The organism is Gemmatimonadota bacterium, from assembly GCA_040388625.1.
In the GTDB taxonomy this organism is placed as follows: Bacteria; Gemmatimonadota; Gemmatimonadetes; order Gemmatimonadales; family Gemmatimonadaceae; genus Fen-1247.
The window spans coordinates 634,386-691,809 of the sequence record JAZKBK010000001.1 but is presented as its reverse complement, the minus strand read 5'-3'; the positions used below and the strand labels follow the sequence as shown (position 1 = coordinate 691,809).

The 57,424-nt window shown below is 62.8% G+C and carries 58 protein-coding genes and 1 tRNA gene (2 of these 59 only partly in view); 51 read left to right on the top strand and 8 right to left on the bottom strand.

Translation table 11 applies throughout. The features are described from left to right. The 7 genes from V4529_03275 to rpmA form a co-directional block, all read left to right on the top strand. Window positions 1–1,192, top strand: partial view of a DUF3656 domain-containing protein gene (locus tag V4529_03275; protein ID MES2357344.1) — the end only. It extends 1,289 nt beyond the left edge of the window; only the last 1,192 of its 2,481 coding nucleotides appear in the window; its start codon lies off the left edge, out of view; it ends in the stop codon at window positions 1,190–1,192. 109 nt (window positions 1,193–1,301) lie between these two features. Continuing rightward, window positions 1,302–3,371 carry an ATP-dependent DNA helicase RecQ gene (locus tag V4529_03270; GenBank protein ID MES2357343.1) on the top strand — a complete coding sequence of 690 codons (2,070 nt, stop codon included), beginning with the start codon at window positions 1,302–1,304 and terminating at the stop codon, window positions 3,369–3,371. A 14-nt stretch (window positions 3,372–3,385) separates the two neighbouring features. Then, window positions 3,386–4,603, top strand: a complete 1,218-nt coding sequence (locus V4529_03265) for an acyl-CoA dehydrogenase (protein MES2357342.1) — start codon at window positions 3,386–3,388, stop codon at window positions 4,601–4,603. Next, window positions 4,600–5,145, top strand: coding sequence for an isoprenylcysteine carboxylmethyltransferase family protein (locus V4529_03260; GenBank protein MES2357341.1), 546 nt, complete (start codon window positions 4,600–4,602; stop codon window positions 5,143–5,145). The genes V4529_03265 and V4529_03260 overlap by 4 nt, the downstream gene beginning before the upstream one ends. A gap of 107 nt (window positions 5,146–5,252) precedes the next feature. After that, window positions 5,253–6,842, top strand: coding sequence for an Rne/Rng family ribonuclease (locus tag V4529_03255; GenBank protein MES2357340.1), 1,590 nt, complete (start codon window positions 5,253–5,255; stop codon window positions 6,840–6,842). A gap of 229 nt (window positions 6,843–7,071) precedes the next feature. Beyond that, window positions 7,072–7,389 carry a 50S ribosomal protein L21 gene (gene rplU, locus V4529_03250; GenBank protein MES2357339.1) on the top strand — a complete coding sequence of 106 codons (318 nt, stop codon included), beginning with the start codon at window positions 7,072–7,074 and terminating at the stop codon, window positions 7,387–7,389. A gap of 13 nt (window positions 7,390–7,402) precedes the next feature. After that, window positions 7,403–7,681: a 50S ribosomal protein L27 gene (rpmA, locus tag V4529_03245; GenBank protein ID MES2357338.1), complete on the top strand. Its 279-nt coding sequence runs from the start codon at window positions 7,403–7,405 to the stop codon at window positions 7,679–7,681. A 518-nt stretch (window positions 7,682–8,199) separates the two neighbouring features. Here rpmA and V4529_03240 read toward each other — a convergent pair. From V4529_03240 to V4529_03220, 5 genes are all read right to left on the bottom strand, one after another. Next, the gene (locus tag V4529_03240) at window positions 8,200–9,798 is read right to left on the bottom strand and encodes a M20/M25/M40 family metallo-hydrolase (GenBank protein ID MES2357337.1); all 1,599 of its coding nucleotides are present in this window, start codon (window positions 9,796–9,798) and stop codon (window positions 8,200–8,202) included. Window positions 9,799–9,876: 78 nt separating this feature from the next. Continuing rightward, window positions 9,877–11,157: an amidohydrolase family protein gene (locus V4529_03235; protein MES2357336.1), complete on the bottom strand. Its 1,281-nt coding sequence runs from the start codon at window positions 11,155–11,157 to the stop codon at window positions 9,877–9,879. Next, window positions 11,157–12,629 (bottom strand): amidohydrolase, encoded by a 1,473-nt coding sequence (locus V4529_03230; GenBank protein ID MES2357335.1) that lies wholly within the window; start codon window positions 12,627–12,629, stop codon window positions 11,157–11,159. Before V4529_03230 ends, V4529_03235 begins: the two co-directional genes overlap by 1 nt. Then, a complete protein-coding gene (locus V4529_03225; GenBank protein MES2357334.1) occupies window positions 12,616–13,314 on the bottom strand; it encodes a glycerophosphodiester phosphodiesterase in 699 nt (232 codons plus the stop codon). The genes V4529_03230 and V4529_03225 overlap by 14 nt, the downstream gene beginning before the upstream one ends. Then, window positions 13,314–13,967 (bottom strand): TetR/AcrR family transcriptional regulator, encoded by a 654-nt coding sequence (locus V4529_03220; GenBank protein MES2357333.1) that lies wholly within the window; start codon window positions 13,965–13,967, stop codon window positions 13,314–13,316. Before V4529_03220 ends, V4529_03225 begins: the two co-directional genes overlap by 1 nt. A 209-nt stretch (window positions 13,968–14,176) precedes the next feature. Here V4529_03220 and V4529_03215 point away from each other — a divergent pair, with 209 nt between their 5' ends. The 29 genes from V4529_03215 (at window position 14,177) to V4529_03075 (ending at window position 40,149) form a co-directional block, all read left to right on the top strand. Further along, window positions 14,177–14,659: an RNA polymerase sigma factor gene (locus V4529_03215; GenBank protein ID MES2357332.1), complete on the top strand. Its 483-nt coding sequence runs from the start codon at window positions 14,177–14,179 to the stop codon at window positions 14,657–14,659. Further along, window positions 14,649–15,176 carry a zf-HC2 domain-containing protein gene (locus V4529_03210; GenBank protein ID MES2357331.1) on the top strand — a complete coding sequence of 176 codons (528 nt, stop codon included), beginning with the start codon at window positions 14,649–14,651 and terminating at the stop codon, window positions 15,174–15,176. Before V4529_03215 ends, V4529_03210 begins: the two co-directional genes overlap by 11 nt. After that, window positions 15,173–15,709 carry a hypothetical protein gene (locus tag V4529_03205; protein ID MES2357330.1) on the top strand — a complete coding sequence of 179 codons (537 nt, stop codon included), beginning with the start codon at window positions 15,173–15,175 and terminating at the stop codon, window positions 15,707–15,709. Before V4529_03210 ends, V4529_03205 begins: the two co-directional genes overlap by 4 nt. A 264-nt stretch (window positions 15,710–15,973) precedes the next feature. Beyond that, the gene (locus V4529_03200) at window positions 15,974–19,504 is read left to right on the top strand and encodes a hypothetical protein (GenBank protein MES2357329.1); all 3,531 of its coding nucleotides are present in this window, start codon (window positions 15,974–15,976) and stop codon (window positions 19,502–19,504) included. 121 nt (window positions 19,505–19,625) lie between these two features. After that, window positions 19,626–20,735 carry a hypothetical protein gene (locus V4529_03195; protein MES2357328.1) on the top strand — a complete coding sequence of 370 codons (1,110 nt, stop codon included), beginning with the start codon at window positions 19,626–19,628 and terminating at the stop codon, window positions 20,733–20,735. Beyond that, a complete protein-coding gene (locus tag V4529_03190) occupies window positions 20,732–21,271 on the top strand; it encodes a hypothetical protein (GenBank protein MES2357327.1) in 540 nt (179 codons plus the stop codon). Before V4529_03195 ends, V4529_03190 begins: the two co-directional genes overlap by 4 nt. 26 nt (window positions 21,272–21,297) lie before the next feature. Further along, on the top strand, window positions 21,298–21,954 hold the full coding sequence (locus V4529_03185) for a hypothetical protein (GenBank protein MES2357326.1): 657 nt from the start codon (window positions 21,298–21,300) through the stop codon (window positions 21,952–21,954). After that, complete coding sequence (locus V4529_03180) at window positions 21,951–22,220, top strand: hypothetical protein (GenBank protein ID MES2357325.1); 270 nt, start codon at window positions 21,951–21,953, stop codon at window positions 22,218–22,220. Before V4529_03185 ends, V4529_03180 begins: the two co-directional genes overlap by 4 nt. Beyond that, a complete protein-coding gene (locus V4529_03175; protein ID MES2357324.1) occupies window positions 22,184–23,137 on the top strand; it encodes a serine/threonine-protein kinase in 954 nt (317 codons plus the stop codon). Before V4529_03180 ends, V4529_03175 begins: the two co-directional genes overlap by 37 nt. A 275-nt stretch (window positions 23,138–23,412) precedes the next feature. Then, a complete protein-coding gene (locus V4529_03170) occupies window positions 23,413–24,174 on the top strand; it encodes a methyltransferase (protein ID MES2357323.1) in 762 nt (253 codons plus the stop codon). A 381-nt stretch (window positions 24,175–24,555) separates the two neighbouring features. Then, on the top strand, window positions 24,556–24,726 hold the full coding sequence (locus V4529_03165; GenBank protein MES2357322.1) for a Flp family type IVb pilin: 171 nt from the start codon (window positions 24,556–24,558) through the stop codon (window positions 24,724–24,726). Between the two features lie 118 nt (window positions 24,727–24,844). Further along, window positions 24,845–25,003 (top strand): Flp family type IVb pilin, encoded by a 159-nt coding sequence (locus V4529_03160; protein MES2357321.1) that lies wholly within the window; start codon window positions 24,845–24,847, stop codon window positions 25,001–25,003. Window positions 25,004–25,112: 109 nt separating this feature from the next. Continuing rightward, on the top strand, window positions 25,113–25,283 hold the full coding sequence (locus V4529_03155) for a Flp family type IVb pilin (GenBank protein MES2357320.1): 171 nt from the start codon (window positions 25,113–25,115) through the stop codon (window positions 25,281–25,283). Window positions 25,284–25,368: 85 nt separating this feature from the next. Next, window positions 25,369–25,911 carry a prepilin peptidase gene (locus V4529_03150; protein MES2357319.1) on the top strand — a complete coding sequence of 181 codons (543 nt, stop codon included), beginning with the start codon at window positions 25,369–25,371 and terminating at the stop codon, window positions 25,909–25,911. An 11-nt stretch (window positions 25,912–25,922) separates the two neighbouring features. Further along, window positions 25,923–26,342: a TadE family protein gene (locus V4529_03145; GenBank protein MES2357318.1), complete on the top strand. Its 420-nt coding sequence runs from the start codon at window positions 25,923–25,925 to the stop codon at window positions 26,340–26,342. 65 nt (window positions 26,343–26,407) lie between these two features. Further along, window positions 26,408–27,325: a Flp pilus assembly protein CpaB gene (gene cpaB / locus V4529_03140; GenBank protein ID MES2357317.1), complete on the top strand. Its 918-nt coding sequence runs from the start codon at window positions 26,408–26,410 to the stop codon at window positions 27,323–27,325. Between the two features lie 74 nt (window positions 27,326–27,399). After that, window positions 27,400–28,608 carry a pilus assembly protein N-terminal domain-containing protein gene (locus V4529_03135; GenBank protein MES2357316.1) on the top strand — a complete coding sequence of 403 codons (1,209 nt, stop codon included), beginning with the start codon at window positions 27,400–27,402 and terminating at the stop codon, window positions 28,606–28,608. Further along, complete coding sequence (locus V4529_03130; GenBank protein MES2357315.1) at window positions 28,609–29,826, top strand: AAA family ATPase; 1,218 nt, start codon at window positions 28,609–28,611, stop codon at window positions 29,824–29,826. A gap of 10 nt (window positions 29,827–29,836) precedes the next feature. After that, the gene (locus V4529_03125; GenBank protein MES2357314.1) at window positions 29,837–31,264 is read left to right on the top strand and encodes a CpaF family protein; all 1,428 of its coding nucleotides are present in this window, start codon (window positions 29,837–29,839) and stop codon (window positions 31,262–31,264) included. Between the two features lie 5 nt (window positions 31,265–31,269). Next, window positions 31,270–32,220: a type II secretion system F family protein gene (locus V4529_03120; GenBank protein MES2357313.1), complete on the top strand. Its 951-nt coding sequence runs from the start codon at window positions 31,270–31,272 to the stop codon at window positions 32,218–32,220. Window positions 32,221–32,236: 16 nt separating this feature from the next. Then, window positions 32,237–33,151, top strand: a complete 915-nt coding sequence (locus V4529_03115) for a type II secretion system F family protein (GenBank protein MES2357312.1) — start codon at window positions 32,237–32,239, stop codon at window positions 33,149–33,151. Between the two features lie 27 nt (window positions 33,152–33,178). Continuing rightward, entirely contained in the window at window positions 33,179–34,231 is a 1,053-nt protein-coding gene (locus V4529_03110) for a pilus assembly protein TadG-related protein (protein MES2357311.1), read from the top strand. Between the two features lie 51 nt (window positions 34,232–34,282). After that, window positions 34,283–35,440, top strand: a complete 1,158-nt coding sequence (locus V4529_03105; GenBank protein ID MES2357310.1) for a TadE/TadG family type IV pilus assembly protein — start codon at window positions 34,283–34,285, stop codon at window positions 35,438–35,440. 103 nt (window positions 35,441–35,543) lie between these two features. Further along, window positions 35,544–36,644, top strand: coding sequence for a hypothetical protein (locus tag V4529_03100; protein ID MES2357309.1), 1,101 nt, complete (start codon window positions 35,544–35,546; stop codon window positions 36,642–36,644). A gap of 96 nt (window positions 36,645–36,740) precedes the next feature. Continuing rightward, window positions 36,741–36,826, top strand: a tRNA-Leu gene (locus V4529_03095). A 128-nt stretch (window positions 36,827–36,954) separates the two neighbouring features. After that, the gene (locus V4529_03090; protein ID MES2357308.1) at window positions 36,955–38,118 is read left to right on the top strand and encodes a glycosyltransferase family 9 protein; all 1,164 of its coding nucleotides are present in this window, start codon (window positions 36,955–36,957) and stop codon (window positions 38,116–38,118) included. After that, window positions 38,115–39,296 (top strand): glycosyltransferase family 4 protein, encoded by a 1,182-nt coding sequence (locus tag V4529_03085; protein MES2357307.1) that lies wholly within the window; start codon window positions 38,115–38,117, stop codon window positions 39,294–39,296. The genes V4529_03090 and V4529_03085 overlap by 4 nt, the downstream gene beginning before the upstream one ends. Window positions 39,297–39,362: 66 nt before the next feature. Then, window positions 39,363–39,758 carry a cupin domain-containing protein gene (locus tag V4529_03080; GenBank protein MES2357306.1) on the top strand — a complete coding sequence of 132 codons (396 nt, stop codon included), beginning with the start codon at window positions 39,363–39,365 and terminating at the stop codon, window positions 39,756–39,758. Then, a complete protein-coding gene (locus V4529_03075; protein ID MES2357305.1) occupies window positions 39,751–40,149 on the top strand; it encodes a group III truncated hemoglobin in 399 nt (132 codons plus the stop codon). The genes V4529_03080 and V4529_03075 overlap by 8 nt, the downstream gene beginning before the upstream one ends. 77 nt (window positions 40,150–40,226) lie before the next feature. On the opposite strand, the gene V4529_03070 is transcribed toward V4529_03075, so the two are convergent. Further along, window positions 40,227–40,580 (bottom strand): surface-adhesin E family protein, encoded by a 354-nt coding sequence (locus tag V4529_03070; protein ID MES2357304.1) that lies wholly within the window; start codon window positions 40,578–40,580, stop codon window positions 40,227–40,229. Between the two features lie 76 nt (window positions 40,581–40,656). On the opposite strand from V4529_03070, the gene V4529_03065 reads away from it, so the two are divergent. The 15 genes from V4529_03065 (at window position 40,657) to aroE (ending at window position 56,683) form a co-directional block, all read left to right on the top strand. Beyond that, window positions 40,657–41,106 carry a hypothetical protein gene (locus V4529_03065; protein ID MES2357303.1) on the top strand — a complete coding sequence of 150 codons (450 nt, stop codon included), beginning with the start codon at window positions 40,657–40,659 and terminating at the stop codon, window positions 41,104–41,106. A gap of 109 nt (window positions 41,107–41,215) precedes the next feature. Continuing rightward, the gene (gene icd / locus V4529_03060) at window positions 41,216–42,454 is read left to right on the top strand and encodes an isocitrate dehydrogenase (NADP(+)) (protein MES2357302.1); all 1,239 of its coding nucleotides are present in this window, start codon (window positions 41,216–41,218) and stop codon (window positions 42,452–42,454) included. 21 nt (window positions 42,455–42,475) lie between these two features. After that, the gene (locus tag V4529_03055) at window positions 42,476–43,963 is read left to right on the top strand and encodes a leucyl aminopeptidase (protein MES2357301.1); all 1,488 of its coding nucleotides are present in this window, start codon (window positions 42,476–42,478) and stop codon (window positions 43,961–43,963) included. Next, the gene (locus tag V4529_03050) at window positions 43,963–45,792 is read left to right on the top strand and encodes a Plug domain-containing protein (GenBank protein MES2357300.1); all 1,830 of its coding nucleotides are present in this window, start codon (window positions 43,963–43,965) and stop codon (window positions 45,790–45,792) included. The genes V4529_03055 and V4529_03050 overlap by 1 nt, the downstream gene beginning before the upstream one ends. Before the next feature lie 72 nt (window positions 45,793–45,864). Next, window positions 45,865–46,743, top strand: a complete 879-nt coding sequence (locus tag V4529_03045) for a YicC/YloC family endoribonuclease (protein ID MES2357299.1) — start codon at window positions 45,865–45,867, stop codon at window positions 46,741–46,743. Further along, window positions 46,740–47,375 (top strand): guanylate kinase, encoded by a 636-nt coding sequence (gene gmk / locus V4529_03040; protein MES2357298.1) that lies wholly within the window; start codon window positions 46,740–46,742, stop codon window positions 47,373–47,375. Before V4529_03045 ends, gmk begins: the two co-directional genes overlap by 4 nt. 12 nt (window positions 47,376–47,387) lie before the next feature. Then, window positions 47,388–47,597 (top strand): DNA-directed RNA polymerase subunit omega, encoded by a 210-nt coding sequence (locus V4529_03035; GenBank protein ID MES2357297.1) that lies wholly within the window; start codon window positions 47,388–47,390, stop codon window positions 47,595–47,597. Window positions 47,598–47,599: 2 nt separating this feature from the next. Next, a complete protein-coding gene (coaBC, locus tag V4529_03030; protein MES2357296.1) occupies window positions 47,600–48,802 on the top strand; it encodes a bifunctional phosphopantothenoylcysteine decarboxylase/phosphopantothenate--cysteine ligase CoaBC in 1,203 nt (400 codons plus the stop codon). Continuing rightward, complete coding sequence (locus V4529_03025; GenBank protein ID MES2357295.1) at window positions 48,792–49,760, top strand: uracil-DNA glycosylase; 969 nt, start codon at window positions 48,792–48,794, stop codon at window positions 49,758–49,760. The genes coaBC and V4529_03025 overlap by 11 nt, the downstream gene beginning before the upstream one ends. Next, on the top strand, window positions 49,717–52,656 hold the full coding sequence (gene dnaB, locus V4529_03020; GenBank protein ID MES2357294.1) for a replicative DNA helicase: 2,940 nt from the start codon (window positions 49,717–49,719) through the stop codon (window positions 52,654–52,656). The genes V4529_03025 and dnaB overlap by 44 nt, the downstream gene beginning before the upstream one ends. Further along, a complete protein-coding gene (gene radA, locus V4529_03015) occupies window positions 52,656–54,053 on the top strand; it encodes a DNA repair protein RadA (protein ID MES2357293.1) in 1,398 nt (465 codons plus the stop codon). The genes dnaB and radA overlap by 1 nt, the downstream gene beginning before the upstream one ends. Then, window positions 54,050–54,748 (top strand): 2-C-methyl-D-erythritol 4-phosphate cytidylyltransferase, encoded by a 699-nt coding sequence (gene ispD / locus V4529_03010; GenBank protein ID MES2357292.1) that lies wholly within the window; start codon window positions 54,050–54,052, stop codon window positions 54,746–54,748. The genes radA and ispD overlap by 4 nt, the downstream gene beginning before the upstream one ends. Further along, a complete protein-coding gene (locus tag V4529_03005) occupies window positions 54,745–55,416 on the top strand; it encodes an L-threonylcarbamoyladenylate synthase (protein MES2357291.1) in 672 nt (223 codons plus the stop codon). The genes ispD and V4529_03005 overlap by 4 nt, the downstream gene beginning before the upstream one ends. After that, window positions 55,413–55,880: a low molecular weight protein arginine phosphatase gene (locus V4529_03000; GenBank protein ID MES2357290.1), complete on the top strand. Its 468-nt coding sequence runs from the start codon at window positions 55,413–55,415 to the stop codon at window positions 55,878–55,880. Before V4529_03005 ends, V4529_03000 begins: the two co-directional genes overlap by 4 nt. Continuing rightward, window positions 55,877–56,683: a shikimate dehydrogenase gene (aroE, locus tag V4529_02995; protein ID MES2357289.1), complete on the top strand. Its 807-nt coding sequence runs from the start codon at window positions 55,877–55,879 to the stop codon at window positions 56,681–56,683. The genes V4529_03000 and aroE overlap by 4 nt, the downstream gene beginning before the upstream one ends. A 275-nt stretch (window positions 56,684–56,958) precedes the next feature. Here aroE and V4529_02990 read toward each other — a convergent pair whose 3' ends face one another. Then, window positions 56,959–57,099 carry a hypothetical protein gene (locus V4529_02990; protein MES2357288.1) on the bottom strand — a complete coding sequence of 47 codons (141 nt, stop codon included), beginning with the start codon at window positions 57,097–57,099 and terminating at the stop codon, window positions 56,959–56,961. Window positions 57,100–57,241: 142 nt separating this feature from the next. Beyond that, on the bottom strand, window positions 57,242–57,424 hold the 3' portion of the coding sequence (locus tag V4529_02985) for a hypothetical protein (GenBank protein MES2357287.1). The gene runs 42 nt beyond the window's last position; the window shows 183 of its 225 coding nt (coding positions 43–225); its start codon lies off the right edge, out of view — the gene reads right to left on this strand; the stop codon is at window positions 57,242–57,244.

The window sequence follows — 57,424 nt, the reverse complement described above, 5'->3', positions numbered from 1 at the left end:
CAAGCTCGTGTTCAGGTCGGACGTCGGCGACGTCGTCGTACGCAGTGACATCGCACTCGCGGCGGCGTCGAAGCGCGCGCTCGACGTCACACAGCTGCGTGAACAGCTGGGCCGGCTTGGCGAGACCGCCTTCGCGCTGCGCGACGTGGACACGAACGGGCTTGCGGCGGGTCAGTTCATTCCCGTAAGCGTTCTGAATCACATGCGTCAGAGCGCCATCGCCGATCTGGAGCAACGGGTCGAGTGGGGCAACGCAGAACGGCTCGGTGAGCGCGCCGAACGGATCTCGAGGGCGATTACGGAAGTGACGGTGAACCGGACCTCGGCGAGCGACAGGCCAACGCTGTCGGCGCACGTGTACGATCTCGCCGACGCGCGCACTGCAGCTGCCGCTGGCGCCACGGAGATCGTGCTCGATCCGTTCCTGCGCCACCCGACGCCGCCCGTGTCACGCGTCCGTGCGTTAACTACTGAACTTTCAGGAGTTGGCGTCACGCTGCGCATTCGCACACCGAGCATCGTCCGTCCGGAAGATCGCGCAGTCGTGGACAAGTGGCTCGCTCTCGATCTGCCCATCGTTTCGGGTCACGTTGGACTTGTTGTCGAGCTCGCTCGGCAGGGCCGCGACGTGGTTGCAGACTATGCGGTGAACTGTTTCAACCAGCATACTGCGGCGTACCTTTTCGCGAGCGGCGTTCGGCAGATCGTTCCATCGATCGAGTTGACTGTGGATGAGCTTGGCGAGCTCGTGGCGCCGTGGGGCGGAAGCGGGTTCGACGTTCTTGTGTATGGCCGGCCGGAAGGAATGACGATCGAGCACTGTGTACTGTCCGCGGCTTTCGATCGGGAGCCGACGACGTGTCGCGATCTCTGCGTGCAGAAACACAGCAACGTATCGCTGACGGATCCGGCTGGCTACACATTCGCGGTCGCAACCGACAGCGCATGTCGCAATCGGCTGTTGCACTCGCGCCCCATCGAAGGCTCGGAATACATACCGCGACTGTGGAGCCTGGGTGTCCGCTCGTTCAGCGCGGTATTCAACGTGCCCGGCGATCCTGTCACCGAGGTCGTTGCCGGCTACCGCCAGCTGATCGATTCGCTCGCATCCGGTGAAGTGGTGCAGGGAAGCTCGGTCCGATCGGTCGTCGGCTCAGCGTTCACGCGCGGTCATTTTGCGCGAGCAGTCTGATCGGCGCGACATCGATGGGCGCTCCACTGGATACGCCGCTGGATAGCATTGCTGCGGGAAGAGCAGGATCGATTCGACTGCCGGGGCGCATCCACTGAATCATTCGGACATGACAGCCCCGACTCTGGATGACGCGCGCGCTACGCTCAGCAAGGCCTTCGGATATCCCGCATTTCGGGCGGGCCAGGAGATCGCTGTCGAGTCTGTGCTGCTGGGGCGCGACACGCTCGTGATTCTGCCGACCGGCGGCGGCAAATCGCTGTGCTATCAGGTGCCTGCGTTGCTCCTCCCCGGTCTCACGGTAGTCGTGTCGCCGCTGATCTCGTTGATGAAGGATCAGGTCGACGCCCTGGAGGCGAAGGGGATCGCCGCCGCTTTCGTGAACAGCACGCTCACCAACGGCCAGGTTTCCGACCGCATGGCCCGCGTCGCGCGCGGCGAGCTCAAGATGCTGTACATGGCGCCCGAGCGCTTCGATGCCGGCAGCACGGCCGAGCAACTGCGTCGCGCCGGAGTGTCGTTGCTTGCGATCGACGAGGCTCACTGCATCAGCCAGTGGGGTCATGACTTCAGGCCGAGTTATCTCCGGATGCGCGCCGTGCGTGAGGCGCTAGGTGATCCGCCGACCATCGCACTGACCGCCACTGCAACTCCAACGGTAAGGCGTGACATCGCGCGGCAGCTCGCACTGCGCGATCCAAGGGTCGTGATCACGGGATTCGATCGCACCAATCTCAGCTATTCAGTGGTTCCTGCGCGCAACGATGCCGGCAAGGACGCACTGCTGGTTCAGGTGTTGAGCGACCGACCCGGGCTTACCGTCGTGTACGCCGCGACTCGCAAGTCGGTGGAGCGCATCGCGTCGATGTTGCAGCGCGAAGGGATTTCCGCCGCGGCATATCACGCCGGCCTGGACGACGTCCACCGGCATGAAGTTCAGGAGGATTTCATGACCGAGCGCGTGCGAGTCATCGTCGCGACCAACGCGTTCGGTATGGGCATCGACAAGGCCAACGTCCGCGCTGTCGTTCATCATTCGATGCCCGGGACGCTCGAGGCGTACTATCAGGAAGCGGGGCGCGCGGGGCGTGACGGCCTCCCCTCCGAGGCGATCCTGCTGCACGCGTTTCAGGATCGGTTCACTCACGAGTATTTCATCAAGGGCGCGTATCCCGAGCGCGAGCTTGTGACGCGAGTCTACGCGACGCTGCAGCGCCTCGCCAGCCGGTCCGCAACCATATCGGAGTCGCCGGAAGAGCTGGCGAGCGCAGTCCCCGGCAAGGTCAACGCCCGCGACATCGAGAGTGCGCTGCGGGTGCTCGAACAGGCGGGCGCGACGGTCAAGGCACAGGAGTCTGCATCGCTCGTGCGCGTGAGACTGCTTGCCACTCCCGCGCGCATCAAGCGAGAGCTGTCCAATCCCGACGACGGCATCGCGCTTGGCGTCCTTCGCGCTCTCTGGCGCGCCGCCGGCAACGATCTGAACGACGGCGCGATTGTCGACATCGCATCGCTGCCGTCCGGACTCGGGGCGCCCATGGAAATCCAGGACACGCTGGAATTACTCGAGAGCCGTCAGTTCGTCACCGTGCAGAGGATCGGCGGCGGCATCACGCTCGTCGCACCTTCCCGCGATCTGGACAGCTTCAATGTCGATTGGAAGTCGCTGGACCAGCGGCGTGAGGCCGAGCTGGAGAAGCTGGAAGCCGTTCAGCGCTACGCATACGCAAAGAGCTGTCGGCGCGCCTTCGTCCTTCGATATTTCGGCGATCCTGCGGCGGGCAACAGCTGCTCGGGATGCGACAATTGTCAGGGGACCGCGGCACCGCGCCCAGCCAGGGACGAATCGCCCGCCCGGAGCCGATCGTCCGGCCGCGCCCGCGGCGGTCCAGTTCCAAAACCGGCTCGCGGCCGCGTCCGCGAAGCGCCGGATGCCGCTGACGACCTGCCGGCACCGGCGCGGGAGCTGTTCGATCGGCTCCGTGCCCTCAGGCGCGAAATTGCGCGGGAAGAAGAGGTCCCTGCCTATATTGTCTTCGACGACAAGACGCTCCGGCAGATCGCGGTGCACCGTCCGCGCACTCTCTCGGCGTTCGGCGAACTGCGCGGAATCGGACCGGTCAAGACTGAGCGGTTCGGTGCGCGGTTCATGGCTGCGCTGGCCGACGATCAGGGATAACACGATACCCGATAATGGACGATTCCTTCTACTTCTCCGAACAACATTTTGCAGTGCGCGACACTGTCCGCGGATTCGCGCGGGATCACGTCGCACCGGTTGCAGCGAAGCTCGACGCGGAAGGAAAGTTTCTCTGGGACAACGTCAAGGGAATGGGTGAGCTCGGGCTGCTCGGCGTACCCTGGCCGGAAGAACTGGGCGGCGCCGGTCTCGATCTCACGTCCTACATCATCGCCATCCATGAGATGGCAAAAGTCGATGCGTCGCACGCGATAACGATCTCCGCCCACACGACCCTCGGCACGTCGCCCATCGTCAAGTTCGGCAACGATGCGCAACGCAAGCGCTACGTCCCACTGCTTGCGTCCGGCAAGGTGCTCGGCGGGTTCGGTCTCACGGAACCTTCGGCTGGAAGCGACGCCGGCGGAACGCGCACACGCGCGGAGAAGCGCGGGGACCGCTACATAATCAACGGTTCCAAGATCTTCATCACGCACGGCGGAGTCGGCGAGATATTCGTCGTCACCGCGGTGACGGACCCGAGCCGCGGAACCAAAGGAATCAGCTCGTTCATTCTCACCAAGCCGACTACCGACCTCGAGACAGCGAAGCAGATCGGAATAGGGCACGACGAGTCGCTTCCAGCCATGAAGGGATTCCGCGCCGGCAAGAAGGAAGACAAGCTCGGCTGGCGCTCCTCCGACACGCGCGAGCTGATATTCGAAGATGTCGAGGTTCCAGAGGAGAATCGCCTCGGCAACGAGGGTGAGGGCTTCACGAACTTCATGCAGACGCTGGATTCGGGTCGTATCGGCATCGGCGCTCTGTCGCTCGGGATCGCCGAGGGTGCGTACGAGCAGGCGCTGAGATACGCGTCGGAACGAAAGCAGTTCGGGAAGCCAATCGCGGATTTCCAGGGCGTGCAGTTTCAGCTATCCGACATGGCGACAGAGATCGAGGCGGGGCGGCATCTCGTATTCCACGCGGCGTGGCTGTCGCAGCACGGCAAGCCATTCGGCAAGGAAGCAGCGATGGCCAAGCTGTTCTGCTCGGAGCTGGCGATGCGTGCGACCACGAAGGCCGTCCAGATCCACGGTGGCTACGGCTACACGAAGGACTACCCGGTCGAGCGAATGATGCGCGACGCCAAGATCTGCGAGATCGGGGAGGGGACGTCGGAGATTCAGCGCCTCGTGATCGGCCGCCACATACTGCGCGGGCTCACCGCGTGACGCTTTCGGAAGTCGCAAAGACGATTCGCATCCCGCTGGGCTTCGTTCTGGGAATTGCGTACGTGCTGTTCGCGCGCCCGACCGTTGGCTCGCTCGTGCTTGGCGGAGCGATCGCGTTGACGGGTGTTCTGGTGCGTGCGTGGGCCTCCGGCCACATCGACAAGAATGAGAGGCTCGCGACGAGCGGGCCGTACGCGCACACTCGAAATCCGTTGTACTTCGGCAGCTTTCTGATCGCCGCGGGCTTTGCCGTGGCTGCGCACTGGAGCCTGCTTGTCGCGGTCGTCGTGTTCTTCCTGCTCATCTACTATCCAACGATGCAGCGCGAGATAGCGAACATCCAGGGACGCTTCCCGGACGCGTACGCTCGTTATGCGACCAATGTGCCGCTGTTCTTCCCGCGGCCGGCGCCGTGGCGTGGCGATGCGGACTCCATGAACCGCTTCGATTCGGCCCTCTACATGAAGCACGGGGAGTGGAAAGCCGGCCTAACTTACGTTCTGGCAATGATTTGGCTGGCGTTCCGGACCCTCCGGAAGTAACTTTAGTGATGTTGGCGCCGGCTACTCCGGCGCCCCAGTCTATTTCTCTTTTGGACCGCGCCGAGGCAGGGACCCTGTAACACGATCCCGGGCCTGCGTGGGCTACAATGAAACGTGAAATCCTCATAAACGCGGCTGCGCGGGAAACGCGCATCGCGATTCTGGAGGACGACCGCCTCGTAGAGCTGTTGGTCGACCGTCCAGACAACCGCCGAATGATCGGCGACATCTACGTTGGGAAGGTGGAAGCCGTCCTTCCCGGCATTCAGGCAGCCTTCGTCAATATCGGGACGGAGAAGAGTGCCTTCCTCCACGCGTCCGACGTCCAGGCGGACGATTCGGATGACGACTCCGATCCTGACGATCATGACGACGATGACGCCGAGCCCGCCAACGGCAACGGCGGCGGCAATGGTCATGGTAACGGTGGCAATGGCCGCCGCGGCAAGGTCCCGCCGATCCAGGACACGCTCAAGCGGGGTCAGGACATTCTGGTTCAGGTGACCAAGGAGCCGATCTCGACCAAGGGTCCGCGCGTCACCGCGCAGATCTCGTTGGCGGGCCGGTTCCTGGTGTACATCCCAGACGGCGGCACCAAGGTCGGCGTGAGCCGAAAGATCGGTGCCGGTGCGGAGCGCCAGCGGCTCAAGGAGATGGTCCGCGGCTTTCTGCCCGAGAAGGTCGGCGGCGTGATCGTGCGCACGGTTAGCGAGGACGTGACACCGGACATGCTCAAGCGCGAGCTCGAGTCGCTGATATCGCAGTGGAAGCGGATCAAGAAGAAGACGCGATTCGTCCGCGCACCGGCGGTGATCCATCGTGAAACCGGTCTGACGCGCGGACTCGTGCGCGACCTGTTCAGCGCCAAGGTCGATTCGCTGACGGTGGACTCCAAGCAGGTCTTCAACGAGATCGTGGATTATCTGGAGGACATCGCGCCGGATCTGATCCCGCGCGTGAAGCTGCACGCCGAGGAGCCGCCTCTCTTCGACAAGTTCGAGATCGAATCGGAGATCCGGGACATCTTCAAGCGTCGCTGCGATCTCCCCTCGGGCGGATATCTGATCATCGAGCCGACCGAAGCGCTGGTCTCGATCGACGTGAACTCGGGGCGTTACACGGGCAAGAAGGATCCCGAGCAGACGGTTCTTCGAACCAACATGGAGGCGGCGGCCGAGGTTGCGCGCCAGTTGAGATTGCGCGACGTGGGCGGGATCATCGTCACGGACTTCATCGACATGGAGAGCAAGTCGAACCGTGACAAGGTGCTTCAGGAGATCCGGAACCATCTCTCGCGCGACCGCGCGCGGACCAAGGCATTTGCGGTAAGCGATCTCGGTCTGATCGAGATGACTCGCCAGCGGGTCCGGCAGAGTCACTATCAGAGCATGACGGAAGCGTGTCCCACGTGTCACGGCAGCGGGCGAGTCTTCACGCCGGAGACGATAGTGCGACGGATGGAGCGGTCGGTGCGCCGGATGGTGCTGGAAGGTCGTCGCGACAACCTGCTGGTGAAGCTGCATCCGGAGGTCGCGATGTACGTTCTGGAGCAGGAGCGGGACCTGGTCCAGAAGCTCCAGAAGTCAGCGTCGTTCTCGCTGGAAATGCGTGATGATCCGTTACTTAGACCGGATGAGTTCAAGTTGGTTGTGAAGTCGCAAGGCCGGGATGTGACGCAGCAGTACGCGTTGGCGTAAGGCCGCCCGCAAACAAATCGCCCCAAAAGCGCGCACCGTAGGGGCGGGCCCCCGCGCCCGCCCACGAGGGACGGAGTGGGGACGGAGTGGGGACGGAGTGGGGACGGAGTAGGGACGGAGTAGGGACGGACTCCGCATGGAAAGGCCCCGGTCGGGATGAATCCGCGCCCTACCGTTTCGCACTCAGGACCGCTATACTTAAAGGCTGCACCAAAACCAATTCGATTCCATGCCATACGCTATCATCCGAACCGGCGGCAAGCAGTTTCGCGTCGAGCCCGGCAAAACCTACAGAATCCCTACGCTTGTCGGCGACGCCGGAGCAAAAGTCACGTTCTCCGACGTGCTGCTCGGTAGCGATGACAAGAATACTCACGTCGGCGTGCCGGCCCTCAAGGGCGCGTCAGTCGCCGCCGAGATCGTCAAGCACGGCCGCGGCGAGAAGATCATCGTCTTCAAGCAGAAGCGCCGCAAGAACTACGCGCGCAAGCAGGGACATCGTCAGGGCTTCACCGAGATCAAGATCGGCGACATCACACTCGCCTGAGGCTTAGAAAAACATGGCACATAAAAAGGGCGTAGGATCCACTCGCAACGGTCGCGACAGCAACGCGCAGTACCGTGGCGTCAAGAAGTTCGGTGGCGAGCGCGTGGTCGCGGGCAACATCATCGTCCGCCAGTGCGGCACCAAGTGGCACCCGGGCCGCAACGTCGGACTCGGCTCCGACTACACGATCTACTCTCTCATCGACGGCGTCGTGAAGTTCGAGCACAAGAGCAAGACGCGCTACAAGATCAGCGTCTATCCTCAGCAGCAGACCGAGACGGCGACTGCGTAATCGCAGATAGCCAGGTCAGGCTGCAGGAACGAGAGGGCTCCCATGCGGGAGCCCTTTTTCGTCTTTGACGGTGTGCGCGATGACGACGTTCACCCACGCGCCGCAGGGGTTCGCGTTTTCGACGGCACGAGCCACGCGCCGGATCGGTACGCGTTTCCGACGACGCTTTCGGACGCGCCGAATTGGTGGTCTTGCGTAGGGCGCGGATTCTTCCGCGCCTGGCCCGTTTAGGCGCAATCGGAATCGGATGAACGCCGGTTTGGATGAACGCTGATATTGTTGAACGTCGTCGCGTTGTAAGTCGTCATCCCAACCTTCGGCGGGACGACGACCACGATCCTCGGCGGGATGACGAAATTTTATGAACCCGGTTGATATCACGGTCCGATACCACGCAATTGGGCCAGGCGCGGAAGAATCCGCGCCCTACGCGGGCGTACCGGATCGGCGCGTTGATTAGCGTCGGCGCAAATACGCTGCGATGACCGCCGAACCGCGGCCCCGCAATACCGGTTATCCTACCGCCAAGCCACCGTCCCAATCCGGCCCATTATCTCCGTATACAGCTCGATGCCGTCCCACAGGTTCTGGACGCGCAGATTCTCATTCGCGGCGTGCTGGTTGTCGTCGTAATTGGCGATCGGCACGATGATCACCGGTACGTGCAGAGTCTGTGCGAACACGTAACTCGGCGCACTGGCACCCATCGTCGGCAACACCACGGGTGGCTTCCCGGTGCTGTCGGCGGCGACGTTGATGACGGCCCGCGCGACCGGTGAATCCATCGCGGTGCGATTCGCGGGATAGCCACCGGCCGCCCATACCACGCGCGCGATTCGCGGATGAGCCAATCGCATTGCCATCGTCACGCTGTCGCTGGTAACGAAGTAACCCTGCTTTCGGATGTGCCCGTCAACGATCTCGCGCACGCGCTCCGGCGTCTCGTCTGGAACCAGGCGGAAATCGAAGGACGCGTGCGCTTCCGTCGAGATCACATTCGCTGCGTGCTCGCCAACGCTGCCGTAGCTCAGGCCGCGCACGTTGAGCGCTGGTGCCATGAGTCGCTCGGCGAGTGGAGCGTTGTTGTCCTCCGTTCGAACGAGACCGAGCGAGCGGCGCAACGCTGAATCGATCGGCGGCACGGCTCGGATCGCGGCCCGCTCCGCGCGCGAGACAGGCGCAACGTCGTCGTAGAAGCCGGCGATCCTGATGTGGCCGTCGTCATCACGCATGCTGGCGATGAGATTCGCGAGCATTGCGCCAGGATTGGGCGCCCAGTTGCCGTAGTGTCCGCTGTGCAGCGCAGCCGTGGCACCATAAACGGTGAGCTCCATGCTCGCCGTGCCACGTACACCAAAGAGCAACTGCTGCTTGCCGCTCTGATGCTCGGGCCCGTCACACAGCAAAAGCACGTCGCCCGTCAGCAGCTCGCGATAGCGCTGCAGGATCGCGAGCAGATGAGGGGAGCCGGCTTCCTCCTCGCCCTCGAAAAGAAATTTGACATTTACCGACGGCTTGCGCCCGCTCGCATGTAGCGCGTCGAGGGCGGTAAGCATCGCGACGATGCTTGCCTTGTCGTCGCCGGATGACCGCGCATAGATGCGCGCCTCGCCACTGACGCGCGTCGTATTGTCCACAGGAAACGCGATCGTCTTTCCACCCTCGGCCAGTGATTTGTCGCGAAGCGTCGGCGACCAGGGCGGCGTTGCCCATTGCGACGCGGTGACAGGTTGGCCGTCGTAGTGCGCATACAGAATGACGGTGTGCGTCGCGCCCGGCGCCGTGAGTACGCCATAGACAGCCGGCGACGCGCCTTCCAGCTCGAGCGTGCGGGCATCGACTCCTCGCTTCCTGAGCATCGCTACGAGCATGTCTGCATTGCGGCGAATATTCAGATGGTCGGAGGCAACGTTCGGCAGCGCGAGAAGATCCGAGAACTCATGCAGGATCGTCGCTTCGTGGGAACGGCGGTATCGTTGCGCTCCGATGCGGAGCGTCGCCGCATCACCGGCAGGAGCGGCGGCTTTTGACGGCGGTGAGATTGGCTTGGAAATGCGTTGCGCGCTGCAGGGAGCAGCAACGCACAGCGCTGCGATCAGAAGAGTCTTTTGCTGCATCGATTCCCGTCCCGGTCATGAAGAAAGCCGCCTTCGCATCGAAGGCGGCTTTCTCGAATACTTACCGTGTCGTGTGGCTCACGGCTGCGAATACTTCGGCGGTAGTGTCTTGTATCGCTGAGTCAGCATGTCCTGCCGGCTCGGCGCGATCACGTCGCGACCGTGGATGTACACGTGCTCCGCGTGTGTCGAGAACTCGAACGGGTCTCCGCTCCAGATCACAACGTTCGCATCACGCCCCGGCTGCAGCGAGCCGACGTGATCCGCCACGCCGAACATCTCGGCCGGCGCGAGCGTCACGGCGCGCAACGCCGCGTCGTGCGTCATGCCGTACGCAACTGCGTTACCTGCTTCGTACTTGATGTTGCGCACGTTGAACAGCTCCTCGTCGCCGTCGCCGTTGTTGCCGACGATCGCGGTGGTGACGCCCGCCTTGCTCAGGATTCCAAGATTCTCCTGACGCTGGTTCAGTGTCTCGAAGCTGGTCGGAATGTTGTTCATCGCGCCCGCAACGACCGGCACGTGCGCCGCCGCGAGGTCATTGGCAGCGAGCCATGCTTCGGCGCCACCCATGATGATGATCTTGAGGTTGAACTCCTTCGCGAGCCGGAGCGCGGCCTGAATGTCGTCAACTCGCTCGGCCTGAATCGCCAGAGGGAGCTTGCCTTCCACGACCGGGATCATTGCTTCCAGATCCACGCGCGGCGCCGTGAGGCTGCGCGTCGCGGAACGGTCGTAGTCCGCCCTGTGAGCCTGGTAGAACTTCACGTCCTCGATGAGGTTCCGAAGTTTGCCGATCAGCTCGCCCCGGGCGCCAGCCTGCGCGCTGCGCGGATTGTCGATCTGTGCGATCATCGCGACGGGTGCCCGCCGGATCATCTGCGCCGCAGTGCCGTCAGCCAGATCGACCATCGCGGCTCCTCCGGATACCAGACCGCCGCCCGGCAGCACGACAGCACTGGTGACACCTTCATTGCGCGCCGGTGCCCAGTTCACAGACTCTGAGTTGAGTCCGTCCCACGAACGGAACGAGGCTGCGATTGCGTCCGTCCCCTTGGCGTTGGCATCGCGCGTGCTCGGCTCACCACCAATCTCGACCAGACCAAGCGTCGTCGATGCATCGATGAATCCCGGCGTAACGATCTTGCCGGTCGCGTCGATGCGTTGAGCGCCGGCGGGAACAGCTACATCAGCACCCACCGCGACGATCTTGCCATCGCGCATCAGTACCGTACCATTCTGAATCGCCGGACCACTCACCGGATACACAGTTCCGCCAGTGATCGCGACTGTCTGCGCATGTGCCGCCGCGACGGTAACGAACGTCACGCACGCGGCAAATAGAAGTTGCTTTTTCATCAGCGGGTTTCTCCCTTCACGTAGCCCAGGTCGAAGTCGGTGCGCCAGTTCTGTGCTGGGTCGTCACGGTTGAACAGCATAGCGCCGTCGATCCAGACCTTCTCGGCCTTCGTGTAAACGCTGAACGGATCTCCGCTCCACAACACCACATCGGCATCCTTGCCGGGTTCGAGTGAGCCGATCTTGTCGTCCAGCTCCAGCGCCCATGCGGGATTGATGGTCATCCACTTGACTGCTTCGTCTTCCGTAACGTTGATCCCCGCGGCGCGGCCGGCGTACATCGCCTTTGCAACTTCCTGATTGAGACGCTGCGATCCGGACGGATCGTCGGAGTGAATCATCGCCTTCGCACCTGCCGCATCCACCAGCGCGATGTTGGCGCGAATGCCGTCCATCGCCTCTTCCTTGAAACCGCCCCAGTCGGCCCACATCGCGGCGCCCGTTCCGTTCTCACGAAGCAGGTCGGCGATCTTGTACGCTTCGACCGCGTGATGGAATGCGCGGATCTTGAAGCCGAATTCCTTCGCGACGTCCAGCATCTGCGCCATCTCGTCCGCGCGGTAGCAGTGCATCTGTGGAAGAATGTCGCCGCGCAATACTTCTGCGAGCGTTTCCTGGCCGAGGTCGCGCGCTGGCGGCGGTCCCTTGTGGTTCGCGTTCCATTCGTCCCACTTGCGGCGGTATTCGGCGGCCTGGATGTACGCCGTGCGATAGCCCGCGACGTTCCCCATACGGGTTGACGGCCCGCGCGAAGCGTAGACACGCTTGGGGTTCTCGCCGCACGCCATCTTCACACCGTACTTGGCCCCCGGAAACTTCATCCCCTGGACCGTGCGCGATGGTACGACCTTCAGAATTGCGCTGCGGCCGCCGAAGAGATTGGCCGAGCCGGGAAGGATCTGGACCGTCGTGACACCGCCCGCCAGAATGCGCGGGAACTGCGGATCCTGCGGCCATACCGAGTGCTCGGCCCAGACGTATGACGTGTTCGGATTGGTCGCCTCGTTTCCGTCATTGAGACCACCGCCGCCCGGTGCGGCGTAAACTCCGAGGTGGGAGTGAACGTCGATGATTCCCGGCGTCACGTACTTGCCGGTGCCGTCGATCACTACAGCGTCGGCGGGTGCGGTGACCGAGGTTCCGACCGCGACGATCTTGCCGTCACGAAGCAGGATCGACGCGTTCTGCATCGTCGGCCCCGCGGCGGTCATTATCGTTGCGTTCCGGATCAGCGTCGTGTGTGACGGGAACGGGACGTACGTGCTCGGGAACGGATTCGCATTCGGAAGCGACAGTGCGCCAATACCAGGCTTGCCGGCGCTGTCGCGCCCCGATGTGGCGCTCGCGGTTGCGCCGGCTGTTGCGGAACTGGATGGCGCACTGGTCGACGGCGATGCAGCTGGCGTCGGTGCCGGATTGTGCGCGCATGCCACTCCAGCAGCGCAGAGAAGGAAGAGACTAGTGATTCGCATCCAGAGATGAGCCTCGCGGGTGAGTGCTTCGAGTTGATGCCAACGTTGGACTGATCGGCAGATCAGTGCAGATCGCGGCGACTCCCAGATCATCGAATACGCGCCATTCCGAAGGGGTGTTTGCAGTCCACACAATCACCCTTCCGCCGGCCGCCGTTACCTGCTCGACCAGCGCGCGATCGACGAACTCGTGCCACTGCCAGAGATCCGTCGCGCCGGCGGCCCGGAGAGCGTGGGCGCTGTCCACGAGCCGGCTGGTCTGAAGAATCCCGGTGCGAAGTTGCGGCAGCAACTGCCTCATGCGCAAGATCACTTCGTGATCGAACGAGTGGACCGAAGCCTCGGCGGAGCTGCGCCGGATAACCTCGGCGAGCTCGACCTCGACCTCGCGGTTCTTGATCTCGACGTAGGCATGTGCCTTTCCGGAGACCAGCTCGAGAACCGCATCGAGCCGCGGCAGCAGCGGGGCCTCGGCGTGCAGCGTGTCGTAGTAGGTGCCTCGAATGGATAGCGCGACCCGGGACGTCACGACGGACTCGTCGTGATTGACGACACAGATGCCGTCCGCGGTTACATGTACGTCCAGCTCGACACCGTGGAATCCGAGATCGATCGCGCGCTGGAAGGCATCCAGCGTGTTCTCGGTGAAGACGTCATGGACTCCGCGGTGCGCGATGAACTCCATCACGCCCGGCTTGAGGGCGGAGTTCCTCCGGTAAAGCCGTGCACGAACAGATCATAGATGAGCCGGGACGCGATCCCGACATTGAGCTCCGTGTCGGACACTCCCCACTGGCGCGGCCCGCTCATCATCGCGAAGAGCATGTCGGCGGCGAAGGCGGTGGAGACTGGTGCCTCGAACTCCTGGCGCACGCGATCGAGGATGTCACGCAGGACATCGACGTACTGCTTTCGCTTGACCTCGACCGCTTCCCGGCGCTCGTCCGAGCCGTCCGGCGCGGTCTCGTGCGACAGAACGCGCACGAAGGCGGGGTGCTCGTTGGAATACGAGACGTGATTCTCCACGAACTGGAGCAGCTGGTCAGTCGGCTTGGTAACGCGGGACAGAGCCTGGGCTGCCGAGGCGATGAGGGCGTCTATGGTGCGGGACTGAATCTCGTAGAGGAGCGACGACTTGCCGCGGGTGTAATAGTAGATGCCGGACAGCGAGATGCCGGAATCGTGCGCGATGTCACGCATACTCGTTCCGCTGTAGCCGCGGGTCGCGAAGGTCGTGGCAGCGGCGGCCAGGAGCGTTTCCAGCTTGGGCGCGCGCGGGGTACTGGCGGCTGGAGCTGAGGTCGGGTCGGCGGGGGTGGGCGTTGTTTCGTCGGGCATCGTCCTGTACCTCTTGAGACTGGGCGGGTTCCTGACCGTCGAACGGTCGTTCTAAAGAAGCTAGCCAGCTGACGTAAATCCGTCAACCGCTGCCACTTAACATATGTCGCCGGATAACGTCTATTTAGCGTGTGGAAGTCACTGCTCAGCCGGTCGCCGAAGAACCAACTGACGCGGAACTCATTCGCCGATGGCGGATCGGTGAAAGCATGGCGGCCACGAGACTGGTCGAGCGGCATGCTCCCGGACTGGCGCGGTTCGTCGCAGCCGAGGGAGAGCGCGACAACGTGGATGAAGTGGTTCAGGATACCTTCGTTAGAGCGTTTGCGGCGATCGAGAGCTTTCGCGGCGAGAGTGCCTTCCGAACATGGCTTTTCACCATTGCGCGACGCCTGATACTGGATCGACGACGATCGGAGCGACGAAGCAGAATGGTGGCGACGGTGGAAGAGGGCGATGCTGTTACGACGTTTGATGCACTGGACACGATGGTCGCGGACGAGTCGATGGTGCGGGTAAGGATGGCAGTGGATGCACTGTCGCAGAAGCAGAAAGAGGTTTTCATGCTCCGGCTGGAACAGGGGCTTTCGTACAAGGAGATCGCGGAGCTGGTTGGTACCACTGAGGGCGCAGCGCGCGTCCACTACCACAACGCGATGCGCGCGGTCAAGGAGTTTCTCGATGATGAATGATTGTGAGAACATAGAGGTTCGCGAAGCGTTGCCGGAGCTGATGCTCGGCACGCTGCCGGAGGCCGAGCGTGTGCGGGTGCAACAGCACCTGGATGCGTGCGACGACTGCTCCGCGGAGCTCGCGATCATTCGCGCGGTGCGTGCAAGTGCAGTCATGCCTGCCGTGAACGTCGAGCGTATAGTCGCCGCGATCCCAGCGTATCGTCGCAAGCGGACGAGCATGCGCAGAGTCTATCTGGAGCTTGCTGCTGCGTGCCTGATCGGTGCGGTTGGCATCTCCACCTTCGCGCTGCACAACTCCGGACACAGTGCCACGCCAGCGGCGAATAGCGCTGCCGGTGTCGCGGGTCAGGGACTCGCGCTCGTCAACACGAGTGATCTGAGCGACGATGGGCTGGCGCAGCTCACACGTGATCTCGACAAGCTTCAGGCGATGCCGACGGTCGATCCGGAATCCGTCACACCAGCTGCGCTCGAAGACGCGCCCGAGCCTGCAAGCGCGGGAGATTCGGCATGAGAGTAGTTACCCTCATGACGGCCGCGGTGCTGTGCGTAACGAGTGTCGCCGGCGCCACAACCGCGAGTGCCCAGGGCCGTCGCATACGGCCGATGCGTCCGCCGCCGGCGCAGGGCGTGCAGCCGCACAGGCAGGCGCTGGAGCAGGAGTTTCGTCAGCGCAGCGAGCAGATAGTTCGGCAGCGGCTCAACCTGAACGACGATCAGGTCAATCGTCTGCGCTCCGTCAATGCAAGCATCGGTAGTGAGCGTAATGCTCTCCTGGAGCAGGAGCGCGGCGTTCGCATGAGTCTGCGTGACGAGATGGCCAAGGGAAGCTCGGCCGATCAGGCCCGGGTTGCACAACTCATGGCGCAGGCGCACGACCTTCAGGGTAAGCGCTTCGCGTTGCAGCAGGACGAGCAGCAACAGCTCTCCAGCTTCATGACGCCGGTGCAGGTTGCGCAATACGTTGGGCTCCAGGCCCAGATTCGGCAGCGCATTCGCGAAATGCAACGCGGGAACAACGGCGATCCTGGCGGTCCGCAACCGTAACGCCAGTTGCTGGTGCACGTCGCGCTCAGCGACGCGCAAAGTCGGCCCGGAATGTGAAAAAACGCGCGGACCGCATTGATGCGCCCAGCATCGCGCTGCACGCCGGCTCCGCCGTGGCCCTCAATATGCTGCGAACACCAGCCGCCAACTGCGACCCGTTTCGTCCTGGCCGCGCGGTAACGCAATTCACAACCGACGCTGGATACCGGCATGAGTGTCCCTTTCGGAGCAAACGAAGGCCCTGGGCGGTTTTCCGTTTTCCTGATGGAGACCGATACCGGCGCTCCAGTGGCGAACGTCCCGGTGTTCGCGACCGCACAGCTGGGTCTGGGGCAGAGCGGGGATGGCCAATCTGTTCCGCGGCAGAGTGTAGAGATCGCTCTGGGAGTATTGGCGAGCGACCACGCCGGCTACCTCTCGTGGGATCTTGAGCCGTTACGACGCCAGACCGAGATACTTACCGAGATACAGACTGGAGGCAGCCTCGCCAGTCAGCTGGACGGTCTCTCGCTGCACATCTACGGGCCGTTGCAGAGTGTCGTGGACGCTTTGCCCAGTGCGCAAACAGGACCGGAAGCGATAGTCCTGCGGCTCGCTGTCGACAGGAACGGCGTGTATGAGGCGGACGCCGGAAGTTACCCGTCAATGCAGTCGCCGACTCTGGTAGACCTCAATCTGTCGCCAGGATCGTTCGCCAACGTTCCAGCGATGCTGGTCGGTCAGGATGGATGCGAGGCGCTGCTTCCATCCAACGTCGCGACGCAGCACTTCCAGGTGCATCAGATCGTGCAGTTGCCGAGCATGTATGACGTAACCATTACGTCGCCCGCGGCGGCGCCAGCTCCAAAGGGCGCGAACGCAAAGGGCCGGGCCGAGCTGGTTGTTGCGAAACCGCTCGCACAGACTGCGATAAAACCGGAATTTGCGCCACTCGCGTTCACCGGAAACACTCAGCTGGCGCTGATCGTGAACTACGACGTCACCTGGATTCCGGTTGGGCATGGACTTGGGCAGATCGCCTACAGCTTACCGCTCGCGCCGGGCGAGCAGGTAAACCTTGCGATTGTCGATTGGGCGCGACAGTCGACCGATTCGCGCAACGAAGAAAACATGCTCACCGACACGCTGGAGCACAGCCAGGTGCGCGACCGGACGGTGGATGAAGTTGTGAGCGCGACCGTGCACGAGTTTCAGGCAGGCGGCTCACTCCTGGGCGGCATCGCTGCAGCGGTATCGAGCGCATACGGCTCGGCCGTGGGCTCGATTGGTGGCGGGTATTCGACGACGCAGGGGGATCGCGACGTCAGCTCCCAAACGGTTCAGTCACTGCAGGATTCGTTCGCGCAGCACTCGACCGCCGTCAGAGATCTGAGAAGCACGGTCGTCGTGCAGAGCAAGCAGTCCGAACAGGCGAGCGCGCAGACGCGAACGGTGCGCAATCACAATCACGCTCACGCGATGACGCTGCTGTATTACGAAGTGTTGCGGCACTTCCGCGTCGTTGTGGAGCGGGCCGATGTTACGCCGGCGGTACTCATACCCAGCCACATGCCGGACTTCGACGAAGAAGCCATCTTCACATTTCGACGGTATCTGGAACCGGGTCTTGTCGATGCGTCGCTGCTGCCTGGGTTCGCCGCCGTTGAGAAGTACTTCGCGTGGACTTTGCTGCCACTGCCGGCGCCCCCCGATCCGTTTGCACAGATGATACGTAGCTTCAGCATCTCCCTGCAGGTGGACATTCCGTCAATTACCGGAGGCACGCTAAGAGCCAAAGTCATCTTGAACGACGGCACTTCCATCACGTTGCAGCGCAACGATTCCCTGAAACCCGCCGATCAACTCCAGCAAGATGGCAATTTTCAGCAATCAAGCCGCACAGAAAGCTTTGTAGCGGTACCTGCTTCGTCGATCACTCGGCGCCAAATTACCGAAATCGATTTCAGTTTCACATTCGACGGGGATTCCGGGGACCCTGGAAGCGTCGACAACAAGTTCGCTATTTCATTTGCTGGCGGTTCGGTTGCCGCGATTATGTCTGACGGCTCGAATATCCTGGTGGGGCAACTAGCAACGCCCACGACGCTGGATCCTCACGTGCAAGGATCTACAGGCACTTTCACCATATTTACTTCGACCCTGCCCCCGGCTCCGACCGCGCCAACTCCAGAATCAAAATTGACCGACGACGAGAATCTGTTGCGCGTGCGTCTGAAATATCACCTCGACAACAACAAATCGTACTACTACCGGCTGATATGGCTGGGTGAGGATCCCAATTCGCGCTATATGCGCCTTCGTGGCTCCACGCTCAACGTGCATGGGCAGGTCCGGCCAATCTTTGAAGCGATCACCAATCGCGCGCTCGACGTGTTGGGCGACAGCACCGCGTTCGCACTGGATCCGAGTCTCATTGACGTCGCGACCAGCAGCAACCTCCAAGGAAGCATGCCGGCGCTTCCGATTGTTTCGCCCGCGCGCGACGAACGCGTCGTCAGCCTTCCGACCCGCGGGATATTTGCGGAGGCGAAGCTCGGGCACTGCAATGCGGCCGAGGTAATCGACGACACCCGCTTCTGGGATTGGCAGAAGTCGCCGGATCCTGACGCCGCACCTGCGATCACCGACATCGGACTTGGCACGCGGAACGTGCAGACATCAACCACGCCGACTGCGTTCCCGAGCTCGATGCTCAATATCGTGAACCCGCCGGCGGCGCCGGATCCCGTGGCAATGGCGGGCGCGCTGGCACTGCTTGGGAAGAGTGACATCTTCCGCGACATGTCGACGTCGTCCGAGGTCGCGAGTTTACTGCAATCACTCGCGAGCGATGCGACAAGCCTTGCGGGCAAGCAGATCGACAAATCCGGCGGCGGTGGTGGGACAACAGGTGGCGGCGCTACCTCCGGCGGGGGTGCGAAGGGAGCATCCGGCAGCGCAGGTGGCGGAGCAGCCGTCGCACCGACTGCCGGTGGGAGTAGTAGTGGCGCGAGCGGCGGGGGCACACCCGCGCCGACGAGCGGAGCCGCGGCTACTGGGTCGGCTTCTGGTGCGACGTCGGGTGGAGCAACCGGGGGCGACAGCGGGACTTCGACCGCGGTAGCACCAGCGCAACCGATGGCTCCGGCAGCGCCGACGCAGCCACCTGTCGTACCCAAGGGTGCGCCAGCTCCGCCGCAGCCGATCACAGGCACCAGCCGCACTTTCATCTTCAATCTGTTCCAGTTCGACGCGTCCGATGTGACGGGTTACAGGAATGCTACCGGCGCCGTCGGACGGTTTACCGTTCGGCTGCAGCAAGGCGGCAAACCGGTGGGAGACCTGTCTGGCGATCTGGGCCCGCCGTTCATCCTGTCTGCGAACGTCGACCCGGCGATGGCTCTTCACGTCGAAGTCTCGGGCGACGTGACAATTACAGGTAAGCCTGAAAATCTCTCTACGCTGCCCGATCCTCCTTCGCTTCCGATCAAGGTCTGCCATTATTCGGGGCAGCATGACTTCACGCTTGCGGCAGGCGTAAAACAGTATCTCTTCGAAGTCAGCCGTACGAGTGCTCCCGGAAGCCAAACCGTCTCGCGCGCGGTTATCGAGCAATCGTCGAGTACGGTCAAGGAGGTGGTCAGCGCCGCTTTGGGCCTCAACGTGGAGGTTGCGACCGTCAACGGGTCCTACGGCAGCGAGGATTCCACGACCCTCCTCAGCGGAACGACCACTACAACGTCAGTCACGGTGCCGTACGTCGCTTACACCGGTGGTCTCATCATCGCGAGCGACGCGAGCATGGCAACGGGATGACGTGTCGGCGCGGGCCACCGGCGGTACGAGGCGCCGGTGGTCCGCCAGCCTCGCTTGCCGTCGCAGCGCGACACCCATAAGTTTGCGGCGTGTAAGGCAGGCCCCACATTCGTCTCCGGACATGCGCACTCCGATCGCGGTCGTAGTCCTCCTGATGTGCCTGGCGCCGATGCAAGTGGCGGATGCACAGGATACCGTCTCCACACCACAGCCATCCGGCCCGGTAATTCCGCAAGTGCGCGCGATGCTCTTCGGCGACGCGTCCTACGTCGCCACCGACCGAAAGATCCCATCGGGATTCGAGCTCGGCCAGCTGGTCGGCCACATTATCGTATCCTTCAACGACCGGCTCAATTACTTCGGTGAGTTCAGCGCCACGGCGCAACCAACAGGTTATGCCTTCGAGGTCGAGCGCTCGATCCTGCGTTACGACTTCAGTGATGCGGTAAAGCTTTCCGTCGGCCGCTACCATACTCCCGTGGGATACTGGAACACCACCTTTCATCACGGAACGTGGTTGCAGACCACGGTGTCGCGCCCGGAAATGATCAAGTTTGGAAGTCAGCTCATCCCGACGCATTTCGTCGGTGCATTCGTGGAGGGAAATATTCCGTCGGAGGATCTAGGCCTTCAGTACTCGGCCGGCGTCGGTAATGGACGCGGCAGTGTCATCTCGCGCGGCGGCGACGCTGGCGACGTGAATGGCAATCGTGCCTGGACGCTGGCGGTGTCGGCACATCCGGCAGCATTGTTCGGGATGCAGGTCGGCGCCGATTACTATCACGATCGTGTGAGCGAGGCGAGCGGCCCGGAATCCACCGAGGGCATCTCCTCGGCGTACATCGCGTGGCAGCGCGAGCGGCCGGAGTTCATCGCGGAATATGTGATGATCGATCACACGCCCGTCACCGGCGGCGCGACCACGCACAATCACGCCGGCTACGCGCAGCTTGCCTACCGTCTCACCGGCGCGGCCCATCAGTGGAAGCCGTACATACGCGCCGAGCGGACGGACATTGCTGCGGGCGACGTGGTGTTTGCGCCACTTGCACTGGGTTACGATGGCGGAATCGCGGGAGTGCGGTACGACTTCACGTCGTTCGCCGCGCTCAAGGCTGAATACCGGCGTGAGAGGTTCGAGACCCACGACTGGTCCAATGGCGCGTACGTGCAGGCGAGCTTCACCGTTCCCGACCTCGGCGGCGGCGACCATAACCCGATGCAGCCGTGACGACCATCCAGTACGCCCTTCAGCGAGCCTGCACCGGCGCACCCCGCTTGACGACGGCGCGGATCATCATGTTGTGCGCGACGATGTTGTGCATGCCGTTCACCAGATCGGATGCGCAGGCAACAGCGGCAGGCAGGCAGGCGATCGCGATCGTCGTGAATCCACACAGCACCGTATCGGATATCTCGTTCGCCGAGCTGCGCAGGATATTTCTGGGCCAGCAACAGTTCTGGCCTGACCGGTCCAAGATCACGCTGCTCGTTCGCGCGCCGGTTGCGCCCGAGCGGGCCGTGGTGCTGGATCTGATCTATCGCATGGACGAGGACCAGTTCAGGCAGTACTGGATCGGCAAGATGTTCCGCGCCGAAGTGGCCGGCGGTCCCAAGATCGTGTACAGCTCGGACATGGCCATCAATCTCGTGGACAACGTTCCCGGATCGATTACCTTCGTTCTCGCTTCGGCGGTAACGTCCAACTCGAAGGTTCTCAGGATCGACGGCAAGCTGCCGTCGGACCCGGGGTATCCGCTCAAGTAGTCGTTGCCACGCAGATCGCTGTAATCATGCGCAAACCTGCGTGGCTGGCAGAGGTGATAGTTCAGTCCATTGCCGTGACTGTGAGCATTCTTCTGGCGCTGTGGGTGGATCAGTGGAAGCAGCGCAGAGCAGCGCGCGAGCTCGCGACCGAATCCATGTCCAATTTCGCGACGGAGATACGACAGAACGAGGCGCGCGTAGATGACATTCTATTGTATCACGAAGGACTTCGCTCGATACTGCAGAAGGCGGAGAAGTCGCACTCGATACGCACGCAGGCGGAATTTCAGAGCTCGGTAGGAATCGACGGCCTGCGCCCTCCCTTCCTGCTGCAGACAGCGTGGCAGACCGCGACCCTGACCGGCGCGCTGACGCATCTCGACTACGAGACGGTGCGCGCACTTTCGCTGACGTACACGCTCCAGGACCGATTCCGGGAAGACAGTCGTGCCGGCTTCCAGTCGATGATGCAGGCCAGCAACTTCAAGCCTGGCGACGCCGACCTGGCTGTGCGCAGCGCCGACAATTATCTGCGCGAAGTCGTGACGTCGGAAAACGACCTGCACGCGACTTACGAGCAGGCCGAGCAGGTACTGGGCAGGAAACTCAAGGAGATGGGCGTGGCGCAGAAGGCTGACAGCGGCCCGGCTCCGTCACCGCCGCAACCAACGACCGGACAATGATCGCCTATCACGACTTCGCGCCACACCTCATCAAGCGCGGCATGCTTCACGCTGATCAGATGGAGAACTTCGACGCGGCGGTCGCGGCTGCGAATGAGTGGATCGAAGCGAACGGCATCGAGGCCACGAACGTCGAAACCGTCGTGCTCCCCAACATCACGCTGGACAGGAGCGAGGGGACCAACGACGGACGGGTCGAGACGGAGGAGGCGATGACGTCGGTGAACGAGTGGTATCAGTTTCTCCGGGTCTGGTATCGGAAGTGACTGTGGACCTGCGCGAGTCGTTGCAGAGCGCACTCGGCGATGCGTACACGCTGGGCGCCGAGCTCGGCGGTGGCGGCATGTCGCGCGTCTTTCTTGCGGACGACACAAGTCTTGGCCGACAGGTTGTCATCAAGGCGCTCCTCCCGGAGCTTGCATCCGGAGTATCGGTGCAACGCTTCTCGCGCGAAGTACACGCTGCAGCGACGTTGCAGAGCCCGCACATCGTGCCTGTGCTTTCGGCGGGCCACACGACCGACGAGATCCCTTACTACATAATGCCATTCGTGCGCGGCGAGTCGTTGCGGGTGCGGCTCGGACGCGGGCGCGTTCCGTACGCGGAGGCGGTCCAACTTGCGGGCGACGTTGCGAAGGCGCTTGCAGCGGCGCACGATGCGGAGATGGTGCATCGCGACATCAAGCCGGATAACATCCTGCTGACGGGCGGCGCGGCCTCCGTCACGGATTTCGGGATCGCGCACGCGCTGCACGAGGCACGGACGGAGGCGGCGGATCCAACGCTCACGAGCCTCGGGACGTCGCTCGGCACGCCGGCTTACATGGCGCCGGAGCAGGCATGCGGCGACGCGATAGATGCTCGCACCGACGTGTATTCGTGGGGCGTTGTGACGTACGAAATGATTGCCGGACATCATCCTTTTCCGACTGCGCATACGGCACAGAGACTGATTGCCGCCCAGATCGCCGAGCGTCCCGTCTCGCTGTCGACGCATCAGACCGGGACACCGGCCTGGTTCTGCAAGCTGGTGATGAGCTGCCTCGCGAAGGAGCCGGACCTGAGGCCCCGCGACGGCGTTGCGCTGGTCCATGCGGTGGAGTACGGCGAGGCTGCGCAGGGCAGCTTGCCGTTGGGAGCGATGATGCGAAGGATGCTCGGGCTCGCACCGCGCGACGCGTAGAAATAACGACTGTCCTGGCGCCGGCAACTCGTCATCCGCGCCGAATGCCGGGACGGCGGAAGTGAGCGGAGGATGATGGAGGGCGCAAGTACAATGGAAAGACTGCCCGAATAGGCGCTGGAACCGCATCGCATTCCGCTTTCCAGCACGTTACATTCTTCTTCGGTCCATCGCCGCGTTGCCACTCGGCAGCCTCGAGCAACACGCAAGGCAACAAGCGTTGATGCGAGACCGCGCGCTCACGAAGTGATGCTACAGGCTCCTTCAGGAAAACGATGCGCAATTCGACTCCCGTAACGCCCCCCGCTGCGACAGCGAGCGCGGCGCCAGCTACCCGGGTGGTGGTCCACGACGAAGCGTCGGCGAACGCGGCCGGCCGACACTGGTCCGACATCGTGGGATTTCTTGCATTCCTCGCGCTTGCCGCGTGGGATGTTCGAATCGCTCCGGCGGTGTCGTTGGCGCTGATACCGGTATTCGCGTACGAGGTGGCGGCCGGACTTGCGTTCCTCGGCCGGCGACGTGCACGCGCTTCCGTGCGCGGGCTCGGTCCGCGGATCGCGGCGTACGGCGGGACGTTCGCGGTGCCACTGTTTCTGGCATTTGCGGCATCACGGGAGCCGTCGTGGCTGACGCCGGTCACGCGTACGTTTCCGACGATCGCACATTGGGCCGTGCCGACGGGCAACATTCTCGTCTTCAGCGGTGCGTGCATGTCTGCGTGGGGACTGTGGTATCTCCGGTCCTCGATCAGTCTCGAGCCGGCGGCGCGTGGGCTGGTTACGCGGGGACCGTATGCGATCGCGCGACACCCACTTTACCTGGCATACACGCTGAGCTACGCGGGTATCACGATTCAACACCCGACGATCCAGGTCGCGATCCTCATGGTGATCTGGTTCGCGATGACATGGGCGCGTATCAGATATGAAGAGGATGTTCTGACGGCAGTGTTTCCGGAATACGCTGCGTATCGCACGCGCGTCGGTGCATTGGGGCCAATACATCTACCGACCGTCGCTCGCGCCTACCAATAGGTGCTAGGCAACCGATCGCGCCGTTCGCTCATCGGCACGTGCGCACGCGCGTGGTGGTGCCGCACCACATGATGCAAGGAAGCCACAGTCACGCTGCGCAGATTCCCTGAGGCGTGCGCAGTATCGGCGCGCGGCATCGATACCTCCTTCGGATTGGAGACCTATCCATACGTAGTGCAAATCACCAACGCTTAAGGATTTGATTCGATCAAATGGCAGCGTTTGGGCCGTCGTCCGAAGGCGCAGTTGTAAACAGTTGCATCCACGAGTGAGAAATGGCACACCTCTGGCCCAACCGGCAACCAACGTCTGTTACGGGGGCGCTTTGGTCGTCGGATTACCGGAGCGCACACACCTTCCATTTTGTTAGGAGAGATCTCGATGAAGAAGCTCACCGGCAGTTTCCGTTCGTTTCTGACGGACGAAGATGGCGCAACGATGGTCGAGTACGGGATGATGGTTGCGCTTATCGCGGCGGTATGCGTTGGAATTGTAACGACGCTTGGCACCCAGATCAGAACCGCGTTCACTACGGTAAGCACTGCACTGTAGACGAAGGCTCGATGGTGGCGGGCAGACCAATCAGCGACACGCTGGCTGGTCAGCTGCCAACCCCGTCCTATGAATTCGTTCAATTCCTTAAATGGGGGATCTCACAGTGAACAGGATCATGCAAGCTGCACGCGCTTTCGTCTGCGGGGACGAGGGAGCAACGATGGTAGAATATGGGATGATGGTCGCACTTATCGCCGCGGTTTGCGTCGGTATTGTGACCACACTCGGGACGCAGATCCTCGCCGCGTTTACCACCGTCAGCACCGCTCTGTAGAGCGCGGGCTAGTCTGCAGGTTGGCATACCGCGCAGTCATGCATGGGCATGTCAACCGCCAGACCACGCTTCGCGGAGTAGCCTGCTTCCTCAGCCGGGAGACATCGTAATGAGCTCAATCACTCGAGCTGTCCGGGGTTTCGTCAGCGATGACAGCGCCGCGACGATGGTCGAGTACGGAATAATGGTGGCGCTGATCGCGGGTGTGTGTTTCGCAATCATCACCACACTCGGCGGGCAAGTGCAAGCAGCCTTCGCAAGCGCGAGCGCGGGCCTGTAGCGCGATGGCTGCGGAGCGACGAGGGCGTTGACGCGCTGTCGGTGCGCAGGGAAGGCTACATCTCTGTCTCGGAGTCCGGTAACGCATGAAAGCATCTTTGTTCGCAGGTTCAACAATTTCGGTTGTCGGCTTCGCGATATTTGCGACGCTTCTGCTGTGCGCCTGTGTATCCGACTTTCAACACCGACGGATTCCAAACAGTGTAGCGGGGCTTCTCGCTGCGAGTGGTATGGCCTATTCGGCAGCAGCATCAGCAAAGCCAGCCCACGCGTTGATCATCAGTGTCGGCGGACTGCTCTTTGGCCTGGCGCTGTGGCTCCCGCTCTACATGGTTCGGTGGTTGGGAGCTGGCGACGTCAAGCTGTTCGCGGCTGCGGGTGCGTGGCTCGGTCCGGCGCGGACCCTGGATGGCGCACTCATTGGCGCCATGGCAGGTGGAGTTCTGGCGTTGGTGTGGATGCTGTTCGCGTACGGTGTCACCGGAACCGCCGCTACTGCCGCACTGGCAATAGCTAATCCACGCAAAATCATGAATCACACTGTCGATGTGAAATCGCGCCGCGCGATTCCTTATGGCGTAGCACTCGCCTTTGGTGCGATGGCCGCCGCCTTGTTACCCCTGGCGTAACCGAGGACCGCATGCGTCTGCCCAGACTCTTTCGCCGAGATGACGGTGCCGCAATGGTCGAGATGGCCATCGTGCTTCCGATCTTTCTGTTGCTCGTGTGGGGCGTGATCGACTTCGGGCGCCTGTTGTTCACGGCCAACAGCATGGCGAGTGCCGTTCGCGAGGGTGCGAGAGAGGCAGCGGTACTGGCCGACCCGGTTGCAAGTCAGGCAGTCGTCAAGGCGCGCGTCGAAGCTGCGTTCACGCCGTTCGGCAGTCCGCCAATCACGGACGCCGAGATCTCCATCGATGTCGCAACGGTGCCAGGCAGCGTGATAGTCAAGGTCACCAACTACCCTTGGCCGACGATCACGCCGCTCGCATCACTCCTTGGCGCCAACATAAACATCACTCGGCAGGCGACGTTTCGCCTCGAGCGAAGTACCGGTTGATATGTTGGGAACACCAACACACGCGAATCGCAGTTCCGTAACGCCTACACGCTGAGGTTGGACCGATGGCTGAACGACGGTACACGATGGTTCTCTATGGCGCTCTCGTTGTCGCGGCTATCGCGACGTTCGGCGCCTACCGCATGCTGGGATCGCTGCGCGACCAGACGCGAGTTCCGACTCAGCCTGTAGTTATCGCGACGAAGGATCTCCCGGAAGGAGTGTCGCTCGACCGGCTCGCGCTCACCACGCGCAACTGGCCGATCGCGACCGTTCCTGTCGGAGCATTCTCGTCGGTCGACTCGGCGGTCGGGCGCGTTACGCGCATTGCCATCTTCAACGGCGAGGCGATAGTGCCGGGACGGCTCGCGCCGGCCGGCGCAGGCGCTGGGCTCGAGCAGAAGATCGCGCCGGGGACGCGCGCGATGGCGGTGCGCATCAACGATGTCGCAGGCATAAGCGGCCTGCTTCAACCGAACAGTCGCGTCGACGTTCTCGTGACTCTGGCCGAGGATGCGAACAACCGCGATACACAGATGGCAAAGCTGTTCATGGAAAACATGCGGGTTCTGTCCGTAGGGACGGAAGTGCAGCGTGACGCCGATGGCAAGCCCAACAATGCGACGACTGTCACACTTGGCGTAACGCCGCAGGAAGCCGAGCAGCTCGCCGTTGCGATGAACAAGGGGAGCATACAACTGGTGCTGCGCGGTTATGGCGATCCCGATACGGTTCGCACTGCCGGAGCGACATCCAGCGACGTGCTTGCCCTGCTACGCGGAGCGCCAGCCGTCAAGCCTGCGGAGGCGCATCGTGAGGCTCGCCGGCGGATTGTCGCACCTCCGAAACCGGTGCCAGTAGCGGTCGTGATGGCCAAGCCCGCACCCCCGGATTCGGTAACAGTGAGCGTGTATCGCGCCGACAAGCCGACGAAGCAGACGTTCGAGAAGCCAGGTACCGGTGGCGTTCCGAAATCGCCGTGACGCAGGAGATGGTGGAATGCCGGACCGTTCGCAGCAACGTCGCACGCGCTCTTTCTTCATTCAGCGAGGAATTCTTGTCCCTTACGAACTTTCGGCACACGGCAGCAGCGCTCGCTACCGCGGGCGTGTTCACCTTCATGACTGCAGGCAGCGCGCTCGCGCAGAGTGTAGCCGTTTACGGACCCGAGACGCAGGGACGCGCCGACCCGATTTCGATGATCGAACTTTCGGTGGGAAGATCGCTGCCGGTGACTACGCCGGTCGCGCTCACAAAGGCGTCGGTCGCCTCGCCGGACATCGCAGATCTCATCGTTGTAAGCGGTCGTGAATTCGTGATAAACGCGAAGGCAATCGGTGAGACGGACGCTGTCCTGTGGCTTGCCAACGGGACACGGCAGCACCTGCGCGTGTCCGTGCGGTCTCCTTCGGATCGGCAACAGGTGGCGGTCTACATACGGTTCGCCGAGGTGAATCGCACCTTGCTTAGAACGATCGGCGTATCTGCGCGATACCGAGACGCCCAGGGCCACGAGCGCATAGGAACCGGCACGTTCAATACGGACAACCCGTTCAACGCGGACGGATCGATCACCCTTCCCGGAACCACCGGATTCCTGACCGTGCTGACCGACTTCAACACCAAGCGACTGCTCGCGCTGCTGGATGCGAACGAACAGAAGGGTCTTTCGCGGACGCTTGCGGAGCCGGACGTCCTCGCCGGGAATCGCGATACAGCGACGTTTCTCGCTGGCGGCGAGGTTCCGATCCCGATCGTGCAGGGAAGCCAGACCGCCGGCGGCACCAACACGGTCACGATCATGTTCAAGGAATTCGGCGTCAAGCTCAAGTTCGTGCCGGAGATTCTGAACGACAGTCTCATCAAGCTGTCGCTCGCGCCGGAAGTCTCGAGCATCGACAACAACAACGCAATCACATTGTCTGGCTTCCGCATTCCGGCATTCCAGACGAGACGTGTGAGTACCACGGTCGATGTCCGGAGAGACGAGAGCCTGATCATCTCCGGACTGTTCAACAATTCGCGCAATCTCGTGAAGACCGGAATCCCGTTTCTGCAGGACATTCCGATCCTCGGCCAGCTCTTCTCGAGCACGCAGTGGCAGAACGACGAGACGGAGCTGCTGGTAGTCGTCACTCCGGTGGTGATAGATCCGATGCATACGCGGCCAGTGGACACGTTGCCGATCATTCCGGACACGGCGCTTCCGGCGCGCGGCGCGATACAGAATCGGCTTCCGCCTGTCGCGAAACCGGAGCCTCGCTAGATGACGCAGCGTCGCGCAATCGTCGTCGCGGATTCCGCTGGCTCGCCCGACATGGTCGCGGACGCGCTCAGCCGTTTCGGCTTTACGACGATCGTTCCATCGCCGCGACTGGACCAGGCGCTTGGACGGTTGCGCGCGGAGCCGTTTGACCTGCTGATAGTGCCGCTGCACAGCATCGAGCAGAGTCAGCTCGCGATGCTGGAGCGAGAGATAAGAGGGCGCGCGAACCTCTCCGTGATCGGCACGGCGCCAACTGCCGATCCGGATCTCATTCTGCGCGCTATGCGGGCGGGGGTACACGAGTTTCTCGTCTTTCCACCGACTCAGCAGGATCTCGCGGCCGCGGTCGAGCGGCTGATAATACGGGGTGGCGCCACCGATCACAGCGGCCAGGTGATAGCCGTATACAGCGCCAAGGGCGGACTCGGCACCACCAGCATCGCGGTGAACATGGCGCAGGCATTCGCGGCGAACGATACGCGCGCGAAGGTCGCGCTGGCCGACTGTGTATTCACCGGCGGCGACGTGCGCGTCTTCCTCAACCTGCAGCCTGCGTACGACATCAGCGACCTGGTGGACAAGCTGGACGGAATCGATGGCGCTTTGCTGAATTCGCTCATGACTCAGGGCCCGATGGGCGTATCGGTCCTCCCATCGAGCGAAGACCCAATGATGGACGACGCGTTCGACGCTGCCACAGTCGGCGTCGTGGTGGATCAACTTCGCGCCAACTTCGATGTCACGGTGATCGATTGCGAGCATCACATGAGCGAGCGAACGCTGGCGATCCTCGACGCAGCAGATCGCATCGCTCTCGTCACCCAGCCCAACGTCCCATCGCTGCGCAGCACACAACGTACGCTCTCGCTGTTTCGCAGGCTTGGCTACGCCGAGACAAAGTCATGTGTGGTGCTCAACCGGTTCCAGTCGGGTGATGTGTTCACGCTGCCGATGGTTGCGGAATCACTGAAACACGAGCTCTTCTGGAATCTGCCGAATGATTATCGAACGTCGGTCGCCTCGCTGAACAAGGGAATATCGGTGTCGCAGGAGGCGGCGGGATCCAAGCTGGCGCGAAGCTACGGGCAGCTCGCGGCCAAGCTGCGCGGCGCCGTCGCGCCGCGCGATCCCGTGCGTCCCGCAGCTGCGGCGGCGCCGGAGCGTTCACGTCTGCGCAGTCTGTTCGGACTCACCGGGAGGTCTCCAAGTGTCACTTAAGAGTCGTTTGATGGGGCGCGCTTCATCGCCTGACGCCAACGGAAACGGTGGCGCGCCAACAGCCGCGCCAACGGTGACGATTGCCTCGCCGGTGTTCCCGACGCCTGCGTCGACGAAGCCGGCGCCGGCGGCAGCTGCATCCGGCATGTACACGCACCGCATCGAGGAAGAAACGCTCGGCACGGTCGATCAGCTCAAGAGCGATCTGCATCGCAGGCTCATCGAGCGGCTCGATCTCGACGCGCTGGAGAAGATCAAGGACGAGCGCGTCATATCGGCGGAGATCCGGCGCGCGGTTCTGGATCTTCTACGCGATGAACCCACTCCACTCAGTCAGAGCCAGCGTGACGAGATCATCGAGCAGATCATCTACGAGGTGATCGGACTCGGACCGATCGAGCCGCTGTTCCGCGATCCGTCGATCAGCGACATTCTGGTGAACGGCTCGAAGATGATCTTCGTCGAGCGGCGGGGCAAGTTGACGAGGGTCGCCACGTCATTCAGAAATGATGCGCATCTCACCGCGATCATCGACCGCATCGTCAGTCGGGTGGGACGTCGCGTGGATGAGTCGTCACCGATGGTGGATGCGCGCCTGCCCGATGGGTCGCGCGTGAATGCCATAATTCCGCCGCTCGCGCTCGACGGTCCGGTGTTGTCGATTCGCCGCTTCGGCGCCGATCTCGCGATCGAGAACCTGCTCGCCAACGGCGCAATGAGCGAAGGGATGATGGAGCTGCTCGCCGGCTGTGTGAACGCGCGGCTCAACATTCTGATCTCGGGCGGTACTGGCGCCGGCAAGACGACGCTGCTCAATGCTCTGACATCGTACATCCAGGAGGACCATCGGATAATCACGATCGAGGACGCAGCCGAGCTGAGGTTGCAGCAGCACCACGTGGTTCGGCTCGAGACCCGACCGCCCAACGCGGAAGGGCAGGGCGAGGTGGTCGCGCGTGATCTGGTCAAGAATGCGCTGCGCATGCGGCCTGACAGAATAATCGTCGGCGAGGTGCGATCCGGCGAGGCGCTGGACATGCTGCAGGCGATGAACACCGGTCACGAGGGATCGCTGACCACGATTCACGCCAACAGTCCGCGCGACGCACTCGCCCGTCTCGAGACGATGATCCTGATGGCCGGAACGAATCTCCCGAACCGAGCGATGCGAGAGCAGATCTCGTCGGCACTGGACGTGATCATTCAGATATCACGCCTGTCCGACGGCACTCGCCGGATCACGAGCATCGTCGAGGTGACGGGGATGGAGGAGGCGGTGATTTCGGTGCAGGAGATCTACAGATTCCGGCGCCGCGGAATTGCCGCCGACGGAACGGTCCTGGGCGAATTCGAGCCGACCGGAATCCGGCCGGCGTTCACCGAGCGTCTCCGCCTCGCGGGTGTTGAGTTCGGTCCGACCATCTTCTCCGACCACTGACGGCGATGCAGCTCATCATCCTCGCTGGTGTATTCCTCGCGACGCTCGGAGTGATCGTCGGCGCCTACCTGTTCGCGAACAGACGCGCGTTGGCCGAGGCAGATGCAGTACGTTCGCGGCTTCATGGCGAGACGCTCATCAACGGTCCTCAGACGATTCTGAAGGACGACGCGGTGAGCGAGGTGCCGTTTCTCGATCGTCTCCTGAAGGGTCGCGATGTGACGGACGTGATCCACGCACGCCTGCAGCGCGCCGGCTCGGCGCAGAAGCCTGGCGTCTTCCTGCTTTTCTCGGCGCTGCTCGCGGTAGTTGGTCTCGCGCTTGGTGCAAGGGCGGGCTTCCTGATATCCGTTATTCTCGCCGTCGTCGCCGGTTTCATTCCATGGGTATGGCTCGGCTACGCACAACGCAGACGAATCGCCGCGTTCGATGCCCAGCTTCCGGAGGCGCTCGACATGATGTCGAACGCAATGAAGGCCGGCTATTCGTTTCAGGCGGCTGCAAAGTTCATCAGCGAGGAGCTCGGAGCGCCGCTCGGCACCGAGTTCGGCCGTTTCTACGACGAGCAACGACTCGGAATCGACGTTCGAACCGCGCTGGTGGCGATGCACGAGCGTATCGACAGCCTCAATCTCAAGATGTTCGTCACCGCCGTACTCATCCAGCGCGAGACCGGCGGCAACCTGACCGAGCTTCTGGGCAATCTCGGCACGCTGATGCGCGACCGGGTCGCACTGCGCGGACAGATCGAGACGCTGGCGTCCGAGCCCAAGTTGTCGGGACGATTTCTCTCGCTGCTGCCGGTTGTGATCTTTCTCATGCTCGGCGCGCTTAACCCGACCTTCGTGGCGCCGTTCAGATCGAGCACGGCCGGTCACTATATGCTGGCTGGCGGCGTGCTGTCCTGCATCATCGGGTACATGATAATGATGAAGATGGCACGGATAGACACATGACGCGGAGCTATCGGAAATGACAACCCCACTGGCACTCGCGGCGCTCGTCTTTCTCAGCATTGCCTCGCTCGGTGCTGCGACATATGTCTATCTGCTCGAGCGGTCACGGCGCAGCATCGTCGATCGCACAGCGGTGCAGACGCAGAGCGGGTCGTATGGCAGGCTGTTCGGAGCCGGTGCGCAGAGCGCGAAGCGATCGTTCACACGCGTGCTGGCCGAGTTCGTTCCCGAGGCGTGGACCAACAATGCGAAGACCGACACGGCGCTCGTGCAGGCTGGCTACGACTCCGCGACCGCGCCGCTCACATATGCGGCGATCAGGGTAGCGTTGCTCGTTGGCATCCCCGTGCTGGTGCTGCTGCTGGCGCCCAAGCAGACGTTCGCGCGCGTGGTGATGTACGTCGCCGCAGCAGCGATAGTCGCTGCGCTGCTTCCTGTGTGGTACCTGGTACGCGCGGTGCGCCTGAGACAGGAGACCATCCGCCGATCGCTGCCGGATACACTGGACCTGCTGGTCGTGTGCATCGAGGCCGGAATAAGCCTGGATGCGGCGATACTGCGTGTCGCAAGAGAGCTCGGCAGCGTTCATCCGGAGCTCGCCGGCGAGCTCGTGATAGTGAACCGCAAGACCAACGCTGGCATGTCGCGCGAGGACGCACTGCGCGGATTGTGGACGCGGACAGGGGTGCACGAGATCAGGACACTCGTGTCGCACATAATACAGGGTGAGAAATGGGGAACGAGCAGCGGACGCGTATTGCGCGTCTACTCGGAGACTCTGCGCCGACTGCGCCGGCAGGCTGCCGAAAAGAAGGCCGCCACGCTGCCTGTGAAGATGTTGTTGCCGCTCGGGCTGTTCATCTTCCCGTCGATCTTCATAGTGATATTGGGACCCGTTGCAATGAACGTGATGAAACTTTTCGCGAAGTGACGTCGTCGACGCTTCCATGAGAGACCCATGCCCGGACTGAAAAACAGGAAGGGGGCGATACTTGTACTTGCCGCGTTCACGATGGTGGTGCTCGTCATCATGCTTGCATTCGTCATCGACGTCAGCCGCATGCTGATCCAGAAGAACGAGCTGCAGACCGGGACCGATGCTGCTGCGCACGCGTCCGCGATTCAACTGCTGATAGACCCGTCGCAAGTCGCCGCCGTCGCGAGCGCTGCGGGCGTTCGAAATCTTGTGCTCGGACGTGCAACGACCTTCCCCGCATCGAGCGTCCAGTGCGGCGTGTGGGATGGAACGACGAATGGCTGGGGTGCCGGATCGCCGCACACGTTGCCCTGTACTGCGGCGGATAACGCGGCCCAGGTATCGGGGAGCGACCCGACCAGCTATCTGTTCCAGTCCGTATTGGGGGCCGCGGCGCAACAGGTTCACACGATCGCCGTTGCCTGGGCGGCGCCGCAGGTCACGAGCACGAATTGCGTGAAGCCGTGGGGGATGTTCTACTCGGAGCTCACGAAGCGGCTCAATCCGTCGGCGGCGCCAGACAGGGATCTCACGGCGGCGGACCTGGTGCAGCTGGCGACGCTTCCCGCATCGCAATTGACGGTCACGCTGAAGCAGGGCGCGCCCCCATCTCCGTCCGGCGGCAACTTCGGCGCTATGGACTTCGGGAACGGTGCGAATGCATACGGCACGTACATCAACACGTGTTATCCTGTCGTGCTCGGACCGGGCGACATCATCGACACGGAGACGGGAAACATAGCCGGTCCGACGCGCTCCAACGTCTGCATCCTGTGCAACCAGCCCGGAATGTGCAGCGGTAACCCTCCGACTTACACGTGCAGGAACGTGGACGGATCTGTTGGCGTGGTCGTCAAGGTGCCGCTGTTTGATCTTGTTGGCGCAAAATCGAGTGGCAAATATCCCGTCACAATACGAATGATCTCTGGCTTCTCACTCGATCAGGTGAGTAACAAGGGGTCCGAGATCACCGGACATTTCATTCGCGCGATCGACGAGGGCGCGATCGGAACCAAGTATGGAACGCTCGTGTGACTCGTCCTTGTCCAGTAGCGGTTCGAATTCGCGGGCCGCATCGGAGGCCTCATGCCGACGTTGAAGAACAGAAGAGGAGCGATCATGGTTCTGGCCGCATTCGCGGTGGCCACGCTCGTGATCATGCTTGCGTTCGTGATAGAGCTGAGTCGGTTGTACGTACAGAAGAACGAGCTTCAGACGGCATCGGATGCGGCGGCGCTTTCAGGTGCGCTGCACCTTTCGGTGACTACGAATCAAGTAGCGGACTCCGCGGTTGCGGCGGGAAACAGGAACCGGATACTGACGCGTAATGCGTCGCTCGTTGTCGGCGAAGTAATGTGCGGCGTGTGGGATGGCCTTCCGGTCAATGGCACGACACCGAACACGTGGCACGCGGGCTCGCCGCACGCGCTTCCGTGCGTTTCGACCGACAATGCAGTGCAGGTGACCGGCAGCGATCCGACGAGCTATCTTTTCGCCGGCGTTCTCAACGCAACCAACGGAAATGTCGGCGCCGTGGCTGCGGCGTGGGTCGCGCCGACCGTGGATAAGACAAACTGCATCAAGCCGCTCGCAGTCGACTATTCGCTGCTTCTGGCCGCACTCGATCCTTTCCGCGGCGGCGTTGCCCGGAATCCTCTGCGCATCCTGGACGGAATCGATTACAACACGCTGCACAACAATGCGTCGCAGCTGGTCTTCTGTCTCAAGGATGGATCGACCGGTCACGTTACGTGCCCCAACACTGCCAACACGCCCGGAAGCTTCAACATCATCGGATTGCAACCCGGCGATCGTGGCGGGAACACGTATGGCAACGAGCTTGCGGCCAACTGCAGTGAAGCCTATGCGATCGGTGCAGGTGACAACATCGACGTCCAGACCGGTAACATCGTCGGCCAGACACGGCAGGGAGTAAGGACGTTCTGCACCAACAACACGCCGTGCACGATGAAATTCGCGCTGTACGATGATCCCACTACCGATCCCGGAGCAACGTATCCGACGGACAAGCCCGCGACGGATGGCAGCCCCTGTTCCGGCCAGACGACCGGGACCAGCGTCTGCTACAAGGTCGTAACGATAGGCGCTGCAGTGATCGACTATCCACCGCTCTCCGGCACACCCAATGGGGTGATAACCGGACACTTCACCATCGCCAACGACCCCGGCGGAACCATCGGAACCACGCCGGGCTTGCTACAGCGGGTCATTCTAGTGCAGTGACGGTGGATGCGTGACGTTCGTACGTCCCGGTTCGGACTGCGCCCGCAGATCCCTCGCCGCTGTGCTTGGCGCGTGCGCCGCGTTGTGCGCTACAGCAAGTCCCTTGCTCGCGCAGCGCACGCGCGCACATCCCGCGCCGGCTCCGGCGACGATCATCTTCCGCGGCACGGTCGTGCGTCAGGATTCCGCTTCGCCGGCGCCGTACAGCAGCGTCGAGCTGGTGGAAGCGCACGCCCGGCATTTTGCAGACGACGCCGGCCATTTCTCGTTCAAGATCGTCGCCGGACGATATCACGTTCGCATCCGGCAGCTCGGCTTTGCGGCCCACGATACGGTTGTTGATATTTCGGAGCGCCCACCTCCAGCCACGCTCGTCGTAGTGATGAAGGCGGTGACGATCAGGCTGACCGATGTCAATGTCCGCGCACCGCAAACCTGCACCAGTCCCGGCGTCGACAGCGCCGCCACTCCAATTCTCGGCGAGTTCATGGCTGACGTACGCCAGAACGCGGACCGTGAGCTGCTGCTCAGACGGTCATATCCGTTCGAGTACACCGTCGAGGACGTCCAGACGAGCACGCCCGTTGGCTCACCCGATTCCGCGCGCTCGGTGCTCGACACGCTCGCCTATCGGAGCGATGCGCTGATGCCGTATGGTCGCGGGAGTACGATCTTCACGGACCGTACCGATCCGCGCGGTGCGTGGGAGCGCATGCGATTGCCATCGACGCTGGACTTCGCGGACAGCACTTTTCTGGCGACACACTGCTTCGACTACGGCGTTGCCGAATCAGGTGACTACGACATCAACTTCCGTCCGCTGGCGACGATCACGGCGCCCGACGTCGAGGGCACCGTGACGCTGGACAGTCTCACATTCGTCGTGCGGAGCGCGGTGGTGCGACTTACCCACCCGGGCAACGTCGCGCCCGGTTATGGCCGTCTGGAGGTGAGAACGACGTACCGCGAAGTGCTGCCGAGAATCGCGCTTCCGGATACGATTGCATCGACGCAACGGTACAGCACACCCGCGCCGGACAGCCGGCCCTTCATTGCAACAGAGGTTCAGTCGATGCGCGCGCTCAGGTTCGTGGGCCGAGCGCCGGACGGAGTGAGCAAGGAACAGCTATTCGGAGGTCCGGTGAAGCCGGGAGGCGGGTTGTCGGCCCGATTGCACGTTTCGTGGCAGGATCCTCAGCCCTGACGCGCTGCCGAGGTGGCGATCTTCGCCAGTTGGGGTTGCCTCGAGTCTTCACTGTCGGTTGTACGCTACTGGTGAAACGGGTAAATTTGCCGGTCGGCCCGGATGGCGGAATCGGTAGACGCAGGGGACTCAAAATCCCCCGATCAGCGATGATCGTGCGAGTTCGAGTCTCGCTCTGGGCATAAGTACGCTATCACTCATACCATGTTCGGTTGTAGTCGCTGGCCCAGTGTCCCCGAGTCGCAGTGCGCGTCCATGGCACCGTCGATGCGTCAGCAGAGGGTCGATTGAGGCCACAGGAGTGCAGTAGATGCAGTTGAGAGGCGTCGAGCGCGCGTGGCGTCTTGCGTGGATGCGCGGCATAGCTCGAATGCTCCCCGGACAGCGCGAGACCACGCTTCCGGACGTAAAAGCGCGCCCGCTCAAGGTTCTTTTTTTGAGGTATGAGCGTATCGGTGACATGATCATGGCGACGGGGATGATTCGAGCCCTGGCTCAATCGTCGCCTCTTGTTACCCTCGACGTGGTAGCGGCGCCCAACACGTCCACCGTACTCGATCGCAATCCCTACGTCCGCCGGATCTTCACGCTGGATCGGAAAAGCTGGGGCAGCTATCGCAGGCTCGCGCGTGAGCTCGCCGCCGAGCGTTACGACGTCATCGTGGACGGCCGCATCAACAATCCCAGGACGTTCACTTCGACGCCGCTGCTCATGCTCGCCGCGCGTGCGAAGTATCGAGTCGGCGTTGGTGGCGGAAACAACGATCTGGTCTACAACGTTCGCGTGCGGCCGTACGACAATCACGAACACTATATCGACGGCTCGCGCGCGCTCGCAGAACCGTTCGGCGTTGACGTGGGTCGATTCAACTGGCGCCCGCAGCTGTTTCTCTCGGGCGAGGAGATGAATAACGCTGAAGCCACGTGGAGGCGCGCGGAGGCGCAGCCGGGACTTGACCGCGTGCGCACTGACTCGCGCGAGCCGCGTCTGCTGGTGAATCTGTCTGCATCCGAGCAGAAGCGGCGGTGGCCGGACGATCGCTTCGTGACGGCACTTCGCGCCGCCCGTACGGCGCATCCCGACATGCCGATCGTCGTGATCGGCCTTCCTAGCGAATGGGAGAGCGTTAAGACCGTCGCCGCGGCCGTGAGAGGGGAGGCGACAAAAACGCCCGAGCTGCGCGACGCGCTGGCGCTGGTTGCGACCAGCGACCTTGTATTCACCCCTGACACCAGCATCTCGCACGCGGCAAGTGCGTTCAACAAGCCAGCAGTTGTATTGCTGCGAGGCGACTGCTGGCAGTACGCGCCGTGGGACATTGCGGGCGAGGTGGTATTCTGGAGCGGAGAAACGATCTCCCGGCTGGATGTGGAAGATGTATTGCCCGCGGTTCTGCGCCTGAGCGAGCTGCCATCCGACCGTGACGCGATGCAGCGCTCCGATCTCGCGTCCCGGCAACGCACCGCTGGATGACGGAACCGCTCAGCAATGTTTTCGTAACGCAGAACTTCCCGCCAGTCGGCGGCGGAATGTCGCGGCGCCACGCAGAGCTGGTTCGTCGTTATGGCGAGCCCATGGATGTATCCACGGTCGCGTGTGATGATTCCGCGCCGCTGGATGCGCTGGAACCGTACCGTATCGACCGGCAGGAATTCCCATTCGCATCGGCAAAGTTGTTCGCCAACGAGATACGCTGGGGTCGCTGGCTTGCGCGGCGCTGCACCAGCGGCGTGGACGTGATTCACTGCGGGGAGATTCGTCCCGTCGGCTACGCAGTCTGGTGGGCGCACAAGCGGACAGCGGTGCCGTATGTGATATACGTGAACGGCGGAGATCTGCTGCGCGAGCGACGCAAGACTGCGGCGCACTGGAGCAAGCGCATAAGTGCATACCGCCTGTTGAGTGACACCGCTGGCATCATCGCCAATTCGGAGTGGTCCGCATCGCTCACGCGCGAGATCATGGGCGAAATTGGAATCGCCAGTCCGCCTCCCGTCGCAGCGATCGATCTCGGGACGGATCCTGTGCGCTTTTCTCCGTCGGGCGAGACGGGCAAGCTGCGCGCGAAGCTGGAGCTGGGTAGCGCCCCCATCATGTTGTCGGTGGCGCGGCTCGTTCCGCACAAGGGACAGGACATCGCGATCGAGACGCTCGCAGCGCTGCAGGCGGAATTTCCGACGCTGCACTACGTGATAGTGGGAACTGGCGACGACGAGCCGCGGTTGCGCGCGCTCGCGGAAACGTTGCGTATCGCCAACCGGGTTCACTTCGCAGGACAGCTGAACGACGAGGATCTCGCCGACGCGTATGCGACGTCCACCGTTTACGTCGGGCTTTCACGCCTCGACAACGAGATAAACGTCGAAGGATTCGGAATTTCGTTCGTCGAGGCTGGCGCAAGCGGAATTCCCGTCGTCGGCGGTGATTCGGGCGGCGTACGTGCGGCCGTTCGCGACGGCGAGACTGGCTTCGTGGTGGATCCCACCGACATTGGAGCGGCAACGGCTGCGATCGGAAGCATTCTTCGAGATCCGGCGCTTCATTCGCAGCTGGGATCGGCGGGACGCGCGGCCGTGGAATCGCACTACAACTGGGATCGCGTCGCCGGTGAGACTCGAGAGTTCGTTCGCGAGTGCGTTACCCGTGATTGACAAGCAATTCACCCGGGCATTCATTACAGAGACCGGCGCGACTGCGCCATCTTTCACGGAGCATTCATGTCGTCGATGAACAGAACGATCGAAGGCGAGGTTCTCGTCCATCACCTGTCGCAGGATGAACTCATAATCGACCGTGAGCTTCTCGCGCAGCGGGACCGGACTGCCCGGACACTCGTAAAGGAAGGCCCGCTTCGCCTGGTATTGATGGCGCTTCCTCCCGGCGGGGATCTCCCGCCACACAGCGCCGACAATCCGGTGACGATTCACGTGACGGACGGTGAGATAACGTTCCGCGCGATGGATGGCGAGTATCATCTCGTCAAGGGCGACGTCCTGGTCTTCGCAGGCGGCGTCGAGCATGCGGCATCGTCCAGGGACGGCTGCGTCTTTCTGCTTACCGTGGTGCACGGGAACACCAACGCGGACGCGGCACCGCCGCACTCTGATGCGTGACGTGAACGTGATCCGGCGCGACGTCCGCGACGACGATCTCAACGAACTCCTCACGGCGTTCTACGCGATAATCGCATCCGACCCGCTGCTTGCGAGATATTTCGCGGAAGTCGACATGTCCGTGCACATGCCCAAGATCGTTGCGTTCTGGTCCACCCTGTTGTTCCGCACGCGCAGCTACAGCGGCAATGCGTTCCGCCCGCACATGGCAATGCCAGGTCTCACCGGCGATCACTTCGCGCGCTGGGTCGCAACGCTGGAGCGCGTGGTCGATGCGCGATTCGCAGGACCGTCGGCGTCGCTGATGAAGGAACTGGCACATCGCATCGCGTACAGCATGCAGCTGAGGCTCGGTATCTCGCCCTTCGAGCCGTTCCGCGCGACGGCGTAGAAAGCACCGCGTAGGTCGTAACGCATCATCTCAGCCGTCACCGCGATGACGACCTGGCGACGAGACGAATCTCTCCTCTACCGACGTACCCCGCAGAGATCGTTGTAAACCGCGTCGAAAAAACTTCGCGGTTTCAACTGCTCCGGCTTGTCGTGCGTCTCGGGGACGTTGAAGATGATGTCGTTACCCAGCAAATACGTTATGGTGGTAACGGTCCGCGTGTGCTTCGAGCAATCGAACACGTTGAGTCCTACCACGGTGTCGAAGTCGAGCGTGTCCTTGCCCGCGACAAAGGACCTGGGAGATGAATCGATGGATCTCACCCACACCTTGCGCAGGTTGCCCGAGCGCACGATGGTGGTCGTGTCCATGTACATCACAGTTCCGTTGATCGCGCCGACGCCGGTCCACGTGCCCTGAGCGGCGGTCATGCGTGGCGTCATCGCACACAGGGTCAGCGCGGCGAATTGAGCGACCCGGAGTGACATTCTGAAGCAGGCAGTCCGCATGCGCTTCAAGCTAGGACACGCGCTGGGCTGGCGCCACGCGGAATCGGGCGCCATGTTCCATCGTCCAGGCCGGATAGGGGAGGTTGGAACGAAGATGAAGACGACGATTGCGGGACTTGCGGGACTTATCATGGCGGTGACCCCTCTTGCGCTCCCGGCGCAGGGGCTGCGGGTCTCATCGGTAATACCCACGCAGTCGCTTACCCAGCACTCGGCGGCCTTCGCGCAACTGACCCCGCGTGCGCCAGCCGTCGTCGCGGTCGAGCCGGCTCCCGCGGCCTCGTGCAACATGCCCGTCGTCGCGCCAGCGCCCGACGCCACGGGCATGGATGCCGGCGGCGTCGCGCCCCCCGCGAATCGGGCAGTCCCGACGCCGACCGCCAGGGCCGCTTGCGTCAACCGGCTGGCCGGATCTGCACCGGACCGCGATCTCCTGAAAAAGCCGTAGATCGGCATTCCCGTTTTTCAGGGGCGCCGGGCGAGGCGGCGCCGCTGGCCCGCCGGTAGCCGCCGGGGTAACTTTCTCAGGTTTACCCCCCTGAACAACCAAACCGAGAATGGCCACGTACAAGCACGCAACGGTTCCCTCGAGCGGCGAGCGAATCGGCTATGCCGGCGGCGCCCTCCAGGTGCCGAACAACCCGATCATCCCGTTCATCGAAGGCGACGGCACCGGCCCCGACATCTGGGCTGCCTCCGTGCGGGTCTTCGACGCAGCGGTCGAGAAGGCGTACGGTGGGGAGCGGCGGATTGCGTGGATGGAGGTCTTTGCCGGCGAGAAGTCCTTCAAGGCGTTCAACAGCTGGCTACCGGATGAAACGGTCGATGCCTTCGCCGAGTTCCGTGTTTCGATCAAGGGCCCGCTGACGACTCCCGTGGGCGGCGGTATCCGCTCGCTCAACGTCACGCTGCGTCAGGTGCTGGACCTTTACGCGTGCATCCGTCCGGTCCGCTACTTCGAGGGCGTCGGCGCTCCAGTCAAGGAGCCCGAGAAGGTGAACGTGGTGATCTTCCGCGAGAACACCGAAGACGTTTACGCCGGAATCGAGTACAAGGCAGGATCCGCCGAGGCGACCAAGCTGCGCGATTTTCTGCACGACTCGTTTGGCGCCAACATCCGCGAGAATTCCGCGATCGGCATCAAGCCGATGAGCAAGTTCGGATCGCAACGCCTGGTCGACATGGCGCTGTCCTACGCGGTGGCAAACAAGCGCCCAACCGTGACGCTCGTGCACAAGGGCAACATCATGAAGTTCACCGAAGGCGCATTCCGCGACTGGGGCTACGAAGTGGCGAAGGAGAAGTACGGCGCCCAGACCATCATGGAAGCGGATCTCAAGGGCGGGAACGCCGCAGGAAAGGTCGTGGTCGGAGACCGCATCGCAGATTCCATGTTCCAACAGCTATTATTGCGGCCTGCTGAATATTCGGTGATAGCCACGCCTAACCTGAACGGAGACTATCTCTCCGATGCAGCAGCAGCACAGGTCGGCGGACTCGGCATCGCGCCCGGCGGCAATGTCGGTGACGGAATTGCTGTGTTCGAAGCGACCCACGGGACCGCACCAAAATACGCTGGACTCAACAAGATCAATCCCGGCAGCGTGATCCTGTCCGGTGTGATGATGCTGGACCACATGGGCTGGGGCGAGGCCGGCGCGCTCATCGTGCGCGGAGTGGAGAATGCAATCAAGTCGCGCACCGTCACATACGATCTCGCACGCCAGATGCCCGGCGCGACGGAAGTGTCGACCTCGGGCTTCGCAGACGCGATCATCAACGGCATGCGCGCATAACGTCAAACAGAGTCAATCACAGTGACCAGTCCTTTCGCCGTCGCGCTCTCGGGCGCTGACGCTGCTGCTTCGCAAGCTCCTGTTCTCTTCATCGCACTGTCATCCGGCGCCGCAGTGCCGGCTACTCTGGCGAATCTCGACAACGCGATGGGCGGCGCGATCGCAGCAGCACTTCGCAATCGCGATTTTCGTGGCTCCCGCGACGAGATTCTCTTTCTGAGCGGTGTGACATCCGGTCCTCGACGCGTTGCGCTGATCGGGCTTGGATCTTCACCCGCAACCGTGCATGCACTGCGCAGAGCAGCGTCGCTCGCGGCACGCGCCGCCGCCAGGTTGGGGACGGGAGCCTTGGCGATCACTGGCGACTCGTTCTCAGCCGCGCAGATCGAAGCAATCGCCGCCGGTCTTCACGCCGGCGCGTGGCAGTATCTCGATACGAAGTCGCCGCCGCCAGACGCAGACAAAAAAGCACCGGTCGCATCGGCCACGATTCTCGCCCCAGTCACCCCCGAAACGCAATCCGCACTCGACGCCGGCAACGCGATGGGCGCGGGCGTATCGCTCGCGCGCACCCTCGGCATGACACCAGGTAACATCTGCACGCCGGATCTGCTCGCCGCGACAGCGCGCGATCTCGCAACTCGCCACGGGATGCGCTACACGGAGCTGGATCGCCGCGGGCTGGAAGCGGAGAAGATGGGATCGTTCCTCGCCGTCGCGCAGGGAACGCCACAGGAGCCGCGTCTCGTCGCGATCGAGCATCGCGGCGGCAAGGACGGCGACGCTCCGGTGGTGCTCGTCGGCAAGGGATTGTGCTTCGACTCCGGCGGCATATCGATCAAGCCCGCTGCCGGCATGGAGTGGATGAAGTTCGACATGAGCGGCGCGGGCGGCGTCATCGGCGCCATGGAAGTCGTCGGCCGCATGAAGCTCCCGATCAACGTCATCGGAGTTTTCGGTGCGACGACCAACATGCCGTCCGGCACCGCGATGAATCCGGGCGACGTCGTGCGCAGTCAGCTCGGCAAGTACATCGAGATCGTGAACACGGACGCCGAAGGACGTCTCGTGCTCGCCGACCTTCTGTCGTACGTACGGCGATTCAATCCGTCCGCCGTCATTGACGCGGCAACTCTCACCGGTGCATGCGTCATCGCACTCGGTCAAACCGCGACCGGCGTATTCGGCACCAATCAATCGCTGGTTGATGAAGTGCTGGTGGCTGCGGATCGGTCCGGCGAGCGTGGATGGCAGCTGCCGCTCTGGGACGACTACACCGATCTCATCAAGTCCGACGTCGCCGATATCAAGAACTCCGGCGGCCGTCCGGGAGGGGCCATCACCGCGGCCGCGTTCCTGCGCGAATTTGCGGAAGAGTATCCCTGGGTTCACCTCGACGTCGCGGGCACCGCGTATTCCGAAACGGACCTCGGCTTCATTCCCAAGGGACCGACGGGCGTGCCGGTCGGGACGTTCGTCGAATTCCTGCGCGCGCGCTGCGCTCGTTGATGTCGATTCGCCTCGCGCGGTGCGCGCTGATTGCAACGGCGTGCATCGCGACGATGGCTGCTGTCCCCGCGGTCAGCGCTGACGCACAGGGGCTTCCACGCGACACCGTCCGCAACGCCCCGGAAGATGCGCCACCCAAGCCGCAGCACGCCGATAGCGTGCAGGCGCCCTTCGGCCGGGACGATGTAATGCCGTCGCTCGAGATCGGGCAGGCGTTCACGTACGATCGTGATGCGCTCTTCGCGACAGGTGCGCTCACACTCGGTGACCTGCTGGATCGCGTCCCGGGATTCACCACCTTTCGCACGGGCTGGCTCGCGGCACCGCAGGCAACTGCGTTCGGCGGCGACTTCAGTCGCGTGCGCGTATTCCTCGACGGCATCGAGCGCGACGACCTGGAACCGCGTAACGGCGTTGCGCCGGATCTGCATTCCGTTCCACTCTGGACGCTGGAGAAAGTTTCGCTCGCGCGCGGCGCCAACGGATTGCGCATCGACATGCGCACGTGGGAGTACGATCAGACCACACCCTACACGCGCGTCGACGCGCTCACGGGTGATCTGAATACCAATCTGTATCGCGCGTACTACGGCAAGCGCTTCTACAACGGTGCTGGTCTGCAGGTCGCGTTGCAGCAGTTTGGCGTTACAGATCTTCGTAACGGCGGAGGCGGCCAGGACTTCGGTGGAATGGTGCGATACGGCATCGCGCACCGTTCCTGGAGTCTCGATGCGACCGCAATTCGCAGCAACGACACACGCACGGTTACAGGGCGCTTCGGTTTTGGTCCGGATCTACCGGGGTATCGCTCTGCCAACACCATCGGGTATCTTCGCGCCGCGATCGGCCGCGAAGGGAGTGGACCATTTCTCCAACTCGTCGCGTCGACGCAGATTCTCAAGGAGAACAGTCCGCACTACGACTCGACCACTGCACGTCAGTACGGGTTCGCGCCGGATACCGTCGACTCGCTCGCGTCCGCCACGCAGTACGTGGCGACGCTCGGGATGGACGCGGCCGGAGGGCGTCTCAGACTCATCGAGCGCTACCGAACGCGGCTCGGCAAGGGATACAACTCGCCCAGCGCGACGTTCGATCTCACCCACACTTTCCTGTCGCTGAGTGCGATGGCCGAGCGTGACGAGTATTCCGGATTGACGCGCGTGGAAGGTGGTGCGCGACTCACCCCGCTGCCCTTCATATCGCTGCTCGGCTACGTTGGCCAGCGCACCGCGTTCGGCACTCCCGCGATCGGCTTTATAAGGCAGCCGGATTCACGGAGCGGACGTTTCGAGGCGGGGCTGCGAGTACTGCCGGGCGGCCTTTGGCTTACTGGCGGCGTCGTAACGCGGGACACCGCGTTGCTCGTCCCGTCGGCCCAGTGGGACACGGCGTTCGTCGCGCGGGCGGTCGGGCGGCAGACCGGAAGCATTGCTGGCGTGCACGGGCCGATCTTCGGCGGCCTCAGCGCTGACGCGACCGTTACTCACTGGCAGAACGTGGCCGCGTACACGCCGCAGACCGAGGCACACGCGGACATCCGGTACTACACCGAGTGGCTGTCGCGCTTTCCGAACCGGAATTTCTCGTTCCTGATCCAGCCCGGAATGGACTACCGCAGCTCGGCGGCATTTCCTCAATCGGACGGAACGGACAGGCTGGCGATGTCGAGCCGGGTGTTCTCGGTGCTGGTGGAGCTCCGGATCTTGCGCGGTGTGCTGTCCTTCCAGCGGCGAAATGTGGTGGGCGCGATTTACGACCAGGTGCCGGGTTATCTGATGCCGCGGCCGGTGAACGTGTACGGGGTGCGGTGGTACTTCTTCAACTGATCGGACGACTCCCCGAAATTTGACAAAGTCGTTGCGCTGCAATAACTTAGTAGGCTGCACATGATCACGAGCATGACCGGTTTCGGGATCGCTGACGGGACGGTTGGCGCGCAGCGCGTCTCCGTCGAGATCCGCGCGGTCAACCATCGTTTCTTCAATCCATCCATAAAGCTTCCGAGCGCAATGGCGCGCTGGGAGAGCGACGTACGCGAGGCGCTGCGCAAGCGGTTCAGCCGCGGGCACGTGTCGCTGACGGCGCGGGTCGAGCGGGAAGGCGATAGGGCGCTGGCGATCGACGAGGAGCGGGTCGCTTCGTACGTACAGCAGCTTCGGGCATTGAAGGATCGGCTGGGTCTGGCGGGCGACGTCGACGTTGCGACCGTGATGCGGCTTCCCGACGTGATTTCCGCGGCGGGAGACGAGAGCGGCGAGGGCGAGGCGGGGGATGGAAACGTCGATCAGCTGCTGGCAATCGTGCACGACGCCGCGAATGGACTGGACGGAATGCGTGATGCGGAAGGTGCACGGATCTCGGAGTTTCTGCACGAGCACCTGCGAATCATCGAGGATGCGCTCGCACGGATCCGCGAGCGGGCACCGGCAAGATTGATCGAGCAGCGCAACCGGTTGCAGACAGCGGTTGCAGAGTTGGCCGCCGGCGTCGCGGTGGATCCGCAGCGACTGGCGCAGGAGATCGCGATTCTCGCGGATCGCATGGATGTGTCGGAAGAGCTCAACCGGTTCGGCGCGCACATCGCAGCGTTCCGCGCGGCTCTCCGCGAACAGCGTGACGCTGGTGTCGGCAAGCGACTTGGCTTTCTGATTCAGGAAATGCTGCGCGAGGCAAACACCACAGGGAGCAAGGCGAGCGATGCGGCGATTCTGACCGACGTCGTCGCGATCAAGGAAGAGCTCGAGCGGTTGCGCGAGCAGAGTGAGAACGTCGAGTGAAGTGTTTCCCGGTCATTCTTTCCGCGCCCTCAGGCGCGGGCAAGACCACGATCGCGAGGCGGTTGCTCGAAGTAAGGAAGGATGTTGGATACTCGGTATCGGCGACCACGCGCACGCCACGGCCGGGTGAGGTTGACGGAGTCGCGTATCACTTTCTGAGCACCGGCCAGTTCGAGCAGGCGGTCCAGAATGGTGAGTTCGCGGAGTACGCACGAGTGCACGGCAACATGTACGGGACGTTGCGGCGGGAGGTGGAGCGGGTTGTGGCTTCCAACCGCAACGTGGTGATGGACATAGACGTTCAGGGCGCGATGCAGTTCTCCGCGTCGTTCCCTGACGCTGTTCGGATCTTCGTTCTGCCGCCATCGGGCGAAGCTTTGCTGGCGAGATTGAAGGACCGCGGTACGGAGGACAGTGCGACGATAGCGACGCGGTTGCGCGACGCCATCGGCGAGATCGGGGTGATTGGCGAGTTCGAATACGTCGTGGTCAACGACCAGTTGGAGCGCGCAGTCGCACAGGTTTCGTGCATCATCGATGCGGAATGCCTCAAGCGGGTGAATTCACCCCAGAGTGCACGCATCGCGGCTGAGACGGTTTCCGCCCTCAAGGCGGAGCTGCTTCATTTTTAGGAGAGTCTGTAAATGAGAGTCTATACACCTGATGACGTCGCTGCACACGCGACGAACAAGTACCTCGGCGTTCTCGTCGCGGCCAAGTTTGCGCGCGTTCTCAACGAGTTCCCGCGCGACCGCTCGGCGCCGGGCGAGAAGAAGCTCACCACGCGTGCGCTCGACGAGCTGGCTGGTGGCGAGATCGATTACCACGTAGTTCCCCGCCGCCGGCAGGAGTAGCACTGCGCGACATCCGGGGGCGGCGCGTCGTACTCGGCGTCACCGGAGGGATCGCCAGCTACAAGTCGGTAACGCTGGCGCGCCTTCTGGCGCAGGACGGAGCCGAAGTCGACGTGGTCATGACCCGCGGCGCCCAGCAGTTCGTGGGCGCCGTAACGTTCGAGGGCGTGACTGGACGCCGCGTGCACAGCGATCTGTTCGAATCGGGTGAGGCGCTCGCGCACATTCGATTGGCGCGCGAAGCGCAAGTCATCGTCGTGGCGCCAGCCACAGCCGATTTCCTCGCGCGTGCGGCGCACGGGCGCGCAGATGATCTTCTCTCTGCAATGCTGCTCGCGGCGCGCTGTCCCGTACTGATCGTGCCGGCCATGAACGACAGGATGTGGTCACACAGGCAGACAGTGCTGAACGCCGAGCACCTGCGTGAGATAGGCTACGATGTGATCGAGCCGGCAACCGGCCCGCTCGCGTTCGATGAAGGTGAAGGTCCTGGTCGCATGCCCGAGCCGGAAGCGATCGCTGCGTACGTCGAGCGTGCGTTGCGCGGCGGATCTGCACTCGCGGGCAAGCACATCGTCGTAACCGCCGGGTCGACGCGCGAGGCGATCGACCCCGTGCGGTTCATCTCCAATCACAGCAGCGGGCGAATGGGCATCGCGATTGCCCGCGCAGCGTGGGCGCGTGGCGCGGACGTGACACTGATCGCAGGCGCGGTCGAGGTCCCGATTCCCACTGGCGTGCAGGTCGTACGCGTCTCGAGCACAGCGGAGATGTCATCTTCCGTGAGCGTCGCGATAAAAAATGCGGACGCGTTGATCATGGCCGCCGCTCCCGCCGATTTTCGTCCCGCGGAAGTTGCGGCGGAGAAGATCAAGAAGGCACAGGCGCCATCGTCGATTCCGCTGACTGCGACCACAGACATCCTCGCGTCGATCATCGCAAGCCGGCCCGCAAAGCTCGTGACCGTTGGATTTGCGCTGGAGACACAATCAGTGGTCGAGAATGCGCGCGCGAAGCTTGCCGCCAAGCAGCTCGACATGATCGTTGCGAACCGCGCCGGCGTCGCGGGCGAGGGATTCGGCGCGGATACGAATCGCGTGACTTTTCTGTCGGTGAATGGAGAGGAGGTTCTTCCGCTCATGTCCAAGGACGACGTTGCGGAGTCATTGCTCGACAGAATCGAGGTGTTGTTGAATGGACGGTAGGGAGCGGCTGCGGGCGTATCTCGAGCAGCGTCGCGAGCTGGGCGAATCGGAGTTCGTACTCGACAGCATGAGCATCGACGAGGCGTTGAGCGCGATCGACAAGCTGCGACCTGCGGCGCCCGCAAGGTCGTCGCAGGCATCGCGTCCGCAGCAGACCACGCGCCCGCTGGAGTCGCGCACAGCACCTCGCGTGGCTCCGCCCGCGGTGCAGCGTGACCCAGTGCCTGTTGCACCTGCGCGTGTTGCGGATCGGGTCCCGGAAGTGCATGAGGAGTCGCGGAATGCAGCCGGCGATCGGACGCAATCCGGGACGGGGGAAGATGCGATGAAGACGGAGAAGCAGGGCTTGGTTGTAGGGAATGCCAACGGGACGTTGTTCGAGCAGAATCCCTTTCACAGCGTCAGATCGATCAACTCTCTGGCCACGCTGATCGAGGAGTGTACCCGCTGCCCGCTGTACAAGACCGCCAAGCATGCCGTGCCCGGCACCGGCGACCAGAGCGCCGAGCTCATGTGCGTGGGCGAGGCTCCTGGCGCGAACGAGGATGAGACCGGACAACCGTTCGTGGGGCAGGCCGGAGGGCTCCTCACAAAGATTCTTGCGGCCATCGACCTGACCCGCGATCAGGTGTTCATCACCAACGTTTTGAAGCACCGTCCCCCGGGAAACCGCAATCCGGCGCCGAACGAAGTGGAGGCTTGCAGTCCCTATCTGGTACGCCAGATACAGATGATCAAGCCGAAAGTGATTCTGGCGCTCGGGACGTTCGCGGCGCAAACTCTACTGGAGACAAAGACGCCGATTGGCAAGCTCCGCGGTGCCGTGCACCGGTATTATGGAATTCCGCTCATCGTCACATATCACCCCGCCGCGTTACTGAGAAACCCCGCCTGGAAGCGACCAACCTGGGAAGATGTCAAGCTCGCTAGACACGTACTCGACTCCGCGAAGTCATGAATTGAGCGCCGGCCGCGATCCGTATCGCGACCGGACGCCGCCATACTCCGAAGCCGCCGAACAGGCGGTCTTGTCGGCGATGCTGCTCGACGCCGAGGCGTTGCTGCGCGCGACGGAGTATGTCGACGAATCGATGTTCTATCGCGAGTCGCATCGTCGCGTGTTTCGTGCGATGCTCGCGCTGTCTGAGCGCGGCGAGGTAATCGATCCACTCACGCTGACGGAAGAACTCTCGCGCAAGAACGAGCTGGAAGCCGCCGGCGGCCGTGAGTACATCGCCTATCTCGTCGACGTCGTTCCGACTGCGGCGAACGTGGAATACCACGCGAAGATCGTGCGCGAGAAGGCGCTGCGTCGACGGCTGATCGAAGTGTCGACTGCAATCGTGAGCGAGGCATTTGATTCTGCGCTCCCCGCTGCCGAACTGCTCGACGCCGCGGAGCACAGCATCTTCGAGGTGAACCAGAGCCGCGGCACCGAAGGCTTCACGCGCGTCAAGGAGTTGATGTACGAAGCGATGGAGCGCATCGAGCAGCTTCATCTCGCGGGCGAGTCCGTTACAGGCGTGTCGAGCGGGTTCCATGATCTGGATGAGCTCACGGCTGGATTCCAGCCGTCGGAGCTGGTGATCATCGCGGCAAGGCCGTCAATGGGGAAGTGCCTCGCGCACGATTCCGAGATCGTGCTGGAGGACGGAAGCGTCGAGACGATCGAGGCGATATTCAAGGGCACTCGCCAGAGGATGCTCACACTGGACGACTCGCGCTGGAAGTTCGGCCTGGTGGAACCATCGGCTTACGTCGATGACGGAATGAAGCCGGTATTCCGCGTGACGACGCGCCTTGGTCGCAGCATCGAAACGACCATTACGCATCCTTTCCGCACGATCACCGGCTGGCAGCCGCTCGGCGAGCTCGCGGAGGGTGATTCCATCGCTGTTCCGCGTGAAATCGGCGTGTTCGGCACCAAGGCAGCGCGGCCGTGCGAAGTGAAGCTTCTTGGCTACCTGCTGGGCGACGGAACCATTACCGGTGGCCCGCCGCGGTTCACAAACTCCAATCCGGTACTGTTGCGCGACTTTGGCGATGCAGTGGGCGAATTCGGAGGTGTGACCGTCAGCAATTGCGCGTCATCGAATCGCACGCCGACGGTTCGGGTTCGGCGTGATTCCGCGGCGACACTTGGCGCGCGCGCGGCGTTCTCTCAGCGGCTCACCGTGGCGATGCAGGCAGGCGGGCAATCAGGAACGAGCGTGGCCGCCAGGCTGGGCGTGAGCGCGGCTTCAGTTTCGAACTGGAAAACCGGCAACGGAGCGCCGTCGGGCGATCTGTTCTCCGATCTGTGTGAATTTGTGGGAGCGGAGCCCGCCGATCTTGCGCCGGCTGGTGTCGCCGCGCTTCATGCGAGAGTTCCGAATGCCCTCACACGGCGGCTTTGCGATCTCGGGATTTATGGCGCCGACGCGTCCAGCAAGCACATCCCACGAATGGTATTCACGCTACCGAAGGAGCAGGTTTCACTGTTCCTGAACCGGCTCTTTGCGACAGACGGATGGGCCACCGTGCTTGCATCGGGACAGGCGCAGCTCGGCTACACTTCCGCGAGCGAGCGCATGGCGCGCCAGGTTCAGCATCTGCTGCTTCGCTTTGGAGTGATCGCGGCGCTTCGTCGCAGAAAGGTGAAGTACCTCGATGAGAGACGAGAGGCCTGGCAGATCGATATCACCGACGCGCGCGCAATCGAGCGTTTTGCCGCTGAGATCGGAATGTTCGGCAAGGAAGAGCAACTGGGACGTGCTGTCGCCGCAGTACGCAGGCGGCGTTACCAGACCAACCCGGACCTCATACCCAGAGCGATCTGGTCCCGCATCAGCAACGCTAAGCATACCGAATCCTGGGCGTCACTCGCGAGGCGTGCCGGAGCCGCGGGGCACACGAACATGCACGTCGGCACGCGATCGCTGTCGCGCGATCGGCTTGCGACACTCGCAAGGCCTCTCGCGGATGAGCACTTGACAGCGTTGGCCGAGAGTGACGTTTACTGGGACGAAATTGTTTCGATCGAGCCGGTCGGAATGAAGCAGGTCTATGACCTCACGATTCCCGACACGCACAACTTTGTCGCGAACGACATCTGCGTACATAATACTGCCTTCGTCCTCAACATCGCGCAGAATGCAGCACTCGACGCCAAGACGCCCGTTGCGTTCTTCTCGCTCGAGATGAGCAAGCAATCGCTGCTGCAACGCATGCTCACCAGCGAAGCGCGCGTCGATGCGCAGCGACTGCGCAAGGGAAAGCTGCGCGATGACGAGTTCGTTCAGCTCGGACGCGCTGCTGGCCTCTTGAGCCAGGCGCCTGTCTGGATCGACGACACGCCAGCGATCTCACTGCTCGAGATGCGATCCAAGGCGCGACGACTCAAGGCCGAGAACGACATTGGCATGATCGTCGTCGACTACCTTCAATTGATGCAGGGACCCGCGTCATCGGAGAATCGACAGCAGGAGATCAGCACCATATCGCGCTCGCTCAAGGCACTCGCGCGCGAGCTGCGCGTACCGGTCATTGCGTTGTCTCAGCTGAGTCGTGCGCCGGAGCAGCGAGCGGGCGACAACAAGCGCCCGCAACTATCCGATCTGCGTGAGTCGGGTGCCATCGAGCAGGACGCCGACGTCGTCATGTTCCTCTACCGGCAGGAGTATTACGACGTTCTCGAAGGCAAGGATCCGAGCGTGCCGGACAAGGATGGGAAAACCTCGCAGGGACTCGCCGAGGTAATTATTGGAAAGCAGCGCAACGGCCCGACGGGCAACGTCACGTTGTTCTTCAATCGGCAGTACACCCGCTTCGAGAATTATTCCGGCCGCCAGAGTGGAGGCGGGCAGGGGAGCTAGTGAGTCCAAAGGCGAGAACGATCTACCGATGCACCAATTGCGGAGCCGATCATCCAAAGTGGGCCGGCCGCTGCGACGTCTGCGGCGATTGGAACACTCTTGTCGAGGAAATCGTGTCCGCACCCGCGAATGCGACGGGCGCGACTGCGCGCCGTCGCGGTGGGACCGCGTCGCTGTCCGCTGGCGGTACCGCCGTCGCCGCGCCACGGCTCCGCGACGTGCACGGCTCGGAGGCTCGGCGATGGAAAACGGGAATCGGTGAATTCGATTTCGTACTCGGCGGTGGCATCGTCCCGGGATCTGTCGTGCTCATCGGCGGCGAGCCCGGAATCGGAAAATCCACCTTGCTGCTTCAGGTCGCGGCCACGCTGCAGGGACGCGAGCACGAAGTGCTGTACGTATCTGGCGAGGAATCGCCACTGCAGGTCAAGTTGCGCGCCGACCGACTCGGTGATTCGGCGCAGAGCGTCGCGCTGTTGAGCGAGACGAATCTCGAAACGATTCTGGCAACCGCATCCGCACAGGCGCCGGCTGTGATGATCGTCGATTCGATCCAGACCGTATTCACATCCGATCTCGAAGGCGCTCCTGGAAACGTGGGACAGGTGCGCGAGTCGGCTGCTCGCCTCATGCATTTCGCCAAGGCGTCCGGGACGAGCGTGTTCCTCGTCGGGCACGTCACCAAGGGCGGAGGCATCGCCGGCCCCAAGACGCTCGAGCACATCGTCGATACGGTTCTCTATTTCGAGGGCGAGGGCACGCTGGACCACCGCGTGCTGCGCGCGACGAAGAATCGGTTCGGCAGCGTGGACGAGATCGGCGTCTTTCGCATGCACGAGAATGGACTGGAGCCGGTCGCGAACCCATCCGAGCTGTTCCTCAGCGACAGACACGACATCGCCTCGGGCAGCGCTGTGACCACCCTGCTGGAAGGATCTCGTCCGATTCTGATCGAGGTACAGGCGCTCGCGGCCAAGGCGGGGTACGGCACTCCACAGCGAGTGAGCACGGGGTACGACGGGCGCAAGCTCGCGCTGCTGCTCGCGGTTCTGGACAAGCGTGCCGGACTTTCGTTCTCGTCGCTGGACGTATTCATCAACGTTGTCGGAGGCGTGCAGTTGCGGGAACCTGCGGGTGATCTTGCGGTCGCAGCGGCGCTTGCGTCGAGCGTGTACGATCGCGCGTTGCCATCCGACGCCGTATTCATCGGCGAGGTGGGGCTGGGCGGTGAGATCCGTCCCGTCGCGCAGACCGAGCGTCGCCTCGCCGAGGCCGCGAAGATGGGAATGCGCAACGCTTTTGTGGCGCAACGCTCCGCCGCCGGCCGCATTCCGAAGGACGTGAAGGCCGTCGGCGTCGCGACCATCGCGGAAATGTTCAAGCGACTGTTTTCATGACCGAAACTGTGCAGGACGTCGGCGTCGTCATAGTCGCTGGAGGAACCGGAACACGCACCGGCTCCAACGAATTGAAGCAGTTTCGCTGGGTTGCCGGCAAGCCGATGCTGTTGCACAGCGTGCAGCAGTTCCAGCAACGCGCCGACGTATGCATGGTCGTTGCGGTGATCCCCAAGGCGTACGCGGGAGATCCGCCGCCATGGCTTTTCCAGAGCGACCTGAGCCGCCTGCTGATCGGAGTCGGGGGCAATCAACGCGGCAGCTCGGTGCGCAGCGGACTGGACGATCTTCCGGCAGAAGCGCGCATCGTCGTGATCCACGATGCCGCGCGCCCACTGGTTCTCGACGCCACAATAGATGCAGTCATTGCGGCCGCGCGGAACGGAACCGGCGCAATCGCAGCGCTTCCCGAAGTCGATACGCTCAAGCGAGTCGATGCAGACGGCAGGATAATCCAGACCGTCGAGCGCGACGGTCTCTGGCGCGCACAGACGCCTCAGGCATTCCCGCGCGAAATGATCGACGACGTGACGCGGCGCGCCAATCGCGAAGGGATCTCCGGCACCGATGATGCGGCGTTGTGCGAACACTACGGATACCCCGTCGTAGTGATTCGCGGCAGCGAGCGAGCCATGAAAGTCACCACTGAAGCCGATTTCGCGCGCGCCGAAGCCCTCAGCATGCTCACCGAATGAAAGTTCCTCCCCGCGCAATACCATTCTGGTCCGAAGAGGAAGTCGAGGCGTCGCTGCATGACACCATCGCGCATCTCAATCAGCGGCGGGTGCTCGCCTATCCTACCGAAACTGTGTACGGGTTCGGGGGCGGAGCGGATTACGAATCGGTGCGCAATCTGGTCGCCCTCAAGGCGCGCCCACGGGGCAAGCCATTCCTGCTGCTCATTGCCGGCGTCGACATGCTGTCTCGGCTTGATCTTCACATGACACCGGCTGCGTCGTCGCTTGCCGCACGATTCTGGCCCGGACCGTTGACGCTGGTTCTGCCAGGGGGAGACAAGCGCGTGCCACCGGAGCTGCGCGGCCCCGAAGGCGGCGTGGCTGTGCGGTGGACGTCGCACGTTGCATTGGGCAGACTGATCCGCGCTTACGGTGATCCGATCACATCCACGAGCGCGAACAGGCCTGGGAAACCGCCCGCGGATTCTGCAGCGACGATTCTGCGCGATTGGTGGGACGCCGTTGCACGTGACAGGCTTCGAGTGCTGGATGGCGGTACGCTCCGGCAATCGGAGCCGTCCACGGTTGTAGATTGCATGGGTGCACGCCCGCGCGTCATCAGGCCAGGCGCGATCTCCTCAGAAACGCTCAGGCTGGCTGCACCTACCCTGGTACCGATCGCATGAAGGTGATATTCGTCTGCACCGGCAACACGTGCAGGAGTCCGCTTGCGGAAGCGCTCGCACGGCGGGCGGCGCAAGCGCGTGGCATCGATGCGACATTTGCGAGCGCGGGAACAGGCGCAGCACTTGGATCGCCCGCGACCGATGGTGCAATTCTCGTCGGGCTGGAGCGCGATGTGGATCTGTCCAGGCATCGCAGTCGTCCACTCCTCCCCGCGGCTGTCTCGAGCGACGCGATCATACTTGCGATGGCGTCGAGCCACCTCGCGGGAATCCGTTCAGTGGTGCCGAACGCGCGCGTGTATCTGCTCGATGAGTACGGATCGCACGGCAAATCGATGCGACCGGTCGCGGATCCCTACGGCGGCAGTCTCGACGACTACCGCGTAGCCGCGGATGCGATCGAGATGATGCTCGAACCCGTGCTCGACCGGCTGCTCTCGGAACACACTTCGGGCACAGCGTGAATCGCCCCGCGCGGCTGGTGCTGCTTGGCCATCCAGTAGCGCACTCGCTCTCCCCGAGAATCCATAACGCAGCGTTGCGTGCTGCCTCCATACCGCTCGAATATGTCGCCCTCGACATACTACCTTCGCAGCTGCGCGCAACGCTGCGCGCGCTACGCGCGGAAGGTGCAGCCGGAAACATCACCATCCCCCACAAGCAATCGGTGTTCGACATCTGCGACCACGTCACCAACGTCGCCGGCCGCGCGGGCGCAGTGAACACATTCTGGGTGCAGGACGAAGCGTTGATCGGCGATAATACCGATGTAGCCGGCTTCGACTTCGCGGCGCGCGAATTGATGCTTAGCGCGCGCGCGGAGATGCCGAAGCGCGTGGCGCTCATCGGTGCCGGTGGCGCTGCGGCCGCCGCTGCAACCGCGATTTGCGATTGGGATGACGCCGAGCTCGTGATCTGGAGTCGCGATCTGAAGCGCGCAGAGACACTCGCGCAGCGATTTGCTCTCGCACGCGCGGAAGCAGATCTGTTGTCAGCTGTGAAGGGTGCCAATCTTGTCGTGAATGCAACACCGCTGGGAATGTCGGATGACCAGCTTCCTGTACCGATTGCTGCCTTGCCCGGTAAGTGTCCAGTGCTGGATCTTGTATACCGCCACGGTGAAACGGCGTGGGTCCGAGCGGCGCGCAACGCAGGGCACGCGGCATCGGATGGACTCCCGATGCTGGTAGAGCAGGCGGCGCGATCGTTCAGAAGGTGGCTGGGCGTCGAGCCCAATCGCGAAGTAATGTGGGGCGCGGTGGAATAGCGAAGAAACAGTTCGACGCCGCGGATCGGTACGCGACGCCGAACGACGTCCAACGACGCGCCGAATTGGTGGTCATGCGTAGGGCGCGGATTTATCCGCGCCTGGCCCATTCACGTGGGATCGGAATTGGATGGGCCCGGATTTGGATGAACGCCGAGATTGTTAAACGTCGTCGCGTCGAATGTCGTCATCCCGCCGAAGGCCCGTCACCCCCGCGAACGCGGGGGACCATGGACGACGGTATCGGCATGGCAACCATCATCGCAGGCGTCGCCTTAGACGGGTGAAAAGCCCATCTCCTGCTTTTGCAGGAATTCGATGACACCTGCCAACGTGGACAGCCTCATCATGTCGTCGGCCATGGATCCCCATGGCGCGGATTCATCCGCGCCTTCGGTGGGGATGACGACGTTCATCCAACTCGGCGTTCATCCGCGTTCGATTCCGGCTAAATGGGCCAGGCGCGGATAAATCCGCGCCCTACGCAAGACCGCCAATTCGGCGCGTCGAACGGTGTCGTCGGGATCGGACACCAATTCCGCGCGTGGTTCGCGTCGTTCACGCAAACGCCATAACATGACCGTCACCGATCTCCGCGTCACCCGTCGCCTCCTCAAAACCTGGTCCGCCGTCGCCTTCCAGTCGACGCTCGACTTTCTCCTTCCACGCACCTGCGTCTGCTGCGACGCGGCGCTCGGCGAATCCGATCACAGGATTCTCTGTACGCTCTGCATCAGCCGG

Excerpts from the sequence above, each read along its gene's own strand:
- V4529_03270 (MES2357343.1), top strand. The coding sequence starts at position 1,302 with ATGACAGCCCCGACTCTGGATGACGCGCGCGCTACGCTCAGCAAGGCC.
- V4529_03265 (MES2357342.1), top strand. The coding sequence starts at position 3,386 with ATGGACGATTCCTTCTACTTCTCCGAACAACATTTTGCAGTGCGCGAC.
- V4529_03255 (MES2357340.1), top strand. The coding sequence starts at position 5,253 with ATGAAACGTGAAATCCTCATAAACGCGGCTGCGCGGGAAACGCGCATC.
- rplU (MES2357339.1), top strand. The coding sequence starts at position 7,072 with ATGCCATACGCTATCATCCGAACCGGCGGCAAGCAGTTTCGCGTCGAG.
- rpmA (MES2357338.1), top strand. The coding sequence starts at position 7,403 with ATGGCACATAAAAAGGGCGTAGGATCCACTCGCAACGGTCGCGACAGC.
- V4529_03240 (MES2357337.1), bottom strand. The coding sequence starts at position 9,798 with ATGCAGCAAAAGACTCTTCTGATCGCAGCGCTGTGCGTTGCTGCTCCC.
- V4529_03235 (MES2357336.1), bottom strand. The coding sequence starts at position 11,157 with ATGAAAAAGCAACTTCTATTTGCCGCGTGCGTGACGTTCGTTACCGTC.
- V4529_03230 (MES2357335.1), bottom strand. The coding sequence starts at position 12,629 with ATGCGAATCACTAGTCTCTTCCTTCTCTGCGCTGCTGGAGTGGCATGC.
- V4529_03225 (MES2357334.1), bottom strand. The coding sequence starts at position 13,314 with ATGGAGTTCATCGCGCACCGCGGAGTCCATGACGTCTTCACCGAGAAC.
- V4529_03220 (MES2357333.1), bottom strand. The coding sequence starts at position 13,967 with ATGCCCGACGAAACAACGCCCACCCCCGCCGACCCGACCTCAGCTCCA.
- V4529_03215 (MES2357332.1), top strand. The coding sequence starts at position 14,177 with ATGGCGGCCACGAGACTGGTCGAGCGGCATGCTCCCGGACTGGCGCGG.
- V4529_03210 (MES2357331.1), top strand. The coding sequence starts at position 14,649 with ATGATGAATGATTGTGAGAACATAGAGGTTCGCGAAGCGTTGCCGGAG.
- V4529_03205 (MES2357330.1), top strand. The coding sequence starts at position 15,173 with ATGAGAGTAGTTACCCTCATGACGGCCGCGGTGCTGTGCGTAACGAGT.
- V4529_03200 (MES2357329.1), top strand. The coding sequence starts at position 15,974 with ATGGAGACCGATACCGGCGCTCCAGTGGCGAACGTCCCGGTGTTCGCG.
- V4529_03195 (MES2357328.1), top strand. The coding sequence starts at position 19,626 with ATGCGCACTCCGATCGCGGTCGTAGTCCTCCTGATGTGCCTGGCGCCG.
- V4529_03185 (MES2357326.1), top strand. The coding sequence starts at position 21,298 with ATGCGCAAACCTGCGTGGCTGGCAGAGGTGATAGTTCAGTCCATTGCC.
- V4529_03180 (MES2357325.1), top strand. The coding sequence starts at position 21,951 with ATGATCGCCTATCACGACTTCGCGCCACACCTCATCAAGCGCGGCATG.
- V4529_03170 (MES2357323.1), top strand. The coding sequence starts at position 23,413 with ATGCGCAATTCGACTCCCGTAACGCCCCCCGCTGCGACAGCGAGCGCG.
- V4529_03165 (MES2357322.1), top strand. The coding sequence starts at position 24,556 with ATGAAGAAGCTCACCGGCAGTTTCCGTTCGTTTCTGACGGACGAAGAT.
- V4529_03160 (MES2357321.1), top strand. The coding sequence starts at position 24,845 with ATGCAAGCTGCACGCGCTTTCGTCTGCGGGGACGAGGGAGCAACGATG.
- V4529_03155 (MES2357320.1), top strand. The coding sequence starts at position 25,113 with ATGAGCTCAATCACTCGAGCTGTCCGGGGTTTCGTCAGCGATGACAGC.
- V4529_03150 (MES2357319.1), top strand. The coding sequence starts at position 25,369 with ATGAAAGCATCTTTGTTCGCAGGTTCAACAATTTCGGTTGTCGGCTTC.
- V4529_03145 (MES2357318.1), top strand. The coding sequence starts at position 25,923 with ATGCGTCTGCCCAGACTCTTTCGCCGAGATGACGGTGCCGCAATGGTC.
- cpaB (MES2357317.1), top strand. The coding sequence starts at position 26,408 with ATGGCTGAACGACGGTACACGATGGTTCTCTATGGCGCTCTCGTTGTC.
- V4529_03130 (MES2357315.1), top strand. The coding sequence starts at position 28,609 with ATGACGCAGCGTCGCGCAATCGTCGTCGCGGATTCCGCTGGCTCGCCC.
- V4529_03125 (MES2357314.1), top strand. The coding sequence starts at position 29,837 with ATGGGGCGCGCTTCATCGCCTGACGCCAACGGAAACGGTGGCGCGCCA.
- V4529_03120 (MES2357313.1), top strand. The coding sequence starts at position 31,270 with ATGCAGCTCATCATCCTCGCTGGTGTATTCCTCGCGACGCTCGGAGTG.
- V4529_03115 (MES2357312.1), top strand. The coding sequence starts at position 32,237 with ATGACAACCCCACTGGCACTCGCGGCGCTCGTCTTTCTCAGCATTGCC.
- V4529_03110 (MES2357311.1), top strand. The coding sequence starts at position 33,179 with ATGCCCGGACTGAAAAACAGGAAGGGGGCGATACTTGTACTTGCCGCG.
- V4529_03105 (MES2357310.1), top strand. The coding sequence starts at position 34,283 with ATGCCGACGTTGAAGAACAGAAGAGGAGCGATCATGGTTCTGGCCGCA.
- V4529_03090 (MES2357308.1), top strand. The coding sequence starts at position 36,955 with ATGCAGTTGAGAGGCGTCGAGCGCGCGTGGCGTCTTGCGTGGATGCGC.
- V4529_03085 (MES2357307.1), top strand. The coding sequence starts at position 38,115 with ATGACGGAACCGCTCAGCAATGTTTTCGTAACGCAGAACTTCCCGCCA.
- V4529_03080 (MES2357306.1), top strand. The coding sequence starts at position 39,363 with ATGTCGTCGATGAACAGAACGATCGAAGGCGAGGTTCTCGTCCATCAC.
- V4529_03075 (MES2357305.1), top strand. The coding sequence starts at position 39,751 with ATGCGTGACGTGAACGTGATCCGGCGCGACGTCCGCGACGACGATCTC.
- V4529_03070 (MES2357304.1), bottom strand. The coding sequence starts at position 40,580 with ATGACCGCCGCTCAGGGCACGTGGACCGGCGTCGGCGCGATCAACGGA.
- V4529_03065 (MES2357303.1), top strand. The coding sequence starts at position 40,657 with ATGCGCTTCAAGCTAGGACACGCGCTGGGCTGGCGCCACGCGGAATCG.
- icd (MES2357302.1), top strand. The coding sequence starts at position 41,216 with ATGGCCACGTACAAGCACGCAACGGTTCCCTCGAGCGGCGAGCGAATC.
- V4529_03050 (MES2357300.1), top strand. The coding sequence starts at position 43,963 with ATGTCGATTCGCCTCGCGCGGTGCGCGCTGATTGCAACGGCGTGCATC.
- V4529_03045 (MES2357299.1), top strand. The coding sequence starts at position 45,865 with ATGACCGGTTTCGGGATCGCTGACGGGACGGTTGGCGCGCAGCGCGTC.
- V4529_03035 (MES2357297.1), top strand. The coding sequence starts at position 47,388 with ATGAGAGTCTATACACCTGATGACGTCGCTGCACACGCGACGAACAAG.
- V4529_03025 (MES2357295.1), top strand. The coding sequence starts at position 48,792 with ATGGACGGTAGGGAGCGGCTGCGGGCGTATCTCGAGCAGCGTCGCGAG.
- dnaB (MES2357294.1), top strand. The coding sequence starts at position 49,717 with ATGTCAAGCTCGCTAGACACGTACTCGACTCCGCGAAGTCATGAATTG.
- ispD (MES2357292.1), top strand. The coding sequence starts at position 54,050 with ATGACCGAAACTGTGCAGGACGTCGGCGTCGTCATAGTCGCTGGAGGA.
- V4529_03005 (MES2357291.1), top strand. The coding sequence starts at position 54,745 with ATGAAAGTTCCTCCCCGCGCAATACCATTCTGGTCCGAAGAGGAAGTC.
- V4529_03000 (MES2357290.1), top strand. The coding sequence starts at position 55,413 with ATGAAGGTGATATTCGTCTGCACCGGCAACACGTGCAGGAGTCCGCTT.
- V4529_02990 (MES2357288.1), bottom strand. The coding sequence starts at position 57,099 with ATGAACGTCGTCATCCCCACCGAAGGCGCGGATGAATCCGCGCCATGG.